This window comes from Microbacterium sp. BWR-S6Y (genome assembly GCF_041379845.1).
Taxonomy (GTDB): domain Bacteria; phylum Actinomycetota; class Actinomycetes; order Actinomycetales; family Microbacteriaceae; genus Microbacterium; species Microbacterium hydrothermale.
The window spans coordinates 1-54490 of sequence record NZ_JBFECV010000011.1; the positions used below are offsets into that span (position 1 = coordinate 1).

66 protein-coding genes and 1 pseudogene (1 of these 67 cut by a window edge) are annotated in these 54490 nt (G+C 64.8%); 45 read left to right on the forward strand and 22 right to left on the reverse strand.

Annotation, left to right across the window (positions count from 1 at the left end):
* Positions 1–651 precede the first annotated feature (651 nt).
* Together AB1K56_RS17760 and AB1K56_RS17765 are read right to left on the reverse strand one after the other, a co-directional pair.
* The gene (locus tag AB1K56_RS17760; protein WP_128218973.1) at positions 652–1029 is read right to left on the reverse strand and encodes a hypothetical protein; all 378 of its coding nucleotides are present in this window, start codon (positions 1027–1029) and stop codon (positions 652–654) included.
* A 77-nt stretch (positions 1030–1106) separates the two neighbouring features.
* Entirely contained in the window at positions 1107–1448 is a 342-nt protein-coding gene (locus tag AB1K56_RS17765) for a hypothetical protein (RefSeq protein ID WP_108319505.1), read from the reverse strand.
* Between the two features lie 393 nt (positions 1449–1841).
* Here AB1K56_RS17765 and AB1K56_RS17770 point away from each other — a divergent pair, with 393 nt between their 5' ends.
* On the forward strand, positions 1842–2306 hold the full coding sequence (locus AB1K56_RS17770; protein ID WP_108319507.1) for a MarR family winged helix-turn-helix transcriptional regulator: 465 nt from the start codon (positions 1842–1844) through the stop codon (positions 2304–2306).
* On the opposite strand, the gene AB1K56_RS17775 is transcribed toward AB1K56_RS17770, so the two are convergent.
* The 4 genes from AB1K56_RS17775 to AB1K56_RS17790 all read right to left on the reverse strand — a co-directional run bounded on the left by AB1K56_RS17775 (position 2307) and on the right by AB1K56_RS17790 (position 4937).
* Positions 2307–2663, reverse strand: coding sequence for a hypothetical protein (locus AB1K56_RS17775; RefSeq protein ID WP_108319509.1), 357 nt, complete (start codon positions 2661–2663; stop codon positions 2307–2309).
* Between the two features lie 348 nt (positions 2664–3011).
* Positions 3012–3344 (reverse strand): hypothetical protein, encoded by a 333-nt coding sequence (locus tag AB1K56_RS17780; RefSeq protein WP_108319511.1) that lies wholly within the window; start codon positions 3342–3344, stop codon positions 3012–3014.
* Between the two features lie 466 nt (positions 3345–3810).
* A complete protein-coding gene (locus tag AB1K56_RS17785) occupies positions 3811–4407 on the reverse strand; it encodes an Asp23/Gls24 family protein (protein ID WP_108319513.1) in 597 nt (198 codons plus the stop codon).
* Positions 4404–4937 carry an RNA polymerase sigma factor gene (locus AB1K56_RS17790; RefSeq protein WP_264632301.1) on the reverse strand — a complete coding sequence of 178 codons (534 nt, stop codon included), beginning with the start codon at positions 4935–4937 and terminating at the stop codon, positions 4404–4406. Before AB1K56_RS17790 ends, AB1K56_RS17785 begins: the two co-directional genes overlap by 4 nt.
* A 203-nt stretch (positions 4938–5140) precedes the next feature.
* Between AB1K56_RS17790 and AB1K56_RS17795 the strand changes: the two genes are divergently transcribed.
* The 3 genes from AB1K56_RS17795 (at position 5141) to AB1K56_RS17805 (ending at position 5942) form a co-directional block, all read left to right on the forward strand.
* A complete protein-coding gene (locus AB1K56_RS17795; RefSeq protein WP_108320231.1) occupies positions 5141–5461 on the forward strand; it encodes a hypothetical protein in 321 nt (106 codons plus the stop codon).
* Between the two features lie 53 nt (positions 5462–5514).
* On the forward strand, positions 5515–5730 hold the full coding sequence (locus tag AB1K56_RS17800; RefSeq protein WP_237488855.1) for a hypothetical protein: 216 nt from the start codon (positions 5515–5517) through the stop codon (positions 5728–5730).
* 62 nt (positions 5731–5792) lie between these two features.
* Positions 5793–5942, forward strand: a complete 150-nt coding sequence (locus tag AB1K56_RS17805; RefSeq protein WP_181373606.1) for a hypothetical protein — start codon at positions 5793–5795, stop codon at positions 5940–5942.
* A gap of 31 nt (positions 5943–5973) precedes the next feature.
* Here AB1K56_RS17805 and AB1K56_RS17810 read toward each other — a convergent pair whose 3' ends face one another.
* From AB1K56_RS17810 to AB1K56_RS17825, 4 genes are all read right to left on the reverse strand, one after another.
* Positions 5974–7104: a YihY/virulence factor BrkB family protein gene (locus AB1K56_RS17810; RefSeq protein WP_202401086.1), complete on the reverse strand. Its 1131-nt coding sequence runs from the start codon at positions 7102–7104 to the stop codon at positions 5974–5976.
* Positions 7105–7428: 324 nt separating this feature from the next.
* Positions 7429–8100 carry a response regulator transcription factor gene (locus tag AB1K56_RS17815; RefSeq protein WP_264632300.1) on the reverse strand — a complete coding sequence of 224 codons (672 nt, stop codon included), beginning with the start codon at positions 8098–8100 and terminating at the stop codon, positions 7429–7431.
* Positions 8101–8270: 170 nt separating this feature from the next.
* The gene (locus AB1K56_RS17820; RefSeq protein ID WP_108320227.1) at positions 8271–8582 is read right to left on the reverse strand and encodes a hypothetical protein; all 312 of its coding nucleotides are present in this window, start codon (positions 8580–8582) and stop codon (positions 8271–8273) included.
* A gap of 81 nt (positions 8583–8663) precedes the next feature.
* A complete protein-coding gene (locus AB1K56_RS17825) occupies positions 8664–9020 on the reverse strand; it encodes an ATP-dependent DNA ligase (protein WP_108320225.1) in 357 nt (118 codons plus the stop codon).
* Positions 9021–9255: 235 nt separating this feature from the next.
* On the opposite strand from AB1K56_RS17825, the gene AB1K56_RS17830 reads away from it, so the two are divergent.
* From AB1K56_RS17830 to AB1K56_RS17850, 5 genes are all read left to right on the forward strand, one after another.
* A complete protein-coding gene (locus AB1K56_RS17830) occupies positions 9256–9540 on the forward strand; it encodes an ATP-dependent DNA ligase (RefSeq protein ID WP_237488856.1) in 285 nt (94 codons plus the stop codon).
* A gap of 81 nt (positions 9541–9621) precedes the next feature.
* Positions 9622–9792 carry a hypothetical protein gene (locus AB1K56_RS17835; RefSeq protein ID WP_160897575.1) on the forward strand — a complete coding sequence of 57 codons (171 nt, stop codon included), beginning with the start codon at positions 9622–9624 and terminating at the stop codon, positions 9790–9792.
* 254 nt (positions 9793–10046) lie between these two features.
* Positions 10047–10310 carry a hypothetical protein gene (locus tag AB1K56_RS17840; protein WP_264632299.1) on the forward strand — a complete coding sequence of 88 codons (264 nt, stop codon included), beginning with the start codon at positions 10047–10049 and terminating at the stop codon, positions 10308–10310.
* A gap of 1 nt (position 10311) precedes the next feature.
* Positions 10312–11133 carry a Fic family protein gene (locus tag AB1K56_RS17845; RefSeq protein WP_270354006.1) on the forward strand — a complete coding sequence of 274 codons (822 nt, stop codon included), beginning with the start codon at positions 10312–10314 and terminating at the stop codon, positions 11131–11133.
* A complete protein-coding gene (locus AB1K56_RS17850) occupies positions 11130–11723 on the forward strand; it encodes a recombinase family protein (RefSeq protein ID WP_270354005.1) in 594 nt (197 codons plus the stop codon). Before AB1K56_RS17845 ends, AB1K56_RS17850 begins: the two co-directional genes overlap by 4 nt.
* Here AB1K56_RS17850 and AB1K56_RS17855 read toward each other — a convergent pair whose 3' ends face one another.
* The gene (locus AB1K56_RS17855; protein WP_230006191.1) at positions 11724–12659 is read right to left on the reverse strand and encodes an FRG domain-containing protein; all 936 of its coding nucleotides are present in this window, start codon (positions 12657–12659) and stop codon (positions 11724–11726) included.
* Positions 12660–12817: 158 nt separating this feature from the next.
* Between AB1K56_RS17855 and AB1K56_RS17860 the strand changes: the two genes are divergently transcribed.
* Positions 12818–13234, forward strand: a complete 417-nt coding sequence (locus AB1K56_RS17860; protein ID WP_270354537.1) for a YkvA family protein — start codon at positions 12818–12820, stop codon at positions 13232–13234.
* 9 nt (positions 13235–13243) lie between these two features.
* Here AB1K56_RS17860 and AB1K56_RS17865 read toward each other — a convergent pair whose 3' ends face one another.
* Together AB1K56_RS17865 and AB1K56_RS17870 are read right to left on the reverse strand one after the other, a co-directional pair.
* A complete protein-coding gene (locus AB1K56_RS17865) occupies positions 13244–14266 on the reverse strand; it encodes an IS30 family transposase (RefSeq protein ID WP_230006196.1) in 1023 nt (340 codons plus the stop codon).
* A 652-nt stretch (positions 14267–14918) separates the two neighbouring features.
* Entirely contained in the window at positions 14919–15242 is a 324-nt protein-coding gene (locus tag AB1K56_RS17870) for a hypothetical protein (protein ID WP_230006184.1), read from the reverse strand.
* 153 nt (positions 15243–15395) lie between these two features.
* Here AB1K56_RS17870 and AB1K56_RS17875 point away from each other — a divergent pair, with 153 nt between their 5' ends.
* From AB1K56_RS17875 to AB1K56_RS17885, 3 genes are all read left to right on the forward strand, one after another.
* A complete protein-coding gene (locus tag AB1K56_RS17875; RefSeq protein WP_230006183.1) occupies positions 15396–16073 on the forward strand; it encodes a phosphatase PAP2 family protein in 678 nt (225 codons plus the stop codon).
* 52 nt (positions 16074–16125) lie between these two features.
* Positions 16126–16800, forward strand: a complete 675-nt coding sequence (locus AB1K56_RS17880) for a response regulator transcription factor (RefSeq protein ID WP_230006182.1) — start codon at positions 16126–16128, stop codon at positions 16798–16800.
* A gap of 83 nt (positions 16801–16883) precedes the next feature.
* Positions 16884–17801 carry a sensor histidine kinase KdpD gene (locus tag AB1K56_RS17885; protein ID WP_270354045.1) on the forward strand — a complete coding sequence of 306 codons (918 nt, stop codon included), beginning with the start codon at positions 16884–16886 and terminating at the stop codon, positions 17799–17801.
* A gap of 12 nt (positions 17802–17813) precedes the next feature.
* Here AB1K56_RS17885 and AB1K56_RS17890 read toward each other — a convergent pair whose 3' ends face one another.
* On the reverse strand, positions 17814–18563 hold the full coding sequence (locus AB1K56_RS17890; RefSeq protein ID WP_230006180.1) for an ABC transporter permease: 750 nt from the start codon (positions 18561–18563) through the stop codon (positions 17814–17816).
* Positions 18564–18707: 144 nt separating this feature from the next.
* Here AB1K56_RS17890 and AB1K56_RS17895 point away from each other — a divergent pair, with 144 nt between their 5' ends.
* The 5 genes from AB1K56_RS17895 to AB1K56_RS17915 all read left to right on the forward strand — a co-directional run bounded on the left by AB1K56_RS17895 (position 18708) and on the right by AB1K56_RS17915 (position 26179).
* Positions 18708–19901 (forward strand): hypothetical protein, encoded by a 1194-nt coding sequence (locus AB1K56_RS17895; RefSeq protein ID WP_270354044.1) that lies wholly within the window; start codon positions 18708–18710, stop codon positions 19899–19901.
* A complete protein-coding gene (locus AB1K56_RS17900) occupies positions 19898–20587 on the forward strand; it encodes a DedA family protein (RefSeq protein WP_230007039.1) in 690 nt (229 codons plus the stop codon). The genes AB1K56_RS17895 and AB1K56_RS17900 overlap by 4 nt, the downstream gene beginning before the upstream one ends.
* A 29-nt stretch (positions 20588–20616) precedes the next feature.
* On the forward strand, positions 20617–21858 hold the full coding sequence (locus tag AB1K56_RS17905; protein WP_230007038.1) for a glycosyltransferase: 1242 nt from the start codon (positions 20617–20619) through the stop codon (positions 21856–21858).
* An 11-nt stretch (positions 21859–21869) separates the two neighbouring features.
* Positions 21870–23627, forward strand: a complete 1758-nt coding sequence (locus tag AB1K56_RS17910) for a glycosyltransferase family 39 protein (RefSeq protein WP_230007037.1) — start codon at positions 21870–21872, stop codon at positions 23625–23627.
* Between the two features lie 98 nt (positions 23628–23725).
* A complete protein-coding gene (locus AB1K56_RS17915; protein WP_230007036.1) occupies positions 23726–26179 on the forward strand; it encodes a bifunctional lysylphosphatidylglycerol flippase/synthetase MprF in 2454 nt (817 codons plus the stop codon).
* Positions 26180–26193: 14 nt separating this feature from the next.
* Here AB1K56_RS17915 and AB1K56_RS17920 read toward each other — a convergent pair whose 3' ends face one another.
* From AB1K56_RS17920 to AB1K56_RS17930, 3 genes are read right to left on the reverse strand one after another with little or no spacing between them, the layout of a single operon-like run.
* Positions 26194–27243, reverse strand: coding sequence for an ABC transporter ATP-binding protein (locus tag AB1K56_RS17920; RefSeq protein WP_230007035.1), 1050 nt, complete (start codon positions 27241–27243; stop codon positions 26194–26196).
* Entirely contained in the window at positions 27240–28739 is a 1500-nt protein-coding gene (locus AB1K56_RS17925; protein WP_270354042.1) for an iron ABC transporter permease, read from the reverse strand. The genes AB1K56_RS17920 and AB1K56_RS17925 overlap by 4 nt, the downstream gene beginning before the upstream one ends.
* Positions 28740–28798: 59 nt before the next feature.
* The gene (locus tag AB1K56_RS17930) at positions 28799–29845 is read right to left on the reverse strand and encodes an iron ABC transporter substrate-binding protein (RefSeq protein WP_371206736.1); all 1047 of its coding nucleotides are present in this window, start codon (positions 29843–29845) and stop codon (positions 28799–28801) included.
* A gap of 277 nt (positions 29846–30122) precedes the next feature.
* Here AB1K56_RS17930 and AB1K56_RS17935 point away from each other — a divergent pair, with 277 nt between their 5' ends.
* The 7 genes from AB1K56_RS17935 (at position 30123) to AB1K56_RS17965 (ending at position 37051) form a co-directional block, all read left to right on the forward strand.
* A complete protein-coding gene (locus AB1K56_RS17935) occupies positions 30123–30968 on the forward strand; it encodes an undecaprenyl-diphosphate phosphatase (RefSeq protein ID WP_230007015.1) in 846 nt (281 codons plus the stop codon).
* A 566-nt stretch (positions 30969–31534) separates the two neighbouring features.
* Positions 31535–31936 (forward strand): hypothetical protein, encoded by a 402-nt coding sequence (locus AB1K56_RS17940; protein WP_371206737.1) that lies wholly within the window; start codon positions 31535–31537, stop codon positions 31934–31936.
* A gap of 146 nt (positions 31937–32082) precedes the next feature.
* Positions 32083–32634: a hypothetical protein gene (locus tag AB1K56_RS17945; protein ID WP_371206738.1), complete on the forward strand. Its 552-nt coding sequence runs from the start codon at positions 32083–32085 to the stop codon at positions 32632–32634.
* On the forward strand, positions 32631–33245 hold the full coding sequence (locus tag AB1K56_RS17950) for an RES family NAD+ phosphorylase (protein WP_108317195.1): 615 nt from the start codon (positions 32631–32633) through the stop codon (positions 33243–33245). Before AB1K56_RS17945 ends, AB1K56_RS17950 begins: the two co-directional genes overlap by 4 nt.
* Positions 33246–33443: 198 nt before the next feature.
* Entirely contained in the window at positions 33444–33983 is a 540-nt protein-coding gene (locus AB1K56_RS17955) for a hypothetical protein (RefSeq protein WP_108317196.1), read from the forward strand.
* Between the two features lie 330 nt (positions 33984–34313).
* On the forward strand, positions 34314–34556 hold the full coding sequence (locus AB1K56_RS17960; protein ID WP_108317197.1) for a hypothetical protein: 243 nt from the start codon (positions 34314–34316) through the stop codon (positions 34554–34556).
* 539 nt (positions 34557–35095) lie between these two features.
* A complete protein-coding gene (locus AB1K56_RS17965; protein WP_108317198.1) occupies positions 35096–37051 on the forward strand; it encodes a helix-turn-helix domain-containing protein in 1956 nt (651 codons plus the stop codon).
* A 207-nt stretch (positions 37052–37258) separates the two neighbouring features.
* Here the strand turns inward: AB1K56_RS17965 and AB1K56_RS17970 are convergent, their stop codons facing one another.
* From AB1K56_RS17970 to AB1K56_RS17985, 4 genes are all read right to left on the reverse strand, one after another.
* Entirely contained in the window at positions 37259–37933 is a 675-nt protein-coding gene (locus AB1K56_RS17970) for a hypothetical protein (protein ID WP_128217814.1), read from the reverse strand.
* Positions 37933–38616: a ParA family protein gene (locus AB1K56_RS17975; RefSeq protein WP_371206739.1), complete on the reverse strand. Its 684-nt coding sequence runs from the start codon at positions 38614–38616 to the stop codon at positions 37933–37935. Before AB1K56_RS17975 ends, AB1K56_RS17970 begins: the two co-directional genes overlap by 1 nt.
* Positions 38617–39619: 1003 nt before the next feature.
* Entirely contained in the window at positions 39620–39868 is a 249-nt protein-coding gene (locus AB1K56_RS17980; protein WP_128217813.1) for a hypothetical protein, read from the reverse strand.
* Positions 39869–39916: 48 nt separating this feature from the next.
* Complete coding sequence (locus tag AB1K56_RS17985; RefSeq protein WP_371206740.1) at positions 39917–40108, reverse strand: hypothetical protein; 192 nt, start codon at positions 40106–40108, stop codon at positions 39917–39919.
* A gap of 247 nt (positions 40109–40355) precedes the next feature.
* Here AB1K56_RS17985 and AB1K56_RS17990 point away from each other — a divergent pair.
* The 7 genes and pseudogenes from AB1K56_RS17990 to AB1K56_RS18020 form a co-directional block, all read left to right on the forward strand.
* Positions 40356–40523 (forward strand): annotated as a pseudogene (locus AB1K56_RS17990) (metal-sensitive transcriptional regulator); the annotation flags it as partial.
* Between the two features lie 298 nt (positions 40524–40821).
* Positions 40822–41070, forward strand: a complete 249-nt coding sequence (locus AB1K56_RS17995) for a glutaredoxin domain-containing protein (protein ID WP_076677881.1) — start codon at positions 40822–40824, stop codon at positions 41068–41070.
* 102 nt (positions 41071–41172) lie between these two features.
* Positions 41173–41409: a hypothetical protein gene (locus tag AB1K56_RS18000; RefSeq protein WP_076677879.1), complete on the forward strand. Its 237-nt coding sequence runs from the start codon at positions 41173–41175 to the stop codon at positions 41407–41409.
* 125 nt (positions 41410–41534) lie between these two features.
* Positions 41535–42191 carry a ParA family protein gene (locus tag AB1K56_RS18005; protein ID WP_076677877.1) on the forward strand — a complete coding sequence of 219 codons (657 nt, stop codon included), beginning with the start codon at positions 41535–41537 and terminating at the stop codon, positions 42189–42191.
* A gap of 10 nt (positions 42192–42201) precedes the next feature.
* Positions 42202–42579, forward strand: coding sequence for a hypothetical protein (locus tag AB1K56_RS18010; RefSeq protein ID WP_076677875.1), 378 nt, complete (start codon positions 42202–42204; stop codon positions 42577–42579).
* 1 nt (position 42580) lies between these two features.
* Positions 42581–43096 carry a hypothetical protein gene (locus AB1K56_RS18015; protein ID WP_076677873.1) on the forward strand — a complete coding sequence of 172 codons (516 nt, stop codon included), beginning with the start codon at positions 42581–42583 and terminating at the stop codon, positions 43094–43096.
* The gene (locus AB1K56_RS18020; RefSeq protein ID WP_164878236.1) at positions 43093–43251 is read left to right on the forward strand and encodes a hypothetical protein; all 159 of its coding nucleotides are present in this window, start codon (positions 43093–43095) and stop codon (positions 43249–43251) included. Before AB1K56_RS18015 ends, AB1K56_RS18020 begins: the two co-directional genes overlap by 4 nt.
* A 516-nt stretch (positions 43252–43767) precedes the next feature.
* Here the strand turns inward: AB1K56_RS18020 and AB1K56_RS18025 are convergent.
* Positions 43768–44016, reverse strand: coding sequence for a hypothetical protein (locus tag AB1K56_RS18025; RefSeq protein ID WP_076677871.1), 249 nt, complete (start codon positions 44014–44016; stop codon positions 43768–43770).
* Between the two features lie 77 nt (positions 44017–44093).
* Here AB1K56_RS18025 and AB1K56_RS18030 point away from each other — a divergent pair, with 77 nt between their 5' ends.
* The 13 genes from AB1K56_RS18030 to lnt all read left to right on the forward strand — a co-directional run.
* Complete coding sequence (locus AB1K56_RS18030) at positions 44094–44336, forward strand: DUF305 domain-containing protein (RefSeq protein ID WP_083709110.1); 243 nt, start codon at positions 44094–44096, stop codon at positions 44334–44336.
* 263 nt (positions 44337–44599) lie between these two features.
* The gene (locus tag AB1K56_RS18035) at positions 44600–44980 is read left to right on the forward strand and encodes a helix-turn-helix transcriptional regulator (protein WP_083709113.1); all 381 of its coding nucleotides are present in this window, start codon (positions 44600–44602) and stop codon (positions 44978–44980) included.
* Positions 44980–45921: a cation diffusion facilitator family transporter gene (locus tag AB1K56_RS18040; RefSeq protein ID WP_076677867.1), complete on the forward strand. Its 942-nt coding sequence runs from the start codon at positions 44980–44982 to the stop codon at positions 45919–45921. The genes AB1K56_RS18035 and AB1K56_RS18040 overlap by 1 nt, the downstream gene beginning before the upstream one ends.
* Positions 45922–46032: 111 nt before the next feature.
* Positions 46033–46467 carry a hypothetical protein gene (locus AB1K56_RS18045; protein ID WP_076677865.1) on the forward strand — a complete coding sequence of 145 codons (435 nt, stop codon included), beginning with the start codon at positions 46033–46035 and terminating at the stop codon, positions 46465–46467.
* Positions 46468–46546: 79 nt separating this feature from the next.
* On the forward strand, positions 46547–47215 hold the full coding sequence (locus AB1K56_RS18050) for a thioredoxin domain-containing protein (RefSeq protein ID WP_076677862.1): 669 nt from the start codon (positions 46547–46549) through the stop codon (positions 47213–47215).
* Between the two features lie 32 nt (positions 47216–47247).
* Positions 47248–48216 carry an NAD(P)-binding domain-containing protein gene (locus AB1K56_RS18055; RefSeq protein ID WP_239278268.1) on the forward strand — a complete coding sequence of 323 codons (969 nt, stop codon included), beginning with the start codon at positions 47248–47250 and terminating at the stop codon, positions 48214–48216.
* A 423-nt stretch (positions 48217–48639) separates the two neighbouring features.
* A complete protein-coding gene (locus AB1K56_RS18060) occupies positions 48640–49182 on the forward strand; it encodes a signal peptidase II (RefSeq protein WP_083709109.1) in 543 nt (180 codons plus the stop codon).
* The gene (locus AB1K56_RS18065) at positions 49179–49511 is read left to right on the forward strand and encodes a DUF6804 family protein (protein WP_076677858.1); all 333 of its coding nucleotides are present in this window, start codon (positions 49179–49181) and stop codon (positions 49509–49511) included. Before AB1K56_RS18060 ends, AB1K56_RS18065 begins: the two co-directional genes overlap by 4 nt.
* Positions 49508–50095, forward strand: coding sequence for a TlpA disulfide reductase family protein (locus AB1K56_RS18070; protein ID WP_076677856.1), 588 nt, complete (start codon positions 49508–49510; stop codon positions 50093–50095). The genes AB1K56_RS18065 and AB1K56_RS18070 overlap by 4 nt, the downstream gene beginning before the upstream one ends.
* The gene (locus tag AB1K56_RS18075; RefSeq protein ID WP_076677854.1) at positions 50092–50859 is read left to right on the forward strand and encodes a cytochrome c biogenesis CcdA family protein; all 768 of its coding nucleotides are present in this window, start codon (positions 50092–50094) and stop codon (positions 50857–50859) included. The genes AB1K56_RS18070 and AB1K56_RS18075 overlap by 4 nt, the downstream gene beginning before the upstream one ends.
* Before the next feature lie 133 nt (positions 50860–50992).
* The gene (locus AB1K56_RS18080) at positions 50993–52528 is read left to right on the forward strand and encodes a cytochrome c biogenesis protein ResB (RefSeq protein ID WP_278100885.1); all 1536 of its coding nucleotides are present in this window, start codon (positions 50993–50995) and stop codon (positions 52526–52528) included.
* Between the two features lie 10 nt (positions 52529–52538).
* Positions 52539–53465, forward strand: coding sequence for a cytochrome c oxidase assembly protein (locus AB1K56_RS18085; RefSeq protein ID WP_076677849.1), 927 nt, complete (start codon positions 52539–52541; stop codon positions 53463–53465).
* Positions 53462–54490 carry the 5' portion of an apolipoprotein N-acyltransferase gene (lnt, locus tag AB1K56_RS18090; RefSeq protein ID WP_239278247.1) on the forward strand. 537 nt of this gene lie beyond the right edge of the window, so 1029 of the gene's 1566 nt are visible here — the first part of the coding sequence; it begins with the start codon at positions 53462–53464; its stop codon lies off the right edge, out of view. Before AB1K56_RS18085 ends, lnt begins: the two co-directional genes overlap by 4 nt.

A 54490-nucleotide genomic window follows, 5' to 3' on the forward strand; every position in this document is an offset into this window, starting at 1 on the left:
TGATCGATGATCTCTCCCGTCACGGGATCGATCATCGCGTCTTCCAACAACTCGGTCGTGTCAGCCACGGCCGTCTCCTTTCGGATCAGGCCGGACCCCACACACCGTTATTCAGACAGTCCCGGTGTGGGTGCTTGCCTGCTCGGACGGTTCCACCAGCGGTTTATGCGAGATGTGCATTGCTTGTGGTGGGTTGGTTGGTGTGTAGTCCAAAGGGCAGTTTTCGCGGCGTCGAGAGGGGTGAAGTGTCCGATGGGGCGGGAGTCGCTGTCGAAGGCGGTCCACTCGTCGCTGGGGCTTCGGGTGATGTATCCGAACAGTTGGTGGGCACAGGCGCCCATCACGAAGTCATTCTCGATGTGTTTCCACGTCGTGGGTGCGTTGGATCCTCTTGCGCCGAACATAAGCCGCTCCTTTGCGTGCCGGACGGCGAGATCGTGGCATCCCGCAGGGGAAGCGGAACGGGGATTGCGCCGCATCTCTCTGACCACTAGGTGCAGGCGCGGGTGCGCATCAGGCCCCGAGCTCAACATCCCAGCCTGATCAGCGAGCTAACGCAGGTAGCCGGACAGATGCTGCGGCTCGGCGCTGGCGCAGATCAATCGAATCGAGTGGCCGGCTGCATCCACAGCGTTGTGCGGGAGTGAGCGCCTACTCGGTGGCAGCCGTCTCCGGTTCTGCCTTCGGCTCCATATCGGGCTCGAAGTGGCCCAGCGACTTCTCTTGCAAGAACGCGCACAGCTCGGCCGCAACCTGAAGCTCGTGAGTGAGGGCGTTGAGTTCGAAGCTGGTCAGATCCAGAGCCTCGGTGGAAGGTTCAATCAGTACGTGCCACGCGAGGTCTTCATCGTTTTCGCGCGGTTCGATCCAGACGGTGTTGGGGGCGTTCTCCAGGGGCATGACGACAAGCCCGGTGTCCTGGCCCCCGTGGCCTTCTTGGATTGCAACGCGGACATCCTCGCCGGCGCCGCGGGCGGCGATGAATTCTGCCACCCAATGCTCGAGGGTGTTCTTGCTGTGGAATGGCATGGCGAGTCCTTGAGGTCGGCGAGGGAAGGAAAACGGCCCACCCCAGAGGGGCGGGCCGTTATGAGTATGCGGTGTCGTTACGCCGCGGCGGCGAGCTGCACGCGGTGAGCATCTTCCTGCTGCTGCCAGGTGGCGGCATTCAGCATCAGCCCGGACGACATCGCAGCCTGGTCAGCGAGCTGGCGGAGGTAGCCGCCGGACAGGCGTTGCGGCTCGGCGCTGGCATACTCAAAGCGCATGGAGATTGCAGGCTGCACCCACAGCGTCGTCCGCGTGTGCGCGGCCTCTGTGTCCGTCCACGTGATGGTGAAGGACTCGTTGCGGCGGAGTTTGGTGGACAGAACGACCTGCAGGTACTGCAGCAGGCGATCGTCGATCTCGATGGCCTGGGGGTCCGAGCTGTAGAAGAGCTTTCCCATGATGACTCCTTGCGGTGAGGGGTGCGGGGGTGAATCAGAAAAAGAGGGGGGCGACGACGCCCACGGCGGTCGCAGAAACCACAACGGCCGCAGCGGTCACGCCGATGTACCACCGTTGGGTCGCGACAGCGGTGCGAGAGGGAACGAACGTCTGCCGACGCAGACGTGAAGGTTGTCCCCAAGCGAACGCGTTGCTAGTCATGGCGGCCTTCCTTCCATTAGGTCTTGGGCTGTCAACCCCGGTGATGATCAACGTAGCAGATTGTAAACACAGTTAGGTAATCCAGTTGAGTGTCACTGCTGCTGACGACTACCAGGCGTAATCATCACCGGCGGAAGGTTAGATGGTTAGGTATAGTGCTTCGAGACATACGCAACGTAGGGAACGGGTCCATGACGGTAGAAACAGGCGACACATCGCCGCTCTCGGCGGCGCTGACGTTCTACTCCCAGGAACGTGATGCCGCGGCGGCGCGTGCTCGAAAGCAGCTCGGCGTCAACGAGCTCGAGGCCAACGCCATGTCTTACCTCGCAAAGAACCCCGGAGCGCGACCCTCAGAGCTGGCCAGCTATCTGCGTGTCACGTCTGCCGGCATCACCACGATGGTCGAACGGCTCGTGCGCCGCGAAATTCTGCGCCGCGAAGCTGACCAGGTGGACCGCCGCGTCAACCACATCCACCTGGCGGTCGACATCGAGAAGGAGCCGTGGTCACAACTGGCGCTGTTCGATGCCACGTGCCGCCAGCTCATCGCGCACCTGGACCCCAAGGTCGAGGCCGATTTCGCCGACTTCCTTCGCCACGCCACGCTGGCCGCGCGTGAAGAGGCTGCACGTGTCGACCGGGCCGTCGCCTAGTTAGCTCTGCGCCTCGGCCGCAAGTTGAGCCATATGCTCAACGGACTTGCGCTGGAGAAACGCGCACAAGTCTGCGGCGTGGGAGATCTCACGGCACAGATCGTAAACGGAGTCTGGGGATAGCTCCGTCACCTCAGGCTGTGCCTCGAAAGTGACGCGCCAGTCAGGTACGCCCACAGCAATCGGTGCCAGGTACACGGACGTTGTTGCGTTTGCCAAAGGAAAGATGACCAGGCCGCTGTCGACGCCATCGACGGGATCCTGATCGGCAACGAACGCGACAGCGCCTCCGCCAGTCCCGCTTGCGGCAAACTCATCGAGCCACGCGCTCAGCGTGTCTTTACTGCGAAACGGCACCCTGCTGCCTCTTCAATCTCCCTGGCGGATCGTTCTTCCGCCAGCCGATCGTACGACATCGTGGACGCCGCCCATCAATGTACAATCGCAACAGCTGCTAGCTCGAAGATTCCTCCACGAGCTGACATGCGCGCTGTTGCAGGTAGTCACAGAGGTGCGCCGCCAACAACAACTCTTCAGCGAGATCACGAAGGCCGTGACCGTCCAGCTCGGTGAGTACTGGCTGCGCACGCTACCCATAGGCCGCCAGCGCAGCGGACGCTAACCGTGCCAGCAGTGCAAAACCGATCGGTTTCGCTCCAATACGGTTGTCGAAGGACATGTAGTCGCGCCTGCCGGGGCTGGCCTTCACCGAGCTGCGGCGTGTGCTTGCTGAGCGGGGGCGGGTTCGGTCCAGTGGTCGAGGTCGATTATGAGGCCGCTGGTGCTGTTTGCTTGGGCGGCGAGTTGCTGGAGGTATGCGCCTACGAGGGGTGTTGCTTCGGGTGTGGTGTAGGTGAAGCGGAGGGGGATGTTGGGGTTCATCCAGATTGTGATGCGAGGTTCGGGGTTGGCACGTTGGGTCAGGGTGAGGGTGAAGTTCTCGCCGCGGCGGAGCTTGGTCGCGGCGATGACTTGGATGTAGTGCAGGAGGCGATCGTCGATGATGGCGTCGCTGTTGCTGTAGTAAAGGTTTCCCATGGGCCCTATCAGTCGGATGGTGGGCGCGCGCAGGGAGTGACGGGCCTGTCGCACGAGACGGCGGTGCCGCTCACATATGAAGAGCACGACAGGGCCTGCTCCGTCACAAAAATGTTCGGACCCCGGGCGGAGGGTGTTCCTCAGATGGTGATGCTCGCGATTTGCACCGTGATGCGTGCGGATTTGTCGGGGTGTGCGGATCGCAGATGATCAGCGATGTCGCGGGCAATAGTGGGGGCGGGGCTGCTGTGGGTGGCGACTCGGGCCGATATGGTCGTGCGCTCGTTCGTGGTGCGTAGATTCACGATGGGCTCTGGGGCTGGTGAGGTGCCGAGGGTGGCAGCGATCGCTCGTGCGATTCGTGTTGGTGTGGGCGCTGAGGGGTACACGGCGGTAACTCCCGGAACGCTGAGGACGAGGGTGGTCAGGTCCTCCGGCTGCGGAGAGGGGGTGGGTTGTTCGCTACTCATCTGGCGTCGTCTCCTGCAGCCGCGTCGTGGATGTTTTCGACAGTGATGTTGAGGGCGTCGATGTGCAGCTCGGTGTGTTCGTGAAGGACCTTCATTACCTGTTCGCGGAGCTGGGTGAGCAGTGGTGGCATCGGCGTGTGTGTGGCGATGCTGACGGTGATGTTGACATGTACGGGGGCGTGTGGTGTGTCGGCTTCACCGGTGATTCGACATGCTCCGACCAGGATGCCGGGGATGGTGTCGCTGACGTCACGGATGAGGGCACGTACGGCTCCTTCGGTGATGCTGAGGCTCACCAAGGGGTCGGGGTGGTGCAGGGGGAGGTCGCGTCCGGCCCGAAGCTCGGCGCCGATGTTGTTGATGATGTCGTTCAGCCAGGACGGGGGAGGAGCAGGCACGGTATCGGCGTCGTGTGCGATCAGATCGCGGGAGAGGTGGGAGACACGCTCGAGAGCGCGCAGCGCGTTGACGCACTCCGGGCACTCCTCGATGGCGGGGTCGTAGGGGGTGCGGTCGTGGGCGAGGTAGGTGCTGAGCTCGTCGAGGGTTTTGCCGCAGTCCAGGACGGTGCGGTCGGAGTTGGTGTCGGTCATCGCCATCCCTCCATTCGGACTGTGATGTTCACTCGTGCTCGTGCGAGTTTGCCGCGTGCTTGGCCGGTGGTGACCCCCATTGCATCGGCAATGTCTTGGTAGCTCAGTCCCGCCACTTCGCGAAGGAGCCAGCATTGCCGCTGATCCTCGGGCAAGGCGTCCAACGCTTTGGAGAGTTCGCGCAGTTGCGCGTTGCGTATTGTCGTCTCCTCCGGGTCGTGTCCGGTGGCTGCATGGTCGGCCGGGAAGACTGTTTCCGGGGGGCGATTTTTGAGGTGGGCGAATGCGCGTCTCGTGGCGATACGCATCATCCATGGCTTGGCTTGGCTCGGGTCACGCAGGGTGGGCAGTTTCTTCCAGGCGACGACGTAGGTGTCTTGGAGGATGTCGTCGGCGTCGGTGTAGCTGCTGACGATGCGAGCGATGTAGGCGCGCATGATGGGTGCGTGTCGGGTGATGAGGGTGCGAAAAGCGGCCACGTCCCCGTCGACTGCTCGCTGGACAAGCAAGTCGTCGGCTGCGGCGGCCAATCCTTGATTGGACGGAGAACCGCTGGTCGTGGTTGGGGGCATGGACTCCGCTTACCTTTTTTGTGACGATCGCACCGTGTCCGCGCTCATGTGTGTGACGGTGCCGCTGCACATGCAGCGAGTGAATTTATACCGTAAGTCGACCGGCTAAGTGCTGCTTGCCCGTCCAAGCCCTCGATCCACTCGTGGAAGGACCACCAGCTGTGACCACCTCCGACAACGACGCTGCTGCGGCGGCGAAAGACCGCTTCGAAGACGCCACCGACGCGCTGCAACACGCCTCCACGAACGGCAGCGACGGCACCGCTCGTTCCGGCAGTCACGTCGCTGACCATGTCTCCGTCGAGATCGACGAGGCGAAACAGCAGGCCGAATCCGCCATCGACACGACCCTGCAGTCTGCAGTGAACGCCGTGGAGGGAGCGCGCGCCACCTACCAGCGGGACCCGAAGAAGGCACTCATCACGGCCGGCGCCGTCGCGATCGGACTCGTGGCCCTCGTCACACTGCTACGCCGCCTCTAACAACTCCAGACCACCTATCGACCTCAGTCACACCCATAACGAAGGAGCAACCCATGTCCACTCCCACCAACGACGACGCGCAGCTGTCCGCCGACGAAGACTCCTACGAAGGCGCAGACGTCGAAGTCTCAACCGAGACCGACACCACCTCCAAGCCCGGCGGGCTCGGTGAAGACGGAACCATTCCGAGCGACCCTAACGGTGTCGCCGCCGGGCACACCGGCACCGCCTCCAACTTCAACCCGGAAGAGGATGAGGACGCGCACTGACTGTACGCTGCGCTGACAGCTCGACGAGCACGGAGAAGTTCGATGTCCCCGGTGTGGGGCCCGTGCTCGTCGAGCTGTGCGCGCATCACTTCACCCTCACGAACGAACGGATGATGCTGCTCGGCACCGTGACCCGCCTCACGGGCCGAGCCGTCGACGTCGTCGACTACGAACGTGTCGCGCAACACCTGCACGACATGGGGGTCATTTGAGGCTGCGCCAACGGGAGCGTCTGAGGGTGTGTTATCGGCGTAGCTGCCACCACTTTCGCCGGGGGTGTGGGCGTGGCGTTGACGGCTTTGGTGGGGAGGGCGCGTCAGGACCGTCGGCTGCTTCTTCGAGCCGGATTTGGCGGCCTTCTTTGACGTCGCTGCGCTCTTTCTCGGCCTGTTTTTTGCTCTTTCGGGTGTCGCGGGCGGGCAGCTGAATGTCTTCTTCGGCGGCGATGCCGCCTTGCAACTGGCGGCCGCGTTCGAGTTCGGCGTCGAACTCGGCGCCGAACAGGAGGGCGAGGTTCGCGATCCACAGCCAGAGCAGGAAGATGATGACCCCGGCGAGCGAGCCGTAGGTGCGGTCGTAGTTGGAGAAGTTGGCGACGTAGATCCCGAAGCCGGCGGTCGCTATAGCGAGGGCAGCGATGGCGATGATGGCGCCGAGGCTGATCCAGCGGAACTTCGGCTGTTTGGCGTTGGGGGTGGCGTAGTACAGCACCGCGACGAGGAACACGATGACGAAGAGCATGACCGGCCATTTCGCGATGTCCCATGCGATTTGCACGCCCTGACCGAGGCCAAGGGCGTTGCCGATAGCGGTAGTGACATCACCCGAGATGACGAGACCGAGCGCGACGAGGACAAGCGCTACCACGGCAATGACGGTGACCAGCAGCTGCATCGGGCGCAGCTTCCAGAAGGGGCGTCCTTCGTCGATTTCGTAGATGCGGTTCATTGCACGGCTGAAAGCGCCCACGTATCCGGATGCTGACCAGAGGGCGAGGGCGATACCGGTGACGAGTGCGATACCGGCGCCTCGAGATGACGCGATCTGCTCGATCGGTTCGCGGAGCGTGTCAGCGGCGTTGGGGGCGACGTCTTGGATGATGCCGATGATGGCGTTGGCGGCGGCGTCGCCTTGGCCAACGACACCCAGTACGGAGAAGATCGCAATCAGCGCCGGAAATAGTGCGAGGACGGCGTAGTACACCAGGCCCGCGGCGGCGTCTGTGCACTGGTCAGCGGAGAATTCCCGCACTGTCTTTCGCAGCACGTACTTCCATGACCGCTTCGTCAGCTCGGTGGGAGAGTCTGGCTTCTCGTCAGCGTCCGGGTGCGGCGCATCCGCGCTGGTCTTATTGCCTGGTTTTTGCTTCAGCATGTCCGTCCCGAGGGTTCAGAGCACACCGCGCGTGTGCGGGCGCATTTCAGTGTCCGACATCAGGTGCCCCCACTGCAGGGGCTTGCCTGCCCACAGGCACCGCGTCCCGTGGGCTCAAGAGTCCTCGAGGTCGGTTCGCGAACGCGCAGCGTCTACGAGCTGATTTGCCTCGCGTCGCGAGTAGCCAGTACGGAGAATCTGGCGGAAATGACGCCGTTGATGCCGGGGTGTAGGGGTCGGCCATAAGCGATAGGGAGGTGTTCCGCCGTGCGGGCGGCCCGAGTTTGGCGGGCTCCCTTTGCCCGAGCATCGGCCTAGCCTCCCTTATTTCCTTGGCGCTTCCATCACGTAGCCGGCGCCGCGAACGGTGCGAATGAGCGGCTCCTGGCCGGCGTTGGTCTTCCTGCGCAGGTGATGGATGTAGAGCTCGACGAATTCGTAGTTCCAGACGCGGTCGAGGATCTGCGCCTTCGACACCACGCGGCGTTGGTTGCGCATGAGGAAGCGCAGCAGCTCGAACTCCGTCGCCGTCAGCTGGATCTCGCGGTCGCCGCGCACGACTTCGTGGCTGTCCTCGTTCAGCGAGAGGTCGCCGACGCGCAGGATGGGCTCGGAGTCGCGGGTGAGGGCGGTGCCCGCGCGTCGCATGAGCCCGCGGAGGCGTGCGACGACCTCCTCGAGGCTGAAGGGCTTGGTGACGTAGTCGTCGCCGCCGGCGGTGAGGCCGGCGACACGGTCGGCCACGGAGTCCTTCGCGGTGAGGAAGAGCACGGGGACGTCGTTGCCCGAGTGCCGCAGTCGCTGCAGGACCGCCATGCCGTCGAGGTCGGGCATCATGACGTCGAGCACGAGGGCGTCAGGTTCGAAGTCGCGGGCGGCCTGCAGGGCGTTGAAGCCGGAGCCGGCGGTGCGCACTTCCCAGCCCTCCATGCGCAGTGCCATCGACAGCAGGTCGGTGAGCATCTGCTCGTCGTCGATGACGAGCACGCGCGTCATTTCGCAACCACGACGGTGCCGGGGCTTTCTGCCAGATACGTCACAGACGAAGCATATGAGTGTCGGGCGGTCGTAATGCTGGCTTCAAGCGGCGCGAGGTCTGCACTGCTACCGCTTTGCGCCCCGGATTATTCGAAGCGGAACCGATCGGTTACGTGCCGTCGTGACGGTCAGATGATGTCGTAAGGCGACTCCTCATCGTCGAACACCTGCCCAGAATGGTTGCGCCACCCGTCGCCGCCGCCGTCGGCGAGGCCGCTATCAAGGCGCACTGTGGAGGAAGCGATGGTGATCGAACTTGCCGCCGCCGACACGAAGATGCTGAGACGTTCGCCCCCGTCCAGCGTGACCGTGATGAAGCCACCGCCGGCGCGCGTGGCGCCGAGAACCTGAGCCTCGATATCCCCGACGCTCTCCAACGGCGCGAGAGCATGGGTGGCACCATTCACGGTCAGCTGAACCCGTTCGATGCTCTGAGTCATGCGGTACAACGTAGATGTCGCTAGGTCTCACCGGCATCGGGGTTGCACCATCGGAAAGCGCGTTGCACACTGCGACTGTTGTCACGCCTCTACCGGGTGATTCCGTCGGTCGGCGTCGCGCGCGAGTTGGTCCGGAGTGCGCCCGGCCGGCTCATCAAGCACGTGAAGTCCCTGTGGCGAGTTGGCGGCGTCGGTCAGCATCCGCAGCCAGGACGGGTTGAGCTGCGGTGTGTGGCCACCCTCGTATCTAAACGCCAGCTTGACTCCGGGGTACAGGTAGACGCTTGTCCGGCCACCGCCGAGGCTGATGTCGATCTTCCATGTGAAGGTGAACCGCTCCCCGCGGCGGATCTTCGCCACGATGACCGCCTGCAGGTGAGCGAGCTCCCGGTCATCGAAGTCGGCACTGACACTCGAGTCGTACGTGAATCTCCCCATCGGAAACCTCCAACATCGGGACCCCCGGCGCGACCATCATGGCGAGAGGTCCCACACGCCGGAGGAACGACGTCCGTGTCAGCGTCTCAGACGACACGTTCACCCCTGGACCCTTGCGAAAACCTTCCCGGGCTGTTGTGCAAATGTGAGCAACATCGCGGGTGCGATAATTCGGAGCGGCCGGGCGATTTCGCGATGGCCCAGCCTCGAACGAGATGAAGGACACGCTCGCCCCGTGGGACGACTGATCTACACGCAAGACTCCAGCTACGACATCGACGACCGTATCCTCGCGCACCTCCGCGTCGTCATGATGAACAAGCTCCGCCGCCGTGAAGGCTTCATGCTCCAGATGCCCACCACCGGCGGCGGCCGCTCCTCCATCTGGATCAGCCCCACACGGGCCCTGCTCATGCAGTTCTACGGCGGCCGCGCACCGCAGCTCGACCGTGAGTTGATCGACAAGATGATGCACGACGCGAGTAGCGCCGACGGGCTCACCCTCTCGAACCGTCTGTAACGGCATCGCCACAGGTGATGTGGCGGGTGAATCTCGGACCGATCCGTTCTGTCTCCCCGGCGTCCGCGTTAGCGTGACGCCGTGACGAAGCCCCACCGCATCAGCCATCCTGCGGCAGCCCGCCTCGCCGGCGTCCCCCTCGAAAGCCTCGACGCATGGGCAGCCGTCGACCGGCAAGGACGCTACGACACCGCCGAGTTCAAACTCTGGACCGAAATACACGTGGCCGTCCGCTCAATCGATGGGCGCTAAGCCGGCGCCATCCCCGCGTCGAAATAGGAGACGGGTCCGAATGCACCCTCTCGATGATCTGTTGCGCCTTGTAGGTTTCCTCATTGGTGCGATTCCGATCGGTTTCGCACCACACGGAGGCCCGTCGACGAGGTGCCGGAAAACCGCGGATCGGCGCGGTGCAAAACCCCGTCGCAAAACCCGAATTGATGCGAAATTAAGTAGAGCCCTTTTGCATCATTTGGTAGAATTGGTGAGGACCGAGGGGAGCCACCGTGGCCGAGTCGCAGATGAAGATCGAGCAGCAGTACCCGGAGCTGTTCGCCCAGCTCAACGACAAGCAGCGTCGCGCCGTGGTGCAGTCGCTCGCCGCCGGCTGGCACGAGGGCTGGGAGCCCACCCGCGAGGACGTCGAGAACCTGACGGACTACGCGCGCGGCGCGATCGACGCGGCCGAGTACGACCGACGTTCGGCGGCAGCAGCTCACCGCGCGGCCGAGGCGTCTCGACGAGCCGCCGGCATCGTCGGCGCAGCCTGACGTGCCCGAGGGTTTCGACACCTGGGAGTCGTACTTCTACCCCGAGACGTATAACCCGCAGTTCGGAAACGGGACGCTGCGCAACAAGTTCGATGAGCGCGACTTCTTCGAGCTGAAAGACCGCGAGTACGGGCAGACAGCCCGCCGCGGTTTCGAGCTGGAAGCGGGGATGGTCGATATCCCGAAGACGTTCGACGCGGAGCACTTGATGGCAATCCACCGGCACCTGTTCCAAGACGTCTACGAGTGGGCGGGGGAGTACCGCACCGTCAACATGTCGAAGGGTCCGGGACGGGAGTTCGGTCGCGTCAACGACGGCGAGGTGGACCGCTACCTGTCCGAGGTGCGCCAGATCGCGACGTCGACCGATTGGGTGTCAATCAGCCGTAACGACTTCATCGCCACCAGCGCCACGGTGTTCGCGTACGTGAACCAGGCGCACCCGTTCCGCGAGGGCAACGGACGCACCTCGAAACAGTTCATGCACGACCTGGCCGAAGGTTCACCGTTCCGGTTCGAGTTCGACCGCGTGACGCCCGAGCAGTGGAACCAGGCATCCGCCATGAGCCGGCCCGACCTCGACAAGCACGCTCCCGATCCGACGTCGCTCGTGCCGATCTTCCACGCGATCAGCGTCGAGAAGCCGGCCCCCGCGGCCGACCCTCTCGCAGACGTCCGAGCCGTCATCAGCGCCAGCTACCAGCGGCCCCCGAAGGAAGCGACCCGGGGCGCCGGCCAGAGCGGCCAGCAGCCGCCCCAGGCGCGTCGCAGCGGCCCCGGCTACATGTCCGACCGGTTCCCGACAGGAGGGCTCGAGAAATGACGAAGGTGATCGGGTACGCCCGTGTCTCGCGCCGGGAGCAGAACCCGGATGCGCAGGAGGCCGAGCTGCGCGCGGCCGGCGCTACCCGTGTGTTCGTCGACCATGGCGAGTCCAGCCGGATCGCTGCGCGTCCGCAGTGGGTCGCGTGCCTCGACTACCTCCGTGAGGGTGACACCCTGTTGGTGCGCCGCCTCGACCGTCTCGGCGGCAGTGAACGGATCATCCTCGACACGTTGAACGAGCTGCGCGAACGCAGCATCGACATTCGCAGTCTGACCGAACCGCAGATCGACACGACAACCCCGATGGGCCGCGCCCTGTTCGGGATCGTCGCCGTGTTCGCAGAGCTTCGTGTCGACACGATTCGGGAGAACACGCAGCGCGGCATGGATCACGCCCGCGCGCAGGGCAAGGCGATCGGTCGACCCTCGAAGCTCAGCGCCGACCAGCTCACGCAGCTACGCCGGATGCGCGATGACGAGGGCCTGAGTTTCGCGCATATCGGGCGCGTGCTCGGCGTCGACAAGTCGACAGCATCTCGTGCGTACGCTGACCTGCCCCGCGACGTCGACCAGCCGCAGTCGGCGTAGCTAGCCTCTGGGCATGTGTTGGCCGTACGCGACGTACCCCTGGTAGTCGGGAAACAGCACGCGAGCTGACCTGTTGTAGGTGCCGTCCAGGTAGGCCAAGAGCCGGCTCTTTAGTTTCGCGTCGATGATTACGGCCACGAATGGCAGAGGTGCTGGCCGACCCTGGCGTGGATTCAGCAGCCGTCGCCGAAGAGTTTCGGGATCAACGTCGTTGTCCCAGTCGACGCGGATCGAGCGGAAGGGAGTCCGTTGTGGTGTCACCATGTGTTCGTCCCCGACTTGGATTGCTCTCGTCGGCAGAGTGTCGGGGACGGCGCCGGTGACGAAGAAGCCCTCTTGAGCCCGCAGGCGGTCGTTCGGAGCCCCTGAATCGACGACAAACGGGCTCCCTTTGGCGAGCTGCGTGCTCAATCGTGCCGCTTCCCCGTCCCGCAGATAGCTGTACGTGAACCTGCCGTCGAAGATGGTCGACATTCGAGGCCACTGCGTGATGTTGAGGGCCAGCAGTAGGCCGCTTGTGCCGCGCGTTCTCCCCAACGTGTCGGTCGAGGGGTTGGCCGTTGTAGGTTGGCACGCGAACCAGAGAGCCGTCATGGGGTTCGCGGTGACGTCGAGCAGACGGGTTGGGGCCCCGAAGTGTTGCAGATCAGCTAAGAGTTGGAGGTCGTCAACTCGACCGGTCGCGTGCGTCCCCAATCCCCACTTACGCGCTTCCGCAATAATCTCTAGCTCACGCTCTCGCACGGCGGTCTCGTTCAGACCACCCACAGATCGGTGGAGCGACGAGGCGAGGTCATAGTCCGCCGACGGCAGCCCCCGCCACGCAAACCTCTGGCCCGTGCTGTAGACGCCAATCGCGCCCACGATTGCCATCACTTCACGGGGTGTCGACGGCTTCACCCAATGGTTTGTGATCTTCCAAAGCTCCCCGACCATGTGGAGGCGGATTCCAGGAGTCGTTGCAACACGACGTGCTCCGATCATACAAATAGCGCCCCTCTCAGCTCATCGGCTGGGAGGGGCGCTGTTGTCGTTCGCGTGAGGGCGGGGTGTGCGAATCGTCGGCATCCGGGTCGAGGGCTCAGACTGTACCCATGGATTGGTGGACGATCATTGTTGCCGTTGTCGGCGGCGTACTGCTGCTTTGGATCGCCCTCATGGTGGCGCTGTTGATCAGCGCCCGGCGGGCTGGCGACCAGACTCGCCTGGTCGACCTGCTGCGCCTCGTCCCCGACATCGTGCGCCTACTTCGGCGGCTTGTCTCGGACCGATCCGTGCCACGGAGCGTGCGCGTTACTCTCGTTGTTCTCCTCGGCTACCTTCTACTGCCGATCGATCTCGTTCCGGATTTCATCCCGGTTGTGGGCTACCTCGACGACGCAATTATCGTCGCGATTGCTCTGCGGTTCGTGACCAAGCGCGCCGGTGCCGAAGCCCTCGAACAGCACTGGCCGGGAACACCGGAAGGACTACGCGCGCTTCGTTCGATCGCAGGCATCCCACAACCGTAGAGTCGTCGCTCAGGCGGCGTCGATGAGCGCCGCCAACTTTTTCGCGGGTGTGTCCCAGTCGAGGGTCTTCCGAGGTCGGGTGTTGAGTTCATGCGCGACGAACTCGAGAGTCGCCGCCGAGTGCTTCGACAGGTCTGTGCCTTTCGGAAAGTACTGCCGTAGGAGGCCGTTCGTGTTCTCGTTTGAGCCGCGCTGCCAGGGCGAGGCCGGGTCGCAAAAGTAGACGGGCATGTCCGTCGCCGTGGTGAATGACCGGTGCTTCCCCATTTCGCTGCCTTGATCCCATGTGAGCGAGCGTCGCAGGTGTGCCGGCAGACGTTGGATCGTTGAGGCCAGAGCAGCGCCGACAGCCACGGCACCGTGGTCGTTGGGCAGGTGGACGAGCATCGTGAACCGTGTGGTGCGCTCGACGAGCGTCGCGATCGCGGAGCCGCTGTTCTTCCCGATGATCAGATCGCCCTCCCAATGACCGGGAACAACTCGCTCGTCGACTTCCGCGGGGCGGTCGCTGATCATCACCATGGGGTCGCGGTAGCGCGGCTGGCGCGTCTGTGATTGCTTGTGGGTCTTCCGGCGTGCTCTGCCGGTGCGGAGCGCCCTGTGTAACTCGCGGCGTAGCTCACCGCGTCCCTGGACGTAGAGGGCGAGGTAGATCGTTTCGTGAACCACGCGCATCTCCGGCCGGTTTGGGAAGTCCCGCTTGAGCGCATGCACGATCTGCTCAGGACTCCATCGACTCTCCAGTCTGCGCTGGATGTAGTCCCGCAGCTCAGGATTCTGCGCGATCTTCCCCACCTTCGGCCGCGGCAGACGCGCCACGGCCCGATCATGCGCGGCATACGGACGGTAGTCGCCGGAGCGAGGATGCCTGTTGCGCCGCACTTCCCGACTGATTGTCGACGCAGGCCTCCCCATCTCGGCCGCAATCCTCCGGAGGGACCATCCCGCACGCAGGCTGTCAGCGATGAAGATTCGATCCTTCTCCGACAGAAATCTGGACGACAAAGAAGCCCGGTACGAGCGCGGCCTCATCGGAGGTATCGCGCCCGTACCGGGCTTCTTCTCGCGTTCGCCGTGCCGCCACACCTTTGTCGTGCGATAGTTCACACCCACGATCCTGGCGGCTGCACGGAATCCCACGCCATGCGCGATCAGCTCGAAGAACTTCGCACGCTCCGCATGCAGCTTCTTTCGACCCTGCGAGGACCGATCGGGACGGATCTCGAACTCCATCTGCAACTCCCGAAAGATCAGGTGTTGCAACGACCACTAGAACTCAAGGTGGGGGTTATCGTCCACACCCGATTGCCCACTGCCACAGTGGAGACGCCACTTTCATTCCACAACAGCTCGTGGGTGGCGTGCGAGTGCGGCGCCCACGCTGTCTCCCGCTCGACTTGTTCATCGAAAGCGGAGACAACCTGCTGTGCGGGCAAGGCCCCGGCCTGATGCACGGGCAGCTTGCGGTGGTCGATGCTTCGGTGAGGACGAAGTGGGCGTGCGCTCTCCGAGATCACGTCGGCCGCCCCCACGCACGCCCTCTCGGACTATGCGGAGCGACCCGGGCAAACATAGGGGTAGTCAACCGCAGCAGGAAGACGCAGGGCAAACCTCTCCGCCGTGTCACCCAGGAACACGCGTGGGTGGCCGAGGGGGTCTTAGCCACCCACGCGTGGGCTTGTGGTCACGGAGCGGGCGTGGCCGTTGCGTCGTCGGCGCTCTCGCCGTCGTTGGTGCCGTCTTCGACACCCTGGTCGTCGGCGGTCTCCTGCCCGGGAACCTCCCCAGCCTCGTCGGCGGTCTCCTGGCCGGGGGTCTCCCCGGCCTGGTCGTCCGCGGTCTCGCCGTCGTTGGTGCCGTCTTCGACGCCCGGGTCGGTGGCCGTGGGAGCCGGCGTTGACACCGACGTGACACTGGCGGACGCAGGCACCGCCATCGCGGCGACTCCTCCGACGCTGAGCAAGACGAGCGTTCCGACACCCAGCCACTTGCGTTTGAGCGCGTTCATGATGCGTTCCTTTCTGCAACCTCGGACGGGGTTGCAAGGACAGGATTCCCGCCGCGTTGTAAGAAACCTCGAAGGATGTTCCCGCGGCACCCGGCGAGGAGTTCTTCGCAGAGTATGAGTGGTTTCTTAGAACGGTGGCGCGAGGGTGCTCGGATGATGAAACGTTCCCGGGGACCTCTTATCGCGGCGCTGTGTTCCCTGGCGGGGGTCTTTGCGCTCATCGTCGTTGTAGGGTTGCTCGCCCGCATGTCGGCGGGCTGGACTGCGACCGAGCTCACCGTTGTCACCGGCGTGAACGGCGTCCATTCCGGATTCTTCGACCTCGTGGCCCATGCCATCAACGTCGGGTTGGGGCCGACCGGCGCGGTCATCGTCCTTGCGGTGGCGCTGGCGATTGTCGCAGCCGTGACCCGGTCGTTCCCCGCGGTGGTCCGCGCCCTCATTCAGGTCACCGTGCCGTGGGCCTTGGCGGATGTGGTGAAGGTCATCGTCCAGCGACCCCGACCGGACAGCGCAGCGCTGCCGTTCCCCACCGGCGTTGACCCGGTGACGTTCAGCTATCCGAGCGGACACACCGCCTTCGCCGCCGCCCTCGCGACGTGGGTGGTACTGAGCACGGCAGGCCGGACGCAGGTCATAGTAAGCATCCTCGGCGCCGTGTTCGTCGTGGCGACGGCGTGGTCACGCATGTATCTGGGAGCGCACTACCCGCTCGATGTGACCGCGTCGATCATCCTTGTCTCGGTGGGATCCCTGGCAGTCTACGAAGTATGCCAACGCGTGCCATGGCTCACCCGGCGTTTACACACCCTCGAGGCGGCGCGGCAATGACTCGGCAACCCCACCACATGACCCTGAAGCGACGGCAGCGAGGAGGACGCCGATGACCACTCCGACAACGGATCGCCCCCGGCTCCTCCTCGTGGAAGACGACGCGCAACTGGGGCCGCTAATGGCGAAAGTCCTCGACGAGGTATACGACGTCACCCTCACGCCCGACGGGGGCGACGCGCTCGACATCGCAGGCACGCACGCCTTCGACGTGATGGTGGTCGACCGCCGCCTTCCCACCGTGGACGGGCTCACCATCGTGGAGACGCTTCGTCGAGCGGGCGCGAGCGTTCCGATGCTCATTCTCACCGCGCTCGGCACCGTCCAGGACAAGGTGCGCGGGCTGGACGCCGGCGCGAACGACTACTTGGTGAAACCGTTCGAGTTCGATGAACTGTTCGCCCGCTTGCGCGCCATTCGTCGCGTCGGCAACGGTGAGGGGCCGTTCGTGCGGATTGGTGAGTGGGAGTTTTACCCGGACTCGCGTGCTGTGTACTCGCCTTACGATGGCCGCACCATCCTCACCGACCGGGAGAGCGCGTTGCTGAAGCTGTTCGCCGTCAACCCCCAGCGCACCTTCACTCGCGACGACATCCTCCGTGCGGTCTTCTCTAAAGATGACACCCCGGGCACAGTCGACACCTACGTGCACTACCTTCGCAAGAAAACCGACCCCGGCATCGTGCAAACCGTCCGCGGACGGGGCTACCGTCTGGGGCTGATGTGATCAACCGCCGGCGTCCCTCCGACGCTGACGCTCAGCTCATCCGGGCGACAGCCCTCCGCGTCGCACTCACCATCACCCTGGCCGTGTCCGTGCTGGTACTGGCGGTCCTGATCGCTGCGTTCTCGGTTGTCTTCACCCAGATCCCACTCGGAGAGCTGCTCAGCCCTCAACGTCACGAGACCGTCGTCGACATTGAAGGCTTAGACATCATCCTCGGCGGCGCGGTCATCGGCGCGTGCGCTATCGCTTCAGCCGGCCTCCTGGGGTGGTTGGTCACCCGCCGAGCGGTCCGCCCCCTTGTCGACGCGTTGCGCCGTCAGCGTCAGTTCGTCGCCGACGCGTCACACGAACTGCGCACCCCCTTGGCAATCCTCGACGCGCGCATCCAGATGCTGCAGCGGGGACTGCCGGACTCCGACCCCCACCACGAGGTCGTCGCCCAGCTGCGCGACGACTCCCGCTCCGTCATCGGCGTTGTCTCCGATCTGCTGGACGCCGTCGAGGTACCCACCGGGTCCGTCACCACACCCGCCTCCCTCGCCGAGGTCACCGACTCCGCAGTCTCGTCGATGTCGATCCTGGCCCGTGAACGCGATGTGCATCTTGTCAGTCGTCCACCCGACGATGACCTCGCCGTCGCGATGCCCGCCGCCAGCTTGCAGCGCAGCGTTGTCGCCCTGCTGGATAACGCCGTCAAGCATTCACCTGCCGGCGCGAAAGTCGTCGTGACGGCTCGCAAGGAGGGCGCTCAAGCCGTCATCGACGTCATCGATGAAGGCCCCGGAATTCAAGGCATCGCGCCCAGTCGCATCTTCGACCGGTTCGCCCGGTCCGCGGATGCTGTGGATGGTGGAGGCTCCAGCCGTACCGGATTCGGTATCGGCCTCTCCCTCGTCCAGGACACCGTCGCCCGCTACGGCGGCACCGCTCAGGTGTCAGCCACCTCTTCCGCCGGCACCACGATCACTCTTCGGGTACCGCTGTTCGCCAGCCGGCGTTAGCCACACGCCTCCTCAGCGCAGCGCGCTCGGCCGCACCGCCACCCGCGAGGTGAGGCGGACCGTCAGCACCGCCGTGATCGTCCCCGAGGCTAGGATCGCCGCCAGCACCACAAGCTGGAAACGGCCCGCCTCAATCGGCGACAATCCGCCGAAGATTGCGCCTACGAACGCGCCCGGCAAGACGACCAGGCCTGTCGTTCGAGTCTGATCGACCGCGGGGATGAGCGCATCGTGCACCGCGATGCGCGCCACATCCCGTACAGCGCGCCGCGGGCCGGCACCGAGCGCGAGCCACGCCTCCACCTCTGACCACCGGTCCAGTCGAGCCTGGGCGAACTGCCGCCCCGCCAGGGTTGCCACGGTCATGGCGTTACCCACCACCATCGCTCCGACTGCAAGGGCGTATCGGGGGGTGAGCTCCACTGCCTCGGAGGAGAACACCACCATCCCCGCCAGGCTGACTCCTGCGCCCATGGCTGCGGCCGTTCGCCAGAAGTCCACCAGGGCCACCCCGGCGCGACGAGCGGACACGGCCACGGCCGCGACGAACATCACAATCAGCGCCCCCGCCACCCACCACGGGTCGGCGATGATGCCCGCCAGCACCAGGCTCAATGCCGCCAGCTGCACGCTCGCACGAAAAAGCGCTCGGGCAGGCCCCCACCACCGTCGAACGCCCGCCACACGCAGAACGACCACCGCCACACCGCCGAGCGCCAGCACGCTCACAAGGGTGCGGAGGAGTAACTCAGAGTCGGTCACCCCCGAAGGTTAGCGACCCCGACACCTCGCTCCCGAGCCGTTCCCCCCATTCTGAGTCGCGTCTTAGAGCCGGATTCGTAGCGTGCTCGCGTGATGACATCGACTCCGTCGCCGGTTCTGCCTCGGCGCAACATGCTTAGCAAGGTGCCCGAGATCACCGTGTGGTTCTGGGTGATCAAGATCCTTTGCACGACGGTGGGTGAGAGCTTCGCCGACTGGATCAACGTGACGTTGGGTGTGGGGCTGGAGGTGACGGCGATCATTTTCACCGCGGTGCTGGTGGGTGTGCTCGCGTGGCAGCTCCTCCTGCGCCGCTACGTGCCGTTCGTCTATTGGCTAACCGTCGTCGTCGTTAGCGTCGCCGGCACCCTGTACACCGACATCCTCACCGACGACCTCGGCATCCCCCTCGCCGCCAGCACCACCGTGTTCGCCATCGTCCTCGCGGTTGTGTTCGGGGTGTGGTGGCGTAGCCAGCGGACCCTGTCCATTCACAGCATCACCACCACCCGGCGAGAACTGTTCTACTGGCTGGCCATCCTGGTCGCCTTCGCCCTGGGCACCGCCTCCGGCGACTGGATCCTCGAACTGACCGGGTGGAGCCCCGGGGTGTCGGTTCTCTTGCCCGCGGGACTCATCCTCGCGGTGATCCTCGGGTGGCGCTTGGGCGCGAACGCCGTCCTGTCGTTCTGGCTGGCCTACATCCTCACCCGCCCACTGGGCGCAAACCTGGGCGACTGGATGGGGTTTCCCACCACGGATGGCGGTCTCGGCCTTGGCGTCGGACTGACGAGCATCATCTTCCTCACCGCCATTCTCGCCACCGTCATCTACCTGAGCATCACGCGCGTCGACACCGTCGAGAAAGTGCGGCCCGCCGTCACACCCCCCACCACCCCCACTCGACAGCGCGTCATGCTGGGATACTTCTCGGCCGTTGCCGTGCTTGCTGCGGGAGTTCTGGTGTGGGCGAATACTCAGCCCCACGGCACCGCCGCCGCGAGCAGGGAGGCGCCCGCGGCGAACGTGACCCTCGCCCCCGGGGAATCAGCAACGGCGAACTTCCCGCCCGCGAACATCAGCACCTACCGCACCATCGTGCAGGACACCCTGAGGCTCGTCCAGGCGGGTAACACCGCAGAGGCAGCTACCCGCATCACGGACCTGGAAACCGCGTGGGATCGAGATCAACCCACGTTGGAGCCGCTGGATGGCACCGGTTGGGCAGTCCTCGACGGCCAGATCGACAAAGCCCTCCGAGCCGTGCGCTCCGCCTCGCCTGACCCCACCCTGCAAACCGACGCCTTGAGCACCCTGCTGGAGACCCTGAACTCATGAACACCGCGACACTTCTTGCGGCCGCCACCGCTCCCACCGACCCTCACAACTTCACCGGCATCGTCGGATTCGGTGTCAGCTTGATGCAAGGCATCGGGGAATGGGGCGTAGGAGTGTTCACCTTCCTTGAAACGGTGTTCCCGCCTATCCCCAGCGAACTCATCCTTCCCTTGGCGGGATTCCTCACTCACAACAACGGCATGAATTTTTGGCTGCTGGTGCTCACCAGCACGCTGGGCGCATACCTTGGTGCCGTGGTGCTTTATGCACTCGGCGCCTGGGCTGGTCTTGAGCGTTCCATCCGCTGGCTGGCCCGACTACCCCTCGTAGACCGATCCGACTTCGACCGAGCCGCAGCGTGGTTTTCCCGGCACAGCAGAAGCGCGGTGTTCTTCGGACGACTCGTTCCCGGCGTGCGGAGCCTGATCTCCCTCCCCGCCGGTGCCGAACGGATGAACTTCTGGCGATTCTCGGTGCTCACCGTTGCAGGCAGCGGCATCTGGAATGCACTCCTCATCGGCGGGGGAGTACTCCTTGGCACCCAGTACGACCTCGTCGAGCAGTATTCCAACCTGCTCAGCTACGTCGTCTACGCCGCCATCGTCGGCGGGGTGATCTACCTCGTCATCAGACACTTCCGACGCTCCTCCGCCAAGCGGCACCTCCCAGCCGACGACACCCAGTAAGCCATCACCACGCGGAGCGGAGACACACTATGGACGTAGATAGCCGGCTGATGCTCGAGGTGGTCGTGCCCGTCCACAACGAGCAAGACACCCTTGACGCCTCCATCCGCACGCTCCATCGTTTCCTTTCCTCGACGTACAGCGAGCCGTGGATGATTACCATCGCTGACAACGCCAGCGTCGACTCGACACCGGTCATTAGTGCGATGCTGCAATCCACGCTGCCGGGTGTGCAGTATCTGCGCTTGGAGAAGAAGGGGCGCGGACACGCTCTGAAGATCGCGTGGCTTCTCTCACAGGCGGAAGTGCTCGCGTATGTCGACGCCGACCTGTCGACTGACCTTCGCGCGCTACCGCCGTTGATCGCGCCGCTGACGTCTGGACACTCGGATGTCGCGATCGGCACGCGTCATGCACGTTCGTCTCGGGTCGTGCGCGGACCCAAACGCGAGTTCATCTCTCGCGGGTACAACATGTTGCTGCGTAGAACGATGGGCGTGGAGTTCACAGACGCTCAATGCGGGTTCAAGGCAATCCGCCGCGACATCGCACGTACTGTACTGCCCCACGTGGTGGACAGCGGGTGGTTCTTCGACTCGGAGTTGTTGGTCATCGCCGAGCGTGCGGGCCTTCGTATCCACGAAGTACCGGTGGATTGGGTCGACGACACGCACAGCAGCGTCAATCTCATCCTTACCGCTGTCGAAGACATGCGCGGCATGGTCCGAGTCAGCCGCGACATCGCGACCGGACGTATCCCCGTCACCGCGATCTACACCGAGCTCGGACGCAAGCCTCTCCTTCCCGCTGAGATCCCCTCCTTCGCAGGGCAGGTGATGAGGTTCTTGCTCGTCGGAGGGTTCTCCACCCTCGCCTACGCCCTCCTTTACCTGATTCTCGCGGCGGGGCTCGCCCCGCAACTGTCCAATTTCCTCGCCCTGCTCGTCACCGCCGTAGCCAACACCGCCGCCAACCGCCGGTTCACTTTCGCCGTCCGCGGCGGTCTCGGGCGCACACGCCATCATCTCCAGGGGCTAGTCGTTTTCGGTCTCGCGTGGGCGTTGACCTCGGGTGCGCTTCTTGTATTGCACTCCTCGGCCGCGGACGCCTCCGCTACAGTGGAACTCGTCGTTCTCACCGCCGCCAACCTTGCCGCGACCGCGATGCGATTCACACTGCTGCGCCTGTGGGTGTTTGCTCGCCCCGCCGACCGGACGACCGCTGGCGACAATCAACCCGCAACGACGACAGCCGCGTCATGCGGCCCCTGACACGGGCCCGGATGCCGGATGTCTTCGCCGGCGCAGTGCTGGTCGCGGTCACCGCGACGACATACCTCGTCGGTATCGGAACCACCGGCTGGGCGAACTCCTTTTACTCGGCAGCAGCACAAGCCGGTGCCAACAACTGGACCTCGTTCCTCTACGGCGCATCCGACCCGGGCAACCTCATTACCGTCGACAAACCTCCAGCGAGTATCTGGGTGATGGCTCTCTCCGTGCGCCTGCTGGGGCTGAGCCCCACGGCGGTGCTGTTACCTCAAGCTCTCATCGGAGTGGTCACTGTGCTGGTCGTCTACGCCACAACGCGACGAATCACCCCACCCGGCGCGGCATTGTTCGCCGGGCTCATCACCGCGATGACCCCTGTCTCGGCGCTCATCTTCCGATACAACAACCCCGATGCCCTCCTCACGCTGACGTTGGCTACTGCCCTGTACGGCGTCGTCCGGTCGCTACAGGACGGTCGGCACCGGTGGGTGTTTCTCGCTGGCGCAGCCTTTGGTGTGGGATTTCTCACGAAACAACTGCAGGCGTTCCTGATCCTGCCCGCGGTTGTCTTCGTCGTGCTCTGGGCGGGGCAGGGGACCCTTCGCAGACGCGCATACTCCCTCCTTGTCGCCGCCGGTGGGCTTGTTCTGACGGCCGGATGGTGGGTTGCGATTGTCAGCGTGGTGCCTTCGGGTCAACGCCCGTGGGTGGGAGGCAGCGTCGATGACAGCTTTCTGTCCCTCACCCTGGGGTACAACGGCTTTGGGCGAATCCTCGGCGGCGGCAGTAACCTCGCCGGAGGCAGCCAACCGGGCATTGACCGTCTTCTCGTGGGCTCCTCAGGTGATCTCATCGGATGGATGCTTCCTGGCGCTGCGGTGGTAGCTGCCGGGGCTTTGATCGTGCACTGGCGAAGCTGGCGACGCCCGGATGCCGCCATCGCGAGCCTCGCCCTCATGTCCGCGAGTACCCTTCTCACCGACGCGGGGTTGAGCTTCATGCGGGGGATTTATCACTCCTATTACTCTGTGGCGTTGGTACCCGCGCTGGCTGGCACAATCGCTTTGGGAGCGACCCTGTTGTGGGGAGCTGAGCGAAGACGCCTCGGAAGGACAGTCCTAGCCGCCGCCGTCATTGTGACCGCTACATGGGGCGGCGTGATGCTCATGGGCCACGGCCCCGACCACTTCCTTCTTGCCGTCGCGTTCGCGCTTGCGGGGGTGGTCGTGGCGGCGGTCATCGCACTCGGCGACGTTCGCAGACGCGAACGGGCCACCCTCACCGCGGCAGCGGTGATGCTCCTTGCAGGCCCCATCGCAACGTCCGCGGCGATCATTTCCCAAGGTCACGCGGGTGCCTCAATCACCCCGATCTCGGATCACAGTGCCGATGCCTCTCCGTCCTACCTCATCGAGCCCGCCCTCTTGGATGCGCTAAGAGCCGACGCGGCGCGGTACCGATGGTCGGTAGCAACCGAGCTCGGTTCGTCCACCGCTGCGCAGTATCAGCTGGCCGCTGGGGTATCCGTCATGCCCATCGGCGGTTACAAACACACCGACCCCACCCCGACGTTGGCGCAGTTCCAAAACCTGGTGGCCCAAGGGAACGTGCACTGGTTCCTCGGGAGCCGGGGCGGGGAGATCTCCGCGTGGGTGAAGACGCACTTCTCCTCCCAGTGGATCGGAGGCGAGATCATCTACGACCTGACGACGCCGCTGACGGATCTCACAGCTCACAGCAACACGACATCCGAGCAGGTACTGACATGAGCGTGCACCTTGAAACGGCGACACCCGCACACACAGCTGCACACCCCCAGCCGGGGCTCTCGTCAGCGCGCGTTCGAGGGTGGGTGCGGCGCCATCCCGTGGCTATCGCGCTGACCGCAGCCATTGCGGTACTCAGTGTCGCCAGCAACATCGTCCCGCAGCTCAGAATCACGCCTCACATCCTCGGCGAGACCGTCACCACGCAGGGGGAGCACTGGCCGAGCACTCTCCTGTCCCTGTTCGCCGTCCCCGGCCCCTTAGCCCTCATCGGCGTGATCCCGCTCGCCCTCGTCGTGTTGGGGTTCGCCGAGCACGCCATGGGCAGCTTGCGCACGTTGCTCAGCTATTGCGTCGGCGGCGTGCTCTCTACCGCAGTAGGCATCGGTACTGGATACCTTGAGGAGCAGTTCGCGGACTTTCTTCCCTTGAATGCGCCGACGGTGAGCACCGTTACGCCGGTTGTCGCCCTCATCTGCACCGCAATGGCCGCCAGTTCATTCTCGAGCGCTCTCTGGCGCCGCCGCGTTCGCCTGTTCGTCGCCACGGGCGCCATTACGGCGTTCCTGTACTCGGGGAGCTCGAACGATCTGTTCTCTCTTGCGGCCGTACCGGTTGGAATGGTCGTCGGGTTTGTCCTGGGCGGCCGACGCCAACCGTTTCGTCTGGTCCGCAGTACCCACCACGAGAAACGTGTTCTGTTGGCGTCGTTAACGCTTGTGACAGCCGTCGGACCGGTGCTGGCCACTCTGGTCGGCTCCGGATCTGGATTGCTCTCCGTCTATGGTTTCCTCTCCCACGACCCGGTGGTCATCGCAGACGGGCGCGCCTGCGCATTCGGCTCAGTGGGCGCCGCATGCCCAGCATCGTTCCGTGCCATCGAGCAACTCCACCCCGCGGCGGGTGTCATCGCCGTGCTGCCCGCGCTTGTGGGCGCATTGGCCGCGTGGGGAATTTTTCGAGGCCGCCGAGCGGCGCTGTGGATTGCTGTCGGGCTGAATGGCTTGTTCTCCGCCGGTATGGCGTTCTTGTTCGTTGTTGTGCAGCCGGAGACGCTGGCCGCCGTCGCCCTCACTCAGGACGTCGAGGCTCAGGAGTACGTGTGGCAGACCCTCATCGGCAGTATCGTCGCGGCCGTCGTGCCCTTGATGACGGCGGTCACCCTGGTGGTGTTTCGTCGGGAGGCACCCGCACGCTCGGCAACACCCGCTCGCCGACGCTTCATCCTCACCCTCGGGGTGGGGGTCGGTGGGGCTTTGCTGATCGGCGCGGCCGGGGCCCTGGTGGATCCATACGGGTTCATGCCGTCGACCCCGGTGTGGGAGATTCTCGGCAGGCTCCCCCTGCGCCTGCTCCCTCCCACACTCGTTCCATCCGACGCTTTGACGTTCGTGCCGGTGTCGGGGTGGGCGCAGGTGAGCTGGTATCTACCGTCTCTGTGGGTGTGGGTGTGCACATCGGTCGGGACAGCCTTCTTCGTTCTCGCCCCCGGTGCGGTGCACGGTGCCGTCAACCGGGAACGCGCTCGCTCCCTGCTGCAGCGGGGCGGGGGCGACAATCTGTCATTCATGGCGACCTGGCCGGGGAACACCTACTGGTTCGCCCCCGACCGCGACGCGGGCTTCGCTTTCCGTGTTCGAGGTGCCGTCGCCGTAACCCTGGGAGGAGCGTTCGGTCCGGACGCGTCGGACCCGTCGGTGGTGACCGGGTTCGTCGAATATTGCGGCGCCCACGGCTGGACGCCGGTCTTTTACAGCGTGATGGACCCCGAAGCGCCGGCGTACGCACAACTCGGGTGGCAGCGCCTGCCCGTTGCGGAAGAGGCCACCCTTGTTCTGACCGAGTGGAGCCTGTCCGGCAAACGCCGTCAAGACATCCGCACCGCAACGAACCGAGCAGCACGCGAGAACGTCACGGCCAGGTGGACGAGCTGGCCGGAACTCACGTTCGCCGAGCACGCGCAGATCCGTGACATCTCGGAAGCATGGGTGGCGGAAAAGAGCCTGCCCGAGATGGAGTTCACCCTCGGTGGTGCGGACGAGCTCACGGATCCCGACGTGCGCCTCATGCTCGCCACCGAAGCCCAGGGACGGATTCAGGCCGTCACCAGTTGGCTGCCGCTCTACGGGCAGGATGGCGTCATAGACGGGTACACCCTCGATTTCATGCGTCGCCGCTCTGACGCCATGAACGGGGTGATGGAGTTCGTGATCGGCAGCGTCGCAACCCGGATGAAGGAGAAGGGGTTCGCGCGCATGAGCTTGTCCGGGTCACCGCTCGCTTCCGTCCCCGACGACGACGGGGACAGCGCTGTGCTCCAACGCCTCCTCGCGCGGTTGGGCGAGGTCATCGAGCCGGGCTACGGCTTCCGCTCGCTGCTCAGCTTCAAACGGAAATTCCAGCCCCGGTTCGACTCCCTCTGGCTGCTGTATCCGGACACAGCCATCCTTCCCGCTGCCGCCGTCGCCGTCGCGCGTAGCTACCTACCGAACCTGACGCTTCCGGCAGCGGTTCGGATGGTGGGGATGTTGCGTAAACCCTCCACATCCCTCTGAGCGCTGCGCCGTGGTCACAACGCGTCCTGCCCGACAGGCAACACGTAGCCCGTACCGCCAACGCCGATGCGCACCTCGCTACCCGTCACGGAAGCGCTGCCGGGGCGCCGCAACAGCCGCGCGGTCACCGCGGCGCCGGAGCCGCGGTCGGTGAGGACCGTGACACGGTCCCACTGTCCTTCGCCCTCAACGCGGACGATGACGGCATTCGGTGTGCCGCTGACGAGGGCCAGTTGTCCTTCACGGAGGAGGACAGACACCCGCCCGGGAGTGGGCGCTGCAGCTGCAGGAGCATGCCGAAGAGGCACTGGGCCGAACGCGGTCGTCGCTGTGGAACCGTCCGTGGTGGCGTCGAGAGACACCACTGCCCCCAGCATTGCCGCGATACGCGCCGTTCGCGGGTAGTCGTGAAGCGTCAGCGGCGCGCCGTACTGCGTCAACGAGCCCGCCTCCAGCACGCCGAGCCGGTCGCCGAAGCTAAGCGCTTCCTGTTGATCATGGGTGACAAGGATGGCGGTGGCACCCACACGTTCCAGGGCCTCCACGACATTTCGACGAGCTTCCGCCCGGAGGTCCGTATCCAGTGCGCTGAACGGCTCATCGAGAACGATGGCGCGCGCCTTCACCGCCAGCGCACGGGCGAGAGCGACGCGCTGCTGCTGCCCCCCCGACAGCTCATGTGGGTAGCGCGTGAGGAGCGTCGTGTCCAAGGAGACAATCTCCGCCCACTCGTGTGCCGTGTGACGCTGTGCTCGGGGCAGACCGAAGGTGATGTTTGCCGCCGCGCTGAGGTGAGGGAAGAGGGCCCCGTCCTGTGGAACATACGCGACCCCCCGGCGGTGCGCCGGTACGCTGCGGGTGCCTGTCACCACCCGTCCGCCCAGCGACACGGTGCCGCGGGACGGGGATACGAGACCGGCGATCACGCGAATCAGGCTGCTCTTACCGCTACCGGAGGGGCCCACGATGGCCGCTCGAGAGCCGTCCTCGATGCTCAAACTAATGCTGTCGAGAATGGTCTGAGCTCCGATGCTGTACGAGAGGTCGGTGACGTCGATTCTCATGCGGTGCGCTTTCGGGCTTGTCGATACATCAGGGCGACAGCGGGGATGCTGATGACGGTGAGGAGGACCGCGTAGGGTGCCGCGTCCACGTATTGCACGGACGTGCTGGCGGACCAGAACTCTGTCGCCAGAGTCCGCGTCCCGTTCGGTGCGAGCAGAAGCGTGGCGGTGAGTTCGCTGGCCATCCCGATACCAGCCAGGGCTGCCCCAGCCAGCCCCGAGGGCATGATGGCCGGCGCCGTCACCCGCAGCAAGGTCCGCACGGGACTCTGCCCCAGCGTGCGGGAAGCCTCCTCACGGATGGGTGGGGCCTGAGCCAGGCCGCTGCGGATGCTCACCACCGCCCGGGGGAGAAACAGGATGAGGTAGGCCGCCAGTACGGTGAACACCGTCTGGTACGCCACAGGCAGAACACGAAGGGTGACGGTGACCAGCGCCAGGGCCACGATGATCGAGGGGAAGCTGGACGCGACGAAGTTCGCGCTTTCCAGGACCCGCGTCGCCCTTCCGGGGTAGCGCACGCCCAGCCAGGCCAGAACCAACGCCACCGCCGAGGTGACCGCGGCGCCGGATACGGCCAGGATGACGGTGGTGACGAGGGCGTCGCCAAGCCAACGCTGATCCCACCACGGTCCGCCGAGGAGCCATCGGCCGGTCGTCGCGGTCGGAACGGCTACGGACAAGCTCGCGTACAGCGCCAGCGCGACGGTGAGCAGCACGCCGGCAAGGGGTGCAAGGACGGTGCGCTGCGCCGGGAGCGGGGCGCCGGATCCTGTTCGAGCGAATTTCACTCGGCCCCGGGCGAGGGAGTCGGTGGTGAGCATGAGCAGCGCCAGCACCGCCACGATCGCGCCCATGGCATTGGCGACGGGACCGGCGAACGCGGAACTGTATTGCACCACGATGGCGGTGGTGAACGTCTCGAACCGGATCTGCGCGAAGGCGCCGTACTCCGCAAGAAGATGCAGCCCGACCAGCAGGGCTCCTCCGCTAATGGCGTACCGCAGTTGGGGGATCACCACCGTCCAGAACACACGGGCGTTGGAGTGCCCGAGGGAGCGAGCCACATCCTCCAGGGCAGGGTCGAGCCGGCGCAACGTGGCGAGGGCGGGGAGGTAAACGAGGCCACTGTATGCGAGGACTGCAATGAGGACACCGCCTGCAAGGCCGCCGAAGGCGGGCACGGTGCTAGCCCACGCGTAGCTGACCACGAATGCGGGGATGGCCAGCGGGACGACCTGCAGCACCGACCACACGCGCCGCAACGGGAGGGTCGTGCGCTCCACGAGCCAGGCACCGCCCACCCCGACGCTCACGCACAGCGGCACGGCGATGAGGATGAGGAGGACGGTGTTGGTGAGGAGCTCACCGATGCGTGGACGAAAGAGAAGCTGCCCGAGCGCGTCAGGCCCCGTCGCCATCACGAACCAGCCGACGAACCCCACGGGGATGAGCGTAAAAGCGGTGATCACCGCGACAGCGACGACCAGAAGCAACGGCGCACGCCGCCCAGACCTTCTCAGGGGTGTGGGCGGCGTGCGCTGTGTCGGCGTTGTCAGAGCAGACCCGCCGACGTCATCAGGTCCACGACCTCGGGACCGTTCAAGGTGGAGGGGTCGATGGTCGGGGCGCCCAGACCTGCCAAAGGCGGGAGGGCGGCGTTGGCGGCCACGTCGCTGGCAACGGTGTACTCGAAGCTCGAGCCGGTGCGCAGCACATCCTGACCCGCCTTGGACACGACGTACGCGAGGAAGGCCTGGGCTGCGGGGGCGTTTCTGCTGGATGCCAGCACGCCACCACCGGAGACGCTGACGAATGCGCCGGGGTCCTCGTTGCCAAAGTAGTGCAGCTTGGTGTTGCCGCTGTTCTCGGCGGTTCCTGCCTGGTCGATGTACCAGTAGTAGTGATAGATCACACCCATCGGGATCTGGCCGGCGTTGACGGCCTTCATTACGTTGCTGTTGCCCTGGATGGCGGTGGCGTTCGTCTTCATCCCGGTAAGCCACGTCGCGGCGGCATCGGCGCCTTCGGTAGCCACCACCGCGGAGACAATGGCCTGGAAGTCAGCTCCACCGGGCGAGGCGGCCCACTTGCCTTGCCACTTCGGGTCCTGCAGGTCCATCAAGGACACGGGGAGGTCCGCTTCGCTGATCAGGGACGGGTTGTACACGAGGACGGTCGAGCGCGCCGCGATGCCCGTCCAGTTGCCCGATCCCGCGCGGTACTGCGCGGGGACCACATCGAGGGTGGACTGATCCACGGGGGCGAGGAGGTTGTTCTGGTCAACGAGAGAGACACCCGGGGAGTTCTCGGTGAGGAACACGTCGGCCGGGGACGCTGACCCTTCCTGCACAATCTGATTCGCCAGCTCCGAGTCACTGCCGTTTCGCAGGACAACCTCCACGCCGGTGTCTGCCGTGAACGCGTCCGCCCACGCTTGCGTGAGCTCCTCGTGTTGGGCGTTGTAGACCGTGATGGAGCCTGTCACCTGGCTGCTGTCGTCGGGGGATGCAGCCGAGGGGTTCGTGGGGCTGGCGGAGCAGCCAGCCAGAACGGTCGCGGAGGCTGCGGCGATAACCAACGCACGGGAAAAGCGCTTCATGGGGGTCCAATCGGGCACGCCGCTTCCGCGGCTCAAGCAAGGTATGCCTAACCAAAGTAACGGGGCGGCGGCATCATTTTCAAAATGAGGGCGCCACTCCCGGCGCGTCGCCCATTTCTTAGAAACGTCTTAGTGGTCCCTGCGTTAAATCCGAGGTCAGAGGCAAAACCGGGGCCCTCCGACCTCGTCGCGACGCGGCAACAGAAGACCGCGATGCCGGATCGTTAGTAGCCGGTTCGCCCTCGCGCCCACAGCACGTCACCCACCGAAGGACCGCATGCATATCTTCGAGGTCATCATCCTCGGGCTCGTCCAGGGCCTGACCGAGTTCCTCCCCATCTCCTCCAGCGCGCACCTGCGCATCGTGGGCGAGTTCCTCCCGTCGCAGACCGACCCGGGTGCGACCTTCACCGCCATCACCCAGATCGGCACCGAGCTCGCCGTGCTGATCTACTTCCGCAAGAAGATCGCCCGCGTGATCTCGCGGTGGTTCGGCTCGCTCACCGGCAAGGTGCCGCGCAACGACCCCGACGCCCGCATGGGCTGGCTCGTCATCATCGGCACGATCCCCATCGCCCTGCTGGGCGTGCTGCTGCAGAGCCTCATCCGCGACAACTTCCGGAGCCTGTGGATCACCGCCGTCGTGCTCATCGTCTTCGGCATCCTGCTCGGTCTCGCCGACCACTACGGAAAGCGACGCCGCGACCTCGACGACCTCACCTACCCGCACGGCATCGCCTACGGCTTCGCACAGGCCCTCGCGCTCGTCCCTGGCGTCTCGCGCTCGGGTGCCACCACCACCCTCGGTCGCGCGCTCGGCTACACGCGCACCGCTTCGGCGGAGTACTCGTTCCTGCTCGCCGTCCCCGCCGTCTTCGCCAGCGGGTTTTACGAGCTCTACAAAAGCTCCAGCGAAGGCACCGGTCCGTACAACCTCGTGGAGACGGGCATCGCAACAGTCATGGCGTTTATCGTCGGCTACGTGGTGATTGCGTTCCTTATGCGGTATCTCCGACGCGGCAGCTTCCTGCCGTTCGTGATCTACCGCGTCGCCCTGGGCGTGCTGGTCATGATCCTGCTGACCCTCGGCGTGCTGCCGGCGTACTCTGCCATCACCGGCTGAGACGATCAGTGACTACCAGCGCAAAGGACCAGAACGACTCGGTCGCGGCAATCATTCATATCGCTCGTCGAATTGCCCCTAACCCAAACTGGGGCCAGTCTTCCAGAATATGCGGGGGACAAGCCCGGCATCGGCGTGGAGCTCGACCTCGACGAGGCCGGCAGGTACCCCTACGTGCAGGCCTACCTGCCCTACAACCGCCTCGCCGACGGAACCGTGCACGACTGGTGACCACTGAAGCGGATGCGGCCGGGCCCGGGTTCGGCGCCGTGGTGGTGATGGGGGGTCTCCGGCGTCGGCAAAAGCCGAGAGATCGGACGACCGCTACGCGATTTCGAGGCGCAACTCCTGTTGCCCTCACCCGTGCCGGAGAGAAGTTCGTACAGGCGTAGGTGATGACTGCTCGCGGACGCGCTGTGGCGGTTGCCGCCCCGCTGCCACCCCCGGTGCCAGGCATTACGCCGTCGGCGCGATTATGCCGAAGGCTGACGGTGACCGAGTGAAGACTGCCCGGGGACGGCGGGCAGTGTGAGTCGGCGAACTGACATAACGTCGATTATCGGCGTTTGCTCGATACCGTCTTGCCGCAGAAACTGCCGGGTGTGAGCGGTCCTCACGGTGAGACGCCACCGCGCATGTGGGTACGCATGAGTATCGACCAGACTACGTTCTCCCGCACTCGGCAGTCCTACGAGCTCGTGCGGATCATCACGGTCAACGAGCCGGTGTCCGTGCTGCGCGTTACCGTCCGGGTAGACGCCTATGTCGAGCAGTCGCGCGCCCTCGTCGAGCGGTTCAACGGAACGCGCTGGACCGAGGTGGTGACGCGACCCGGCTCTGCTTCTCACGGCGCGATGCCGTCTTACGCCTCACGTGATGACGACACCTGCCGGCGTGCCGCCCGCGAGATCGCCGAGCCGCTCATCGACTTCGCCGCCCGGACCATCGCGAAGGTGCACGGCGTCTGACCGCGGCGCTCCCGACGCTTGCCGGTGGTCGCTTCTCCCCCTCCGTTCGGTGTCATGGTGTACCGGCACTCGCCTATTGGGGTGGTAGACATGGTCGACATACACGCGCATACTTGAGTGGTAGACATGGTACACATGGAGGAACGGTGACTACTCTCGCACCCGAAGACCCGCAGCGGCGACAGGAAGAGCAGGCCGCGAACCTGCTGAAGGACCTGTTCGGCAGCAAGATCGACGCGCTCGTGCGCGGCGGCGTGAAGGTCAGCGTCATCACCAAGCCCGAGACCGTCATCCAGGACATCGTCGACCGCCTCGGTGTGACGAAGAGCCCCTGGGCAGACATCGTCGGGCCCTGCTACACCAGCGGCAGCCTCCAGCGCGAGCTCGGCGTCGAACGCGGCGCGGTTTCTCGTGCCGTGAAGGAGTTTCGCGCACTCCGGCTCCCGACCGCCGATGGCCGCAACCTCTACCCCGCCTTCCAGGTCCGCAACCGACAGCTCGTGCCGGGCTTGAAAGAGGTGCTCACCGTGTTGCAGTCCGGCATCGACGACCCCTGGACGTGGGCGCAGTGGCTCAACACTCCCCTGGCGGACGAGAACGGCGAGGACCAGCCGCGCGCCATCGACCTCCTCGCCAACGGGGATCTGGAGACCGTGCTCGTCGAGGCGCGCCACGACGCAGCGGCCTGGGCCGAGTGACCGCCTCGCAGAGCGCCCCGCCGGCCGGGGTAGTCCTCAGCGCGTTTCCGGAGGCCACCTTGGCCGCGGGCGCTCCGATGTACCGCTCCCACGGAACAGCGCACGGAGCCTGGTACTACGACAATGGCGTGGAGGGGCGGTTTAACCTGCACGGCGCCCGTGGGACCTGCTGCACCGCACTGAGCGTGGACACGGCGGTGCGAGAGAGGATCCGTGGTCGAGTGTCGCGGAAAGGCGTGGTGTCGCGCGCCCTCGCTGACTCCTTCGTTGTCTCCGTCGTCAGCGCGCCCACCGAACACCGATGCGCTGCGGTGAACGACGTCGCCGCAGCCAAGCACGGCATCGTGCGCGAGCTGACGACCATGTCGGACTACTCGATCCCGCAAGCGTGGGCGCAGGCGTTCGAGGACGCAGGCTACGGCGGCGTCCTCTACGGCTCGGCATTCACCACGGGAAGCCCCGACGCCTACGCGCTCTTCGGCGACGCCGGCGCACCGAGCGCACATGCCGGGCACACCGCGACTCGCCACCTGAGCGGCGAAGATGCGTGCCGGGCGCTCGGCTGGACCGTCGCGAACACCCCCGTCACCGGAGGTATGAACATCGTCTGACGGGGTGCGGCCCGACACTCGCTGCGGCGCCGCCATACCGGCGTTCGGATGGGTGCGAGCTGGTATCGGCGGTTATTTGGTGAGGTTCGACCCGACGTTGAAGGTTGGAAGCTGCTCCCCTGTCGCGGCATACTGAGTTGACAAAGTTGACACCCCCGCTCCAGCGTACGGGTTGACGCAGTTGACGGGGAGGGTTCGGTGTCGAGCGACCAAGACGAACACCAACGGGAGAACGCGGCCACCGACGAGCTCCTCGAGGCTGTACGCGCCCGGCTCGAGCGCCTCATTCGCGACGGGGCGAAGGTCAGCGCGCTGGGCTCCCCCGACACCGTAGCCGCCGACATCGTCGCCCGCCTCGGCCTCGTCAAGAATCCATGGGCGGACATTGTCGGCCCGTGCTATTCGAGCGGTGGGCTTCAGAAAGAGCTCGGCGTCGGGCGCGCAGCCCTCTCCAAAGCCGTCCGTGAGCGCCGCGCCCTCCGCCTCGACACTTCCGACCAGCGCACGCTCTACCCCGCCTTCCAGGTGCGCAACGGCGCGCTGGTGCCGGGTCTGAGCGAGGTATTGCCCATCCTCGGGGTGGGCGTCGACGACCCGTGGACATGGGCGCAGTGGCTCAACACGCCCCTCCACGGCGGGGATGGAGTGGAGCGGCGACACATCGACCGCCTCGCCGCTGGAGAAGTCGCCGGCGTTGTGGCGGCCGCGAGGCGTGACGCCGCGTCGTGGGGCGCGTAAGCGGCGGACGGAACTGGGCGCAACGCGGGCGCGCCCGGCCGGCGGCGGCGCTAACGCAACGCGGGCGGAGTGCGAGAGGGTGACAGGAGCGCCCCCGCTCCCCCGGCGGGCTGCGCCTGCGGATTTCGGCGCCAATGGTCCCCTCGTGGCAATGCCGCGACCCCCGGCGTATGGCCCTCAAGCGGGCAGATTTCCTAGGCACCTACGTTTCGACACGCCGAACGGCAATCGTAGGTACCTAAGAAATCACGGGGCATGCTTGGACACATGGGACGACCAAGCAAAGGCGAACGTGACCAGATCACGGCGAAGCCCGCTAAGCCACTTGGCATGGTCATTCGCGCGAACGCGGACCTGCTGCACATGAGCTACGGCGACTACCTCGTTCATCTCGCGGCGCACCAGCTCGGTATGCCCGAGCTTGCACCCCAGCCCGGAGTGACCGGCGACATGCTCGAAGAGCTGCTCGTCGAATCATTCCCCCAAGTCGATCAGGTCGCGCCGGTGTCGCCGCTCGCCCTGGTACGCCCATCCTCGAGGGAGCTGCCGACGCAGACGCAGATCGCCAGCTAACGAAAAGGAGCCCCGTCCGACGACGGGGCCCCTCGATGTAGTTCGCCAGACCTTAGCGACCAAACCAGAGTCTGGAACCCACCCGAGCTTCCTCAGGAGGTGCTCTCATGCTAACCGAAACCCCGCGCGGCGGGGTGGATTCGCGTACCAACGTCGGCGTGTCACGCGAACATCCCCTCAGCATGGCCCGGTCGAGCATCGCCCCCGGCCCCTCACAGGCGACTCCGGCGGATCGAGGCCACATGCCTCTCCCCCACCGCGCTACGGCGTGCACCCAGACCAGTCTCACCAATGGGGCCCGTACTTTCGGCTCGGCGTCCCGCCGGCCGTCCCCCACCGTGATGGAAGGAGCTCGTCATGTGACGCGCCCGTAAATGACATCAGGCCCTCCGCGCTATTGGCGTAGCGCGTGGGCCTGGAGTAAGAGCTTCACTCACTCCAACCGAAGGTTTGGCGACTGGGAGTCGGAGAGAGCAGGTATTCGATTGCAACCCCTTGGCGAGGGGCGTTTGTCGTACCTCCGAGGAGGTGATGTCGCCATGGTAACCCCCATCCGGGGGCGCGCACGAGCATTGACGCTCGTCGACCCCACCGGCGTGTCGCCCTACTCTCTTGACGAGGTGTGGGCGATTACCCGCCGCCTCTCCCCCAGGGATGACGTCCGCGCGGCTGCCCGAGCCGCCAGCGGCGAGGTACTCAACGCCTACGACAAGCTCTGGCCCCTCAACGAGGCGCCGCCATCGACGACGTGGGCGATGTTCCTGGCCGACGATGACCTCCGCTTCCGTTACCTCTGCTTCGACTTCGATGCATCCGTCGGGGACGCCGCGAGCGATGCAGACCGTTTCGCGTACTGGCTCGAGCAGCTCAACGTCCCCCATCTGCTGTGCCTGTCCGGTCCTACCGGCGGACGTCACGTCTGGGTCCACCTCGACGTGCCCGCTGACGCTGACGCCGTCCGCGACATCGCCTACCTGACCAGGAGCCTGTTCCCCTCTCTTGACCTCGCGCCGCTGACGAACCCCAAAGCCGGCTGCGTCCGCCCGCCTTACGCTCCCCACCGCGCCGGTGGGCACTCGGCGCCGGTGGGTGACCTGGCTGCGATCACCGACCACGCGGCCGACGAAGACGTCCCCGGCCAGCTGCATGCGCTGCTTGTCGACCTCGGCGCGGAATTGCCCGCCCCGTCCACCGAGGACCTGCACAACGTCGTCCGTGATGATGCCGGAAGGCCCCGGATCCGCGGCCGCCGTCGGCCCCTGTCGATGGCCATGGACCTGGTGCTGCACAGCGAAGCCGGTCCCGACGCGTCGCACACGCTGGTGCGGATCCTCGCGGCCGCCGCACATGCCCGCTGGAGCTATCAGGACCTCCGCGAGCAGGTGCACAGTTCCCCGGGCCTCGAACACGCCCGCACGCGGCGCGTCGGTGCCACACGCCAGCGGCGGAGCGAACACCAGATCGATAAGGTGCTGACCGCTGCATGGGAGTACGCCGTCCGCTTCGTAGCCGCTCACCCACTCAGCGCTTCGGGCGACGACGAGGATTACCGCCAGCGCACCGCGAGCGTTGCCGCCGCCGTGCAACGCGCCCTCACACGCGCTGACGCCCTCCCCGGTATCTGGGCGACACACAACAGTCGGGTCGAAGGCTCCCACGCGCAGCGCGTCGTCCTGGACGCCATCTGCCTGTACATGCTGCAGAGCTCCCAGCACACCGTTGAAGCCGACGTACGCCGGCTCAGCGCCGACACCGGCTACGGGCGCACCACCGTCTCCCGTGCCCTCCGCGCGCTTACTGGGGAAGACGGCGCAGGCGGCTGGCTCGCCGTCGTGACGGAGGCCGAAGGAGTGCACGCAAAGCGCTACCGACTCGACTCTCGGTTTTCCACAGAGGAGTCAGGAGGAGAGCGGACACAAGCGCATATGCGCGCCATCGCCAACGCCCTCCCACTCTCCCAAGCCCTCATCAGAGAGATCAGCACCCGGCTGGAACTGTTCGCACACGACGTCTTCACCGCACCCCGCAGCATGGGCAGGAACGCGGGATTGATCTACAAGCACACGCCGGCAGGGGGCAGCGCCACCTTCGCCGAGCTCGTCCGTCGAACAGGGCTGGACCCCGACGTCGTCCGACGCCGCGTCGACGATTTGAGCGCATCGGGTCTCATCGAGAGGACCCCTGGAGGTTGGCGACGCCTCTCCCCCACCGCTCGTGACTTCGTCGCCCGCGGACGCGGTGTTGACGGCTACCTGGAGCAGCGCGGCGCCAGATACGACGAGGAACGCCTTGTGTGGGCATGGTGGCTTGCTGAGGTCACCTGGATGGAACGACGCGCGAAACACCGGAGAGGGAAGAAGTCCTACTCAAATGAGTCCGACCGGCCCGACTATGCTGCGTACCCCCGAGGGCCCACCAAGCGACGAGACCACAGGAAGGCTCGTGATTTGGTCCGTGCCGGCTACCTCGAGCGGGGACTAGCCCTGGCGGCCTGATACGACGAAGGACCGGTTGGAGTCGTGGCGGCGGTGGATTTTTGCCGTGCTGCAGATTCCATGGTGGGCTCGATTGGCAGAGCCGAGTCGAGGCCTCAGGCCGCCCCTCGAACGTCTCAGGCGCTGCGATGGTCTGGGATGCGGCGAGGTCGGTCCTGAGCGCAAGGTAGGAGTTCTCGCCGAGGCCCGGACGCAGGGCCGTGCACGTCAGTCCTGGGCGGGGAGGTAGGTGTCGAGTGCAACGATGACCAGGAATGTGCGCGAAGGCGCTGCGAACTCCTCGACCAGTCCGTCGAGCACCTCAAGACCGCCGGCGCTCATCCGGATTGTCCGCCGTTCGGTCTCCTCGTCGCGCGAGATTCGCTGCCGTGTCGGCTTTGCGAACAGTGACACCCGAGCCGGCTCGTCATGACGACCGAGCTTCTTGTCGATCAGCTCCTGAAGCCGGGGGTAGGCCACCTCGACGGCCGTCATCACGGTCAGCACAAAGCTCATCTTTGTCTGCGTGTGATGAGCGTTGAGACGGGCGTTCAGAGACTTCGGCAGCTCAAGGGCGAGACCCTTCACCGACTCCCCCGCCACGCTGTCCGGAGTCGTCGACGGCCTAGCCGGCGCGCGGCGCGGCTCCGCTGGCGCCGGGCGCCGACGGGACACCTGCTTCTGTGCCGGTGTCGCCTCGTTGCCAGCTGCTTCGTCCGTCGCGACAGCCGAAGGCTCGGCGGGTTGCGTAAGCTCGACAGCGGGCGCCGAGCTATCCGGTTGGGCTTCTGTGACAGGCGGCTCAACCAAGTCCTCAACTGCCACGAGGTGCGCCTGCGCGGTGACATCCTGCGCACGCTTCGCAGAGTTTTTCAACCGCGCGGTCAGATCCATTTTTGCCATCAGTTGACCTTCGCTTCCTCGTACCACTGCGCCGTGAGCTCGAGCGCGACCGCCGTGTAATCGAAGATCGCGTTCTGGTTCGCTCGGGTATCCGTGTACTGGGTGACAACCTTGCCCTCCATCGGCATGTCCTCCACCGTCGACGACAGACGGATGTGGTGGTTGAACCGCGGTACACCGATGCGGTTGGCGACGAACTCTCCCTCGTCGATGGCCTGCTTCCACCCGTCCAGACGCTTCTGTCCGCGGCGGGTGTCGACCTTGTTCAGCAGGAGCTTGTAAGGCACTCCCCTAGGGATGACGAACTCGTTCAACGTCCGAGTTATCGCCGGGAAGTCCAGTGTGGACGTGGTGATCGGGAGGATAGCGAAGTCAGCCAGGTCGAGCACGGCGCCCAGGACATCCTCGTCCCTCAGCGAGCCGGGGGTATCGACGATGATCGCGTCGTACTCGTTCAGGCTCTTCAGGTGACGGAGTGCCTCGGGGTCCGTCGACGGCGAGGTGTCGAACGGGAGCTCGTTTTCAACGTCGTCCGCCGTCTCCGCCCAGAACATCGTCGAACCCTGCGGGTCCACATCCATGACGAGGATCTTGCTGTGCTTCGACATGGCGGCGGCGAGATTCATCGACACCGACGTCTTGCCGATGCCGCCCTTCTGCCCGCACACTGCGATGACCTTCACGAGATCACTCCCCTGCTGTTCTGTAACTGTTACGCCTGCAATGCGAAACACATGCGTTGGGTCAACAGCGCATCCGCCTATGTGTCGTGGCGGTGTTAGCTAACCCGAACGCCAACGTAGTGGCACAAGAAGATGAGCACGTCTGCGACACGCCGCTGCTGCGATGTTTGGTGTACGTAACAGTTACGACACATCAGTATTAGACGCACATAACCTATCTCTGTACGAAATACATAAACATCGACCATAAATAACTGTTGCCGAAGCGTTGCTCTGCTCCAGCGCAACCTGGACATTGAAGTGATGCATAGGTCTTGTTTCTTGAACACAACGCAAACCCAACAGTTGGACAAGACATATTTAACATAAGCGTCTGGTCGACGTTATTGTGACGCCTGTGTTGGCGCCAATAAACGTCCATGTAGCCGCGATGTTACGCAACAGTTATGCAACTGTCGCTGATCATTGAAACCCGCTCGCCGGCATTGGGAAAGCGGTGGTGAACAAGCTACTAGCGCCATATCGAGCCGCCCTCGGCGCCCTTCGCGACTTGGCCTGATCGACTCCAGGACGCTCTACGACATCGGAGCCAGCTGGACGGAGCTGGACATCACGTTGCGGGTGGAGGGGGAGTGGAAGGGACGGTACATGCCGATCGATCTCGGCCTCGACCTCCACCACGACTTGAAGAGCTGGTCGCCACCTAGACCGGCGGACTACGCCGTCGCGCACGCGAGTACGTGACGGAAGGACTCGGCTACAGCATGGCCCCGGTCGTCGTCGTGGACGATGACGATCACTGGTGCGACATGCGCCCCGACAAGGAAGGTGCCCCAGATGACGTCCGCGGCCGTGAAGATGTCCAACGGCACCACGCTTCTCGCAGCGACGGGCACGTTCGCGCGACGCGACGGTGCCAGACAGATCGAAGCACCCGACATGAGCGGTCTACGCGCCGCCGTTCCCGAGGGTTGGACACTCCTGCACGTTCGATCCGTGTGACCTACTTCCGGTTACTCGTCGACGGACCGGTCTGCTTGACGTACTCCGACCAGGTGCATTCGACCGCAAGCTTCATCGCGTCCTCGGGAAAGTAGCCGATCAGTTGCCGCTGAGCCGGGTCATCGTGGAACGTCACCGAGCGCAGCAGCTTCCGCCCATGCACCTCCACGAGTCGCACGATCGCGATCCGCTTGCTTCTGTCGAAGATGAACCACACGCCCTTCTCTGGGGAGCGCTGCAGCTGCGACATCGGAGACCAAACCTGTACCACGCGCCGCCCCTCATGTCTCGTCGACGGTCATGACCCGTTGATGCCGCCGCCGGGCACGTTCGCGGAGATGATGACGCGGTGCAGACGCTCCGTGGCCGTCTTGAGCGACGTCGCCCAGCCGAGCACCTCGCCGCCGGCTACTTCTACCCGGTAACGTGGCCCGTCATCCGTGCGGCGCAGCTCGATCGTTCCCGCTACCTGATCGCGGGCATCCAGCATTACCCAACGAGCCGGCGAGGTCTCGCGCGCAAGGAGTTGGGGATGCCAACGCGGGCCGTCATCACGCATGGTCGTTGTCGCAATGGGTCGGACACCCTAGCCGTAGCCACCGCCGCGCCCATGGACGGGGCAATTCGTTCCGCCGCGGGTGTGGCCGTTGATAGGTGGGTGGCCCACTCCGGTGGACGCGCGCAGGGGGATGAATAGGGGTGTTGCGTTACATACCCTAGGGGGGTATGGTATCTGGGTGAACGGATACGAGGGCAACAAAGACGACCTCCAGAAGCGGCTGCGTCGCGTCGAGGGTCAGGTACGAGGGATCGCCCGAATGGTCAATGAAGACAAGTACTGCATCGACATCCTTACGCAGGTCTCCGCCGCGACGAAGGCTTTGGAGACGGTTGCGCTATCCCTGCGAACAGTACTAATCCCGGCAGAAGAGCATCATGGGACCCAGCGGCAGACGGAGCAGCCGCCGGCATCGGACGATCGGACGGAGCCGATCGGCAGTCAAGGCCTGTCGGCCCGTTCTTTTGCCGTGAAGCCTTCGGCAGCATACGGTCGACCACCCTGCGCGCCAGAGCTTTCGCGGCATATCCTCGCTCGCTTCGCTCCCTCCGGTATTCCACGGTCACTGGCACTACGGCCGCTCTTCCTAGCGGCGATAAATCGCCTTCACGGCAAGAAAACGATTGGGATGGGAGGATCACGAAATGGACAAGCTCACGGTCTACACGACGGGCCCCAGCTGCGGAAAGTGCTCGATGACCAAGATGATGCTGAAAGGCAAAGGCATCCCATTCGTCGAGGTCGACATCACTCAGAACCCGGCCGCACACGAGTACGTGACGGAAGAGCTCGGCTACAGCATGGCCCCGGTTGTCGTCGTGGACGACGACGATCACTGGTGCGACATGCGCCCCGACCAGATCGACCGGATCGCCGCGAAGTTCGCCGCGTGACCCCCAGCCAAAACAGTACTAATCCCGTTACCACTAACCGAAAACACCCCTAATAGTACTAATAGGGGTACAGGCGCAAAGCGCACGACCGAAGGAGACACCATGGAGAAGATCGCCGTTACCCGCCTCGCAGACCTTCGCGCAGGGGACCGCCTCGTAAGCCTGGACGGCCGCGCATATATTCCGGTGCGGATCGTTGCGCAGGGGCTCGGGTGCATCGGCGCAGGAACCGTTCAAGGTGTGCGCCTGGTGAACCCGTTCCCAAGTAGCGACGTCGAGCACGTGTTCTACCCGTCGCAGATGGACGGGCACCGCATCGAGGTTGAGCGCAGCAACTAACCCTAATACCCCTAACAGTACTAATCCCGTTACTATGGAGTGAGATCCGAGACTCGCAGGGGTGCGCCGCCACGGCAAAGCGCACCCCTAAGAGTACTATTACCGTTACAAGGAAGGTGCCTCACATGACTCTTCGCATCCTCGCCGTCGTCGGGCAGAAGGGCGGCGTCGGTAAGACGACGACCGTCATGAACCTCGCCGCAGTGCTGTCAGATCATGCCCGCGTACTCGTCGTCGACGTCGACCCGCAGCGCAGCGCAACCGACTGGGCGGAGGCGGGAGGGGACAATGTGCCCTTCGACTTCGCTACCGAGTCAGACCCCCAAGTCCTCGCCGGTCTACGGCGCACCAACGAGTACGACGTGATCGTCGTCGACACCCCGGGAAGCTTGCGGGACACCGACGTTCTCGGCGCGGTCCTCGACAACAGCGATTTCGTCATCCTGCCCATGGAACCCGCGACCATGAGCGTGAAGCCCGCAGTTCGCGTCATTCGCCAGCTGATCGAGCCGCGGAACCTGCCCTACCGAGTCCTGGTGAGCCGTGTGAAGCGCGATCCCTCCGCGGTGCGCCGCAAAGACGACGCGCTCGAACTCCTCGACGAGATGCACCTCCCACGCTTCCGCAGCGTCATCCGCGAATACGTCATGCACACGGACGCACCGCTGACCGGGGAAGTGGTCACCACCTACCCCCGCAGCCGAGCCACCGCCAACGCCATCGACGACTACAAAGACCTCGCCCTGGAGCTCACGAGCCTCTGGGCCAACGGAAAGAGATAGGGGATCTCCCATGGCACGCAAAACCCTCTCCTCCCTCGTCGGGCGCCTCGAGGACGATCAGCCCGCTGAGACCCCACAGCCGGCGCCCGCCGCCGCCCCCGTGGAGAAGACCGCCGAGGCGGCCCCCGCGGCCGAGGCACCCGCGCCGAAGAAGCGCACCAAGTACCCGCCGAAGGTGTCGTTCTACCAGGAGCTTGAAGACACCGACCGCATCCGCGGTGCAATCCTGCACACGTTCGCACAAGAAGGGTTCCGCAACCTCTCGCAATTCCTCAACGCTGCCGCGATGAAAGAGGTCGAGCGCCTCGAGGCCAAGTACAACGACGGCAAGCCGTTCCCGCCCGTCAAGGCCCGCGAACTGCCCCAGGGGCGCCCAATGGGGGTATGACGTGAGCGCTCGAGCGCGGCGCGGCTGGGCGCTGGCCGGGATCATCCTCGCAAGCGGGGGTGTCGGATACGGCCTTCGCAGCGCCTTCCCGCCCTACCCAGCGCTGACCACACCCGTTGTCATCGACGAAGCTCTCTGGCGCGCGATTCTGAGCGGGCCCCCGATGGCCGGCGTCTTCGCTGTCATCGCCGCCGTCATCGCCTTCACTCCCGCCATCCGCTCAACCAAAATCGCCCGCGAGAACGCCGCGCGCGAACAGTGGTGGAACCGCGCGCAATGGGCCCTAGGGCTGGCCGCATCCGATGACCAGGAAGACCGCGAGGTCGCAAACGACGCCCTCCAGGCCCTGCTCGAGGACGCGACCCCCACCGAAGGCAAGATGATCTACCGCACGATCAAGAACCTTCAACGCCCAGCCGCCGTAGACACGCCCGCAATCGCGACGGAAAATAGACCGAGAAGGAAGGTGATCAGATGGCTCGGCATTCCCGCTCGTCCTTCACCGGACGCTTCGTGACATCGCACAAGGGCAGCCTCCAGCGCCGCATCGCGGCAGGCGAGGCCGACCCGATCAGCGATCGCGAGCGCGCACAGCTTCAAGAGATCCGCCAGACCTACATCCGCAGATTCGGCGTCGACCCCGAGGCCCAGACGGTCTCCAAGACCGCCTGACACGCGCTGAGAAGGGACCGTGCCCACGGGGCCGGTCCCTTCCTTCGTTCTCGAGCATCACCACATCAGCCGCTCGCACCGGATACATGCCGATCTTGCGCAAGGGAGAGCACGGTCCAGGGTGCGGCAACGCCGCATCGCATCGCGACGCGCAGCGCCCTTGACGGTGATCGACCGCGTGCCACGATCCCAGCATCCGGGGGAGGGGTGAATCACTTTCCGGACTCGCTCCCGGGGGCGCGCCCGAAGATGACTTACGGTCCATCTAGACATTTGTCTCATGGAGTCCGTCTTCGTTCTCAAAGGAGAAACGTCATGCCCCGACAGCGTCCGCAACCGCGGCCTTCCCTGATAAGTGAGCGTCCCGCCAGTTCCGACAACGCCCCTCACGCGGGGAGCTCGCCCCGTCGCCGGTCAACGCTGGCTGGTGGGAGCATTTTCGATCCCCCGTTTATGCCAACGGCACACGGGGACATTCCTGTGGCCGAAGGTGATGAGGGCCGAGCGCGATAGTCCTCACTTCCGGTTGCTCGTCGAGGGACCGGTGTGCTTGACGTACTCCGCCCAGGTGCATTCCACTGCGAGCTTCATCCCGTCCTCGGGAAAATAGCCGATTAGTTGCCGCTGAGCCGGATCGTCGTGAAACGTCACCGAGCGCAGCAGCTTCCGCCCCTGCACCTCGACCACGCGCACAATCGCGATTCGTCTGCTGCGGTCGAAGACGAGCCACACCCCCGGCTCGGGGGAGCGCTGCAGCTGAGACATCGGAGACCAAACCTGTACCACGCGCGGCCCTCACGCCCCGTTGACGGTCATGAGCCGTTGATCCCGCCACCGGCAGCATGGACCACGGCGGCGGCATGATGAGCGAAGACGACATGCAATCGCTCAAGCAGGCCACCGGAACCGACGCCGCCCGGCTGTTCCTCCAGCAGATGATCGAGCACCACCGCGGTGCCATCGACATGGCCCTGGAAGAAGCGACCAACGGCCAGAACAGCGACGCCGTCGCACTCGCCAACACCATCATCGAGGCGCAGACCTCCGAGATCGCCACGATGGAGGAGCTTCTCGCCACTCTCTGATCCCGCCCGGGGTGGGGCGCGGAAAGCCCACCGCGCCCCACCACCTGATCAGACGAAACGCACCCTGTGGCGCGACTACAACTACCACCGCGCGCCGGTCTCCGGCCCCGCGCCTTGTCCTTCACCACCCTCACCGCAATCGTCGCGCTTGCTCTGTGGGCGAGCATTCGGGTGGCCCACTGATCCGGCGAGAATGAGCATGGTTCCCAGTTGGATGCAGACGTGACGGACACGGCATTTGACGATATCATCGCTATGTGGCGATGAATAAAGAGGGTGGTCTACTCGATCCTGACGCGACCGCTGTGTACGCGCACCTATTCGACGCGCTTGGGGACCCCACGCGATTGGCGGTTCTCCAGCATCTGGCGTCCGGCGAGCATCGCGTCCGGGATCTCGTCCAGCACCTCGGATTGGCGCAATCAACCGTAAGTAAGCACCTCAGCTTCCTGCGGGACTGCCGACTAGTCACTGTTCGCTCGGAGGGTCGGGCTTCCTGGTTCGATCTTGCGCAACCTGTGGCGACTGCGGCTCTCATTAACGCCGCCGAACTCCTGCTGAGAGACACCGGCACGCGTGTCACGCTATGCGCTCACCTTCATCAGCCTGGTGAAGACTTCGCCCTTGGAACGGACGCGGCCTGATGGGCGCCGGTCACACGCACGCACCGTCTACCGGCGCGGCCGGGCATCCGACCGACCATCGGGCGCGTCTCTGGATTGCGTTTGCAATCACCGCGGCAATCGCCGTGACTCAAGCGGTTGGATCCTTCTTTACCGGCAGTCTTGCCCTCCTCACGGACACGGCCCACGCACTCACTGACGCATCCGGACTTCTCGTTGCACTCATCGCCGCGACGCTGGTGCTGCGGCCGGCTAGTGCGCGACGCACGTGGGGGTTCCGTCGCATCGAAGTTATCGCTGCCTTCGGGCAAGCGGCTCTGTTGATGGCGGTAGGGGGTTACACAGCCATCGAGGGGGTACGCCGGCTCTTCGAGCCCCCGGAGGTGCCAGCTGCGGAACTGCTGGGTTTTGGAGTCGTTGGGTTAGTCGCGAACGTCATCGCCATCTTCGTGCTGTCTTCCAGTCGCGGAGCTAACTTCAACATGCGGGCAGCGTATCTGGAAGTGCTGAATGACGCGCTGGGATCACTGGGGGTTATCGTCGCGGCTGTCGTCATCTGGACGACGGGTTTCTTTCAAGCGGACGCCATCGCCGGTCTTTTCATCGCCGCTCTCATCGTGCCGCGTGCGTTCAAGTTGCTACGCGAGACGTCGTCGGTGTTGATGGAGTTCACCCCCGACGGTTTGGACTTGGACGATGTGAGATCTCACATTCTCCAACTCGACCACGTCATAGACGTCCATGACCTACACGCCTCGACAGTCGCCACCGGCCTGCCGACAATCAGCGCGCATGTCGTGGTTGAAGACGAATGCTTCACGGACGGACACGCAGCCGCTGTCCTTAAGGACGTCAGAGCATGTGTGGCTCAACACTTCGAGGTGTCCGTGCTGCACTCCACCTTCCAGATTGAGACAGCCGACCTGCAAGATTCGGAACCCGGGGATGTCCGTCACGCTTAATCGCGGGCGCCGAACCGCTCGAACGGGCGTGTTCGCAGCCCGATCGCATATCGGCACACCGTCGGCCGTTCCCAGCCATTCGCCCAGAACCTCTCCGTACACTGGCTGCTGATGTATACCGACGCTCACGCCCGGCGCTCAGCGCTGGCGAAAGAGCACGGAGCGATAACGCGACTCATTACCATCATCGCCCTCGGGGCCCTCCTGCTGCTCGGAGTCGTGGCCCTCAACCATGGCGACAACGCCCCGGTAAGCGGTGTGGTCGCGACGGCATCTGACACTGCGCCGCACGACCCGGCCGCACCCGTCGCTACCTCTATCGTCGAGGCGAGCGTGTACGACGTATCGCCCGGAATGGCGCTGTGCGTTCTCGGCGTCGTCTGCGGATTCGTGCTGTACCTCGTTGTTCATCTCCTGGTGCGCCGCGGACCGGCTGGGATCACACTCGTCTGGCGCGCCCTCCCGCCGTCTTTGATCCACCCGGTGTCCGGCAGGCCTGAGGGCCACGCCCTCACAATCGCGCAACTGGGTATCTCTAGAACCTGACATCGGCACGTCGCCCCCGCGGCGACACTCATCCCGGGCAACCCGGGCTTTTCTTGTGCCGTCAAGTGTTGGAGTACCCATGAAAATCAACTGGAAGGCGACGGTCATTACCGCCGCCGTCGCCGTCGCGGTCGTCGCGGGGGCTGTCATCTATGTCCTAGTCGATCAGAACAACACCCGCGTTGCCGCCGAGGAACGGGGAGGAGGGTCGATAGCGGTTGTTAGAGACGACTCCCACGTCCTCGACGACGCCGGCGACGGCGCCATCACCATCGTGGAGTTCTTGGACTTCGAGTGCGAAGCCTGCGGCGCCTACTACCCCGTCGTCGAAGAGCTTCGTGTGAAGTATGAGGGACAGATCAACTACGTCGTTCGCTACTTCCCCCTTCCCGGCCACATCAACTCCGAAAACTCAGCGGTCGCTGCGGAGGCCGCGGCAGCCCAGGGACGCTTCGAAGACATGTACAACCGTCTCTTTGAGACGCAAGCACAGTGGGGGGAGTCTCAGCAAAGCCAAGCGGAGCTGTTCCGCTCGTACGCGACCGAGTTGGGCTTGGATATGACGGCCTACGACGAAGCTGTCGCCGACCCTGCCACTCTCGAGCGCGTTCGATCCGACCTCGACGACGGACGCGCCCTCGGCGTGGACCGAACCCCTACGTTCTTCGTCGACGGCGAACCTCTTGTCATTGAACGATGGAACGACCTTGAAAGTGCCATCACCACCCGCTTGGACGGCACCCCCTAGTGGCGGGCCTGTCACACCGACGAGTCATCATCGTGGGCGCAGGGCAGGCTGGATTGGCAACTGCAGCGGCACTGATCGCTCGCGGCATGGAACCGCAGCGTGACTTCGTGGTCATCGACAGTTCCGCGCGGGGACAACGCACGTGGAGTGCGCGCTGGCCTTCTATGCGGTTGCTCAGCAATGCTGAGCACTCCAGCTTCCCCCGCAGACCACTGGAGGGTGACCCGTATCGGTACCCCACCCCGGGAGACATCGAAGGCTATCTACACAGATTCGAAGCGGAGCTCGGGGTAAACCCCGTCTGGGGTGTCCAGGCCCTCGCCGTGACTCGCCACGGCAACGGCCCAACCCTGCTCTTGAGCACCACGGTTGGCGAAGTGCAGACCCGCAACGTCGTGTGCGCTACCGGCGCCGCAGCACGTCCCCGATTTCCGAAATGGGCCGCGGACGCCGAAGTCGAAGGAGTACAGATGCACACCAACGCCTACAGAACACCCGAGCAGATTCCGCGAGGCCGGGTACTTATTGTCGGCGGTGGTATCGCCGGGACGGAAGTTGCTTCCGACCTCGCGAAGTCGCACGACGTCACTCTGGCGGTCCGCACCCGACGGGCTGAAGCGCATCCGCGGCAATTCCCCACCCAGCCGCGCGTCTCACCGTGGCGGCGCGTGAAGATCGCCCCAGAACCCCTCTACGACGCCCTCCGAGATAAAGGCGTCTCCATTCGAGCCGAGACGATTGGGGTGGACGGGGCCAAGTTCGCCTTCGCGGATGGCTACCGGCAGGCCTACCAGTCAGTCGTGTTCGCCACCGGGTACGAAGCGGGCGACGAGTGGTTGCCCACGCAGCCGCAGCTTCAGCGACGCATCCCCACCGCGACGACGCTACCCGGTCTGTTCGTTGCCGGAATCCCCGTGCACAGCCAGGCCAGAGCTAACACCCTTCCCGGGGTATGGACGGACGCGGCTCGTATTGCCCGATTCATCTACGCCCGACCTTGAAAAGACCAATGAGATTCTTCCTCGTATCCAGACCTCGCCATCGCGCAACGCAGGTCACGGTGACGCTGTGCGCCACTGTCGCTCTTAGCGCCGCCCTCATCGTTGCAGGACCCGCCGCGCCGACCTTTGCTGTCGTGGCCCCGGCGCTGAGCTCGGCCATGGATGTCAGCTTCACCACTGCGCCTCTGAGCGTCGAACGTTCAGGAACCACCGTAACGAGCTCCGAGACTCCATCACCTGGGCACCAGACCCATCCTCATTCCACGGCCACCCCACGCGCGGACGGTCGAGGAGTGCCCACCGGCGGTGGCGAGGTCGCTCCCGTGCTGGGAGTCTCCGCGGTGGCGATGATTCTCGGCGGAGCGCTGGTCACGCTTCTGGTCACAGCGCGGCGAACCCGCCACCTCCGGAAGGGCCAAGAAGGTGACCGCTGAGAAGACGCGGCCGTTCGCCGTCGCCTGCATGGTGGCAGCGGCCGCGGTGTTGATAGACCAGTTCAGTAAAGCCATCGCCCTGACTGCGCTTGCCGACGGGAGACGGGTGCCCATTATTGGGGACGCATTCGGTCTGCAACTCGCCTTCAACCCCGGCGCGGTGCTGGGAACGGGCTCGGGCATGACCTGGGTTCTCACCTTGATAGGCGTGGCAGCCGTTGCCGGGCTTTTCGTCCTGGCGGCCCGCGCGCGAACGGTGGGATGGGCGGGTGGTGTGGGGCTATTCCTCGGTGGAGCTGTCGGCAACCTCATCGACCGTTTCATGTCGCCGCCAGGATTCGCAATCGGCCACGTCACCGACTTCCTTGCATACGGGCGTCTGTTCATCGGCAACTTGGCAGACGTCTTCCTCGCCGCTGGAGCGATAGCGGTTGCAGTGATGCTGATGCTCCGCCAACGCGCCCACAGTGGCACCAAGGTCGCGCCTGCCACACCACCCACGTTCGGGGTTCCCCCGGAGGACAAGCAATGAAAAAGACCAAGACGCCATCTCGGTATCAACGAAACGCCCTCGCCCCCGGTCTGATCGCCGCAGCCGCCCTGTTCGTGGCGCCAGCGCTGCTGGACAGCGGCTGGTTCACGCTTGTGCGCTTCATCGTGGCAATCTTGGCGCTCATCGTCGCCTCGTTCGCCTACCAGGAGCGGCAGCTGTGGTGGGTGCCGGTGTTTGCTGTGATCGCGGTGGCATGGAACCCGGTGCTCCCCATCCCCGCTGAAGGTGTTGTCTGGACCGCGGCGCAACCCGCAGCCGCAGTCGTCTTCCTTGTCGCGGGAGCCATCATCAAGAGGGAGCGGGCATGAATCGCAAACTCCTCGCCCTCGGCACGGCGCTCATCATCGTCGGCGTGATGAGCGGTTGCACCGCCACGACCCAAACAACGGACGCCGGCGCGGGCGCATCGTTCTCCGATGGGAATTTCCAAGTGGCCGAGATTGCCCCGTCGGACAGAGGCGAACCCGTTCAGTTCGAAGGCGTCATCGAAACCGGTGAAACCGTCACCAGCGACGACTACCGAGGTGAGGTGCTCGTGGTGAACTTCTGGTACGCCGCCTGCGGACCGTGCATCGTCGAGGCTCCCATGCTCGAGGAGGTCTTTCTGCGCTTCCAGAACGAGGAAGTCGACTTCCTCGGAGTGAACACCTACGACCAAGCTGAGACAGCACTCTCTTTCGCGCGCGAGAACAACGTCACCTATCCCAGCGTCATCGACGTCAATGACGGTCAGGTGAAACTCGCCTTCGCGCAACTCACCCCGATCCAGGCCACACCCACAACGCTCGTAATGGACCGCCAGGGTCGCCTCGCCGCCCGCATCATCGGCCAACTTCCCAGCGCGTCCATCCTGTCCACCATCGTCGCGGACACGCTGGCGGAGAGACCATGAGCGCCGGGGCGCTCGTCGTCGACGGCGCACTCTGGCTTGCCATCCCCCTCGCCCTGGTCGCCGGTCTCATCTCCTTCCTATCGCCCTGTGTCCTACCGCTGGTGCCCGGCTACCTCGGGTACCTCGGCGGTGTGGCCGCCCCTCCCACCTCCACAACCGGAGGAGACGGTGCGACGACGGTCACCACACGCCCGCGGCTCGTAGCAGGCGTCCTGCTCTTCATCGCCGGATTTACTGTGGTCTTCGTCGCCGTGACCGTCTTGGGGGGATTCTTCGGGGTGGCGCTCTCGCGCTACGCCGATCTCCTTACCCGCGTCTTCGGCATTGTGAACATCGTCCTGGGGCTGGTCTTCACAGGCGCAATCCGGCTTGGACAGCGTGGCATGCGTCCGACCCTCCGTCGTCGAGCCGGGCTCGTCGGCGCTCCGCTTCTCGGGTTCTCACTTGGTGTCGGCTGGACACCGTGCATTGGCCCCACACTCGCAGCAATCCTGTCCGTGTCGTGGAACCTTGGTGACCCCGCCCGAGCCGGGCTCCTCGGTCTGTCTTACTCACTCGGCCTCGGAGTGCCCTTCCTCGTACTGGCGCTCGGATGGGGGTGGGCTGCGCGGTCCGTCACAGTCCTCCGCACTCACATCCGCACACTCAACCTCATCGGAGGCGCCGTGCTCATCCTGCTCGGGCTGCTCATGGTGACGGGCGTGTGGACCTCGCTCATGTCACTTCTGCAACAGGTGGTAATCAATGTCCCCCTCCCGCTCTGATACCCGCCACGTCGATTCAGACCCGCGGCGGCCGGCGGACCATCCTGACGGGGCCCCGAACGATCAAGACGGCCCACAGGTAAAGCTGGATGGCAAAGGGTGGCTCCGCTGGACATGGCGCCAGCTCACCAGCATGCGCACCGCGCTCATCCTCCTGCTCTCCCTCGCCCTGGCCGCAGTACCCGGCTCACTGTTTCCTCAACGAGGCGCCGACCCCAACGGCGTCATCCAATGGGAGCGCAACAACCCCGAGTGGTTCCCGTTCCTCGACGCCGTCGGATTGTTCGACGTTTACTACTCGCCCTGGTTCTCGTCCATTTATCTGCTGCTGTTCGTATCCCTCATCGGGTGTGTCATCCCGCGGGCGAAACACCACTACCGCGCTCTCAAAGGACAACCGCCGCGCACACCCATCCGGTTCGCTCGACTCCCCGAACACCTCGAGCGAGCCATCCCCGGCGAGCATCTCACCCCCGCGGCAGCTTTGGATCTTGCCGAAACAGAACTCGCCCGGCGTCGCTATCGCGTCCGCCGCTACGACGGGAAGGGGTGGACCTCCGTTTCGGCCGAACGCGGGTACCTCCGCGAGACCGGCAACCTGCTCTTTCACATCGCCCTGGTCGGCGTGCTCGTCTCCGTCGTCGTCGGCAAGGCGTTCGCCTACACCGGCCAGCGCGTCGTGGTGGAGGGGACAACCTTCGTCAACACCCTCAGCGACTTCTCCTCCTTCGACCCCGGCCGTTTCGCGGACGGATCCAACCTGACGCCGTACTCCCTCACGCTGGACCGTTTCGACGTCACCTACCAGCCAGCAGGCTCCCCTGGCGGTGGGCAAGCGGGCGACTTCGCCGCCAACGTCACGATCAGATCCCCCGGAGCAGACGACCGAACCGAGCGGGTGGTCGTCAACTACCCCATCACTGTAGGGACCGACCGCATCCATCTCCTCGGAAACGGTTACGCGCCTACCCTCACCATCCGTGACGCGGAAGGTCAGATCGTTTATAGCGACTCACTACCCTTCCTCCCGCAAGACTCCAACATGACCTCACTAGGCGTCGTGAAAGTTCCGGATGGCTTGCCGCAGCAGCTCGGGCTGATCGGCTTTTTCTACCCCACACAGGACACCTTGCCCTCAGGTGCCGCCACCTCGATCTACCCCGACGTAATCAACCCCGTCATCACCCTCAACGCATTCGCAGGCGACCTGGGCATCGACGATGGAACCCCCCGTTCCGTCTACGCCCTGGAAGTTGACCAACTCACCCAGCTCACCGGCGGCAACACCGGACAGGAATCCATTGAACTCAGGCCCGGTACCACCGGTGCGCTGCCCAACGGGTGGGGCACCATCACCTGGGAGGAAGCCGACGGTGCTCCGGTGAAACGGTTCGCGTCCCTGCAGATCCAACGCGACCCCAGCAGCGGCTGGGTCCTCGCGTTCTCTGTGCTGGCCTGCGTCGGGCTGTTCACCGGACTTCTCATACCTCGCCGCCGAATCTGGGTGAAAGTCCACCACTCGGCGACCACAACCGACTCGACGATCCACGTGGAGTACGCCGCCCTCGCCCGAGGAGACGACCCGGGGCTTGCCCGCGCGGTCCAGCACCTAGCGGAGGCTCACACAGAAGTGTGTGAGCGGGCGAATACGGCCGCGCAGCCACGATAGGTCCACAGCTATGAACGCCCCCCTCGACCTTGGCGACTACCTGCTGCCCGCAGCGCACCCCTTTACCCTTTTGCCGGGCGCCGCAACGGTGATGGCCACCATCTACCTCCTCGGGGCGCTGCGTCTGTGGCGGCAGCATCGACGGTGGTCGGTGTTGCGCACGGTGAGCTTCGTCTCCGGCTGCGCAGCCCTCGCCGCCGTCACCGGCCTCGCTGTAGAGGACTACGGCAAAGCCCTGCTTTCGGTGTTCATGTTTCAGCAGCTGACATTGATGATGGCCATCCCACCGCTGCTCGTGCTCGGTTCCCCGGGAACCCTTCTGCTGCGTGCCACCCCGCACCGCGGCGTCGGAAAAAGTGTCCTCAAAGTGGCGCACGGCGCGTTGCGGTGGCGAGGGTCAAGATGGGCCCTAAGCCCCTGGGTCGCATTACCCGCCTACCTCGCGGCCTTCTACGGCCTGTACATCGCAGATCTGCTCGATCCCGTCCTAGCCCTCCCCGGCGGTCACACCGCCTTAGAATCGGCGTTCCTGATCAGCGGGATCCTGTTCACCATCCCGGTGCTCTCCACAGATCCACTACCGGTCCGCATGAGCCACGGAGGACGGGCACTCGACCTTTTCGCTGAGGCAGCGTTGCACGCCTTCTTCGGGGTGTTCCTCATGATGGCGACCAGTCTGGTAGTAGGAACATTCGCTGAATCGACCATTGCCCTAGGGATCGACCCCATCGAGGACCAACGCGTAGCCGGCGGTCTTGCATGGTCCTATGGCGAGGCGCCCACACTCATCATGATCCTGATCGTGATGCACCGGTGGTTCCGGCACGACTCCGTTCGTGACGCCGCCGCAAGCAGATGGGCGGACGCGCACGGGGATCCAGAGCTCGACGAGTACAACGAGTACCTGCGCCGTCTAGAGAAAGGCGGGTCCGCATGACAGCACTTCGAGGGGCAACCGGCGCGCTGCGCATGCCCTCTATGTGGACCAGCGGCACGGATTCCTTGCCCGTGACGGCGGCGTTGCCCTTGGCGGCAGCGGCGGGGTTGCTGATGGATGCGGCCACACCGGACCTCGGATGGTGGCCGCTTGCTTTCGTGAGCGTGACGATCCTGCTCGCGGCTCTCCTCGGAAGAGGCACGCTCGCTTCCTTCGTCGTGGGTTGCGTCTTCGGGGCCGTGTTCAACCTTGCCCACCTCGTATGGGTGGCGCAATTCCTCGGACCAGTGCCCTGGTTGGCCCTCAGCGCCCTGCAGACAGTCCTGATCGGTGTCAGCAGCATAACCATCACCCTCACCTACCGTTGGGTGAAGGTACGTAGGCTCGGCGGGGCCTTAGACCTGCTGGGTATCCCCGCGCTGGTAGCAGCCCTGTGGGCCGCGCGGGAAGTACTTGTCGGAATGTGGCCGTACTCGGGCTTCCCCTGGGCACGGGTAGGAATGACGCAAGTGTCGGGACCATTTCCTGAAGTGGCGTCCTGGGTGGGAACGACGGGTGTGACCTTCCTCGTCGTGGGCGTGTGCGCCGCCCTCGTGCAGGCCCTCAGGCCGGGGCGTCGCACTCTGCGTGCCGGCGTGCCGGCGCTCGTGGGAGTCCTGCTCATGGCGGTCACACCCCAGTACGCCACCCGGAGTATCGGAACGTTCACCGTCGGGTGGGTCCAAGGCAACGGGCCGGCAGGCTATTTCGACGACCGCAACGAAGGCGACATGCTCCGAGCCCAAGCATCAACATCGAAAACGATTCGGGGCCAGCAGATGGACGTGCTCGCCTGGCCAGAGGGCTCCGTGGACATCGACCCGGCGTCTTCAGAACCCACACGTCGAGTGCTGAGTGAAATCTCCGCCGCGTACGGTGCCCCGCTCCTAATGAACGCCGCAACCACGAGAGGCGAGCAAACGTTCAACTCAACCATGCTGTGGACGACGGACGGTAGCGAGCAGAGCTACGACAAACTCAACCCC

Excerpts from the sequence above, each read along its gene's own strand:
- AB1K56_RS17930 (WP_371206736.1), bottom strand. The coding sequence starts at position 29,845 with ATGAAGCGCTTTTCCCGTGCGTTGGTTATCGCCGCAGCCTCCGCGACC.
- AB1K56_RS17850 (WP_270354005.1), top strand. The coding sequence starts at position 11,130 with ATGACGAAGGTGATCGGGTACGCCCGTGTCTCGCGCCGGGAGCAGAAC.
- AB1K56_RS17820 (WP_108320227.1), bottom strand. The coding sequence starts at position 8,582 with ATGACTCAGAGCATCGAACGGGTTCAGCTGACCGTGAATGGTGCCACC.
- AB1K56_RS17910 (WP_230007037.1), top strand. The coding sequence starts at position 21,870 with ATGCCGGATGTCTTCGCCGGCGCAGTGCTGGTCGCGGTCACCGCGACG.
- AB1K56_RS17985 (WP_371206740.1), bottom strand. The coding sequence starts at position 40,108 with ATGCTGGATGCCCGCGATCAGGTAGCGGGAACGATCGAGCTGCGCCGC.
- AB1K56_RS17980 (WP_128217813.1), bottom strand. The coding sequence starts at position 39,868 with ATGTCGCAGCTGCAGCGCTCCCCAGAGAAGGGCGTGTGGTTCATCTTC.
- AB1K56_RS18050 (WP_076677862.1), top strand. The coding sequence starts at position 46,547 with ATGAAAATCAACTGGAAGGCGACGGTCATTACCGCCGCCGTCGCCGTC.
- AB1K56_RS18030 (WP_083709110.1), top strand. The coding sequence starts at position 44,094 with ATGGACCACGGCGGCGGCATGATGAGCGAAGACGACATGCAATCGCTC.
- AB1K56_RS17965 (WP_108317198.1), top strand. The coding sequence starts at position 35,096 with ATGGTAACCCCCATCCGGGGGCGCGCACGAGCATTGACGCTCGTCGAC.
- AB1K56_RS17970 (WP_128217814.1), bottom strand. The coding sequence starts at position 37,933 with ATGGCAAAAATGGATCTGACCGCGCGGTTGAAAAACTCTGCGAAGCGT.
- AB1K56_RS17865 (WP_230006196.1), bottom strand. The coding sequence starts at position 14,266 with ATGAGGCCGCGCTCGTACCGGGCTTCTTTGTCGTCCAGATTTCTGTCG.
- AB1K56_RS17935 (WP_230007015.1), top strand. The coding sequence starts at position 30,123 with ATGCATATCTTCGAGGTCATCATCCTCGGGCTCGTCCAGGGCCTGACC.
- AB1K56_RS18010 (WP_076677875.1), top strand. The coding sequence starts at position 42,202 with ATGGCACGCAAAACCCTCTCCTCCCTCGTCGGGCGCCTCGAGGACGAT.
- AB1K56_RS18040 (WP_076677867.1), top strand. The coding sequence starts at position 44,980 with ATGGGCGCCGGTCACACGCACGCACCGTCTACCGGCGCGGCCGGGCAT.
- AB1K56_RS17855 (WP_230006191.1), bottom strand. The coding sequence starts at position 12,659 with ATGGTCGGGGAGCTTTGGAAGATCACAAACCATTGGGTGAAGCCGTCG.
- AB1K56_RS17810 (WP_202401086.1), bottom strand. The coding sequence starts at position 7,104 with ATGCTGAAGCAAAAACCAGGCAATAAGACCAGCGCGGATGCGCCGCAC.
- AB1K56_RS18005 (WP_076677877.1), top strand. The coding sequence starts at position 41,535 with ATGACTCTTCGCATCCTCGCCGTCGTCGGGCAGAAGGGCGGCGTCGGT.
- AB1K56_RS17960 (WP_108317197.1), top strand. The coding sequence starts at position 34,314 with ATGGTCATTCGCGCGAACGCGGACCTGCTGCACATGAGCTACGGCGAC.
- AB1K56_RS17765 (WP_108319505.1), bottom strand. The coding sequence starts at position 1,448 with ATGGGAAAGCTCTTCTACAGCTCGGACCCCCAGGCCATCGAGATCGAC.
- AB1K56_RS17760 (WP_128218973.1), bottom strand. The coding sequence starts at position 1,029 with ATGCCATTCCACAGCAAGAACACCCTCGAGCATTGGGTGGCAGAATTC.
- AB1K56_RS18065 (WP_076677858.1), top strand. The coding sequence starts at position 49,179 with ATGAAAAAGACCAAGACGCCATCTCGGTATCAACGAAACGCCCTCGCC.
- AB1K56_RS18035 (WP_083709113.1), top strand. The coding sequence starts at position 44,600 with ATGAATAAAGAGGGTGGTCTACTCGATCCTGACGCGACCGCTGTGTAC.
- AB1K56_RS18000 (WP_076677879.1), top strand. The coding sequence starts at position 41,173 with ATGGAGAAGATCGCCGTTACCCGCCTCGCAGACCTTCGCGCAGGGGAC.
- AB1K56_RS17870 (WP_230006184.1), bottom strand. The coding sequence starts at position 15,242 with ATGAACGCGCTCAAACGCAAGTGGCTGGGTGTCGGAACGCTCGTCTTG.
- AB1K56_RS18045 (WP_076677865.1), top strand. The coding sequence starts at position 46,033 with ATGTATACCGACGCTCACGCCCGGCGCTCAGCGCTGGCGAAAGAGCAC.
- AB1K56_RS17785 (WP_108319513.1), bottom strand. The coding sequence starts at position 4,407 with ATGACCGACACCAACTCCGACCGCACCGTCCTGGACTGCGGCAAAACC.
- AB1K56_RS17800 (WP_237488855.1), top strand. The coding sequence starts at position 5,515 with ATGTCCACTCCCACCAACGACGACGCGCAGCTGTCCGCCGACGAAGAC.
- AB1K56_RS18075 (WP_076677854.1), top strand. The coding sequence starts at position 50,092 with ATGAGCGCCGGGGCGCTCGTCGTCGACGGCGCACTCTGGCTTGCCATC.
- AB1K56_RS17770 (WP_108319507.1), top strand. The coding sequence starts at position 1,842 with ATGACGGTAGAAACAGGCGACACATCGCCGCTCTCGGCGGCGCTGACG.
- AB1K56_RS17920 (WP_230007035.1), bottom strand. The coding sequence starts at position 27,243 with ATGAGAATCGACGTCACCGACCTCTCGTACAGCATCGGAGCTCAGACC.
- AB1K56_RS17880 (WP_230006182.1), top strand. The coding sequence starts at position 16,126 with ATGACCACTCCGACAACGGATCGCCCCCGGCTCCTCCTCGTGGAAGAC.
- AB1K56_RS17825 (WP_108320225.1), bottom strand. The coding sequence starts at position 9,020 with ATGGGGAGATTCACGTACGACTCGAGTGTCAGTGCCGACTTCGATGAC.
- AB1K56_RS18085 (WP_076677849.1), top strand. The coding sequence starts at position 52,539 with ATGAACGCCCCCCTCGACCTTGGCGACTACCTGCTGCCCGCAGCGCAC.
- AB1K56_RS18080 (WP_278100885.1), top strand. The coding sequence starts at position 50,993 with ATGCGCACCGCGCTCATCCTCCTGCTCTCCCTCGCCCTGGCCGCAGTA.
- AB1K56_RS17780 (WP_108319511.1), bottom strand. The coding sequence starts at position 3,344 with ATGGGAAACCTTTACTACAGCAACAGCGACGCCATCATCGACGATCGC.
- AB1K56_RS17860 (WP_270354537.1), top strand. The coding sequence starts at position 12,818 with ATGGATTGGTGGACGATCATTGTTGCCGTTGTCGGCGGCGTACTGCTG.
- AB1K56_RS18070 (WP_076677856.1), top strand. The coding sequence starts at position 49,508 with ATGAATCGCAAACTCCTCGCCCTCGGCACGGCGCTCATCATCGTCGGC.
- AB1K56_RS18025 (WP_076677871.1), bottom strand. The coding sequence starts at position 44,016 with ATGTCTCAGCTGCAGCGCTCCCCCGAGCCGGGGGTGTGGCTCGTCTTC.
- AB1K56_RS17995 (WP_076677881.1), top strand. The coding sequence starts at position 40,822 with ATGGACAAGCTCACGGTCTACACGACGGGCCCCAGCTGCGGAAAGTGC.
- AB1K56_RS17905 (WP_230007038.1), top strand. The coding sequence starts at position 20,617 with ATGGACGTAGATAGCCGGCTGATGCTCGAGGTGGTCGTGCCCGTCCAC.
- AB1K56_RS17815 (WP_264632300.1), bottom strand. The coding sequence starts at position 8,100 with ATGACGCGCGTGCTCGTCATCGACGACGAGCAGATGCTCACCGACCTG.
- AB1K56_RS17900 (WP_230007039.1), top strand. The coding sequence starts at position 19,898 with ATGAACACCGCGACACTTCTTGCGGCCGCCACCGCTCCCACCGACCCT.
- AB1K56_RS17875 (WP_230006183.1), top strand. The coding sequence starts at position 15,396 with ATGATGAAACGTTCCCGGGGACCTCTTATCGCGGCGCTGTGTTCCCTG.